At 64.4% G+C, this 56,433-nt stretch carries 55 protein-coding genes and 1 pseudogene (2 of these 56 cut by a window edge); 23 read left to right on the top strand and 33 right to left on the bottom strand.

The genetic code is table 11. From position 1 onward, the window contains the following. Positions 1 to 774, bottom strand: the 5' portion of a protein-coding gene (gene dapB, locus PKE85_RS14690) for a 4-hydroxy-tetrahydrodipicolinate reductase (RefSeq protein ID WP_271205513.1). The gene continues 33 nt to the left of window position 1, outside the view; the window shows 774 of its 807 coding nt (coding positions 1–774); its start codon is at positions 772 to 774; the stop codon falls past the left edge of the window. A gap of 228 nt (positions 775 to 1,002) precedes the next feature. Between dapB and PKE85_RS14685 the strand changes: the two genes are divergently transcribed. From PKE85_RS14685 to hemA, 3 genes are all read left to right on the top strand, one after another. Then, on the top strand, positions 1,003 to 2,019 hold the full coding sequence (locus PKE85_RS14685) for a Fe(3+) ABC transporter substrate-binding protein (protein ID WP_271205512.1): 1,017 nt from the start codon (positions 1,003 to 1,005) through the stop codon (positions 2,017 to 2,019). A 13-nt stretch (positions 2,020 to 2,032) separates the two neighbouring features. Beyond that, a complete protein-coding gene (locus tag PKE85_RS14680; protein ID WP_271205511.1) occupies positions 2,033 to 3,700 on the top strand; it encodes an ABC transporter permease in 1,668 nt (555 codons plus the stop codon). 108 nt (positions 3,701 to 3,808) lie between these two features. After that, entirely contained in the window at positions 3,809 to 5,038 is a 1,230-nt protein-coding gene (gene hemA / locus PKE85_RS14675) for a 5-aminolevulinate synthase (RefSeq protein ID WP_271205510.1), read from the top strand. A gap of 237 nt (positions 5,039 to 5,275) precedes the next feature. Here hemA and PKE85_RS14670 read toward each other — a convergent pair whose 3' ends face one another. Further along, a complete protein-coding gene (locus PKE85_RS14670) occupies positions 5,276 to 5,845 on the bottom strand; it encodes a hypothetical protein (RefSeq protein ID WP_271205509.1) in 570 nt (189 codons plus the stop codon). A 748-nt stretch (positions 5,846 to 6,593) separates the two neighbouring features. On the opposite strand from PKE85_RS14670, the gene PKE85_RS14665 reads away from it, so the two are divergent. From PKE85_RS14665 to PKE85_RS14650, 4 genes are read left to right on the top strand one after another with little or no spacing between them, the layout of a single operon-like run. Then, on the top strand, positions 6,594 to 6,938 hold the full coding sequence (locus PKE85_RS14665; protein WP_271205508.1) for a hypothetical protein: 345 nt from the start codon (positions 6,594 to 6,596) through the stop codon (positions 6,936 to 6,938). Then, the gene (locus tag PKE85_RS14660) at positions 6,935 to 7,987 is read left to right on the top strand and encodes an ATP-binding protein (protein WP_271205507.1); all 1,053 of its coding nucleotides are present in this window, start codon (positions 6,935 to 6,937) and stop codon (positions 7,985 to 7,987) included. The genes PKE85_RS14665 and PKE85_RS14660 overlap by 4 nt, the downstream gene beginning before the upstream one ends. Beyond that, positions 7,917 to 10,526 (top strand): S8 family peptidase, encoded by a 2,610-nt coding sequence (locus PKE85_RS14655; protein WP_271205506.1) that lies wholly within the window; start codon positions 7,917 to 7,919, stop codon positions 10,524 to 10,526. The genes PKE85_RS14660 and PKE85_RS14655 overlap by 71 nt, the downstream gene beginning before the upstream one ends. Beyond that, complete coding sequence (locus PKE85_RS14650) at positions 10,523 to 11,413, top strand: hypothetical protein (RefSeq protein WP_271205505.1); 891 nt, start codon at positions 10,523 to 10,525, stop codon at positions 11,411 to 11,413. Before PKE85_RS14655 ends, PKE85_RS14650 begins: the two co-directional genes overlap by 4 nt. A gap of 35 nt (positions 11,414 to 11,448) precedes the next feature. On the opposite strand, the gene PKE85_RS14645 is transcribed toward PKE85_RS14650, so the two are convergent. Next, entirely contained in the window at positions 11,449 to 11,952 is a 504-nt protein-coding gene (locus PKE85_RS14645; protein WP_271205504.1) for a hypothetical protein, read from the bottom strand. Between the two features lie 188 nt (positions 11,953 to 12,140). Between PKE85_RS14645 and PKE85_RS14640 the strand changes: the two genes are divergently transcribed. From PKE85_RS14640 to PKE85_RS14610, 7 genes and pseudogenes are all read left to right on the top strand, one after another. Beyond that, the gene (locus tag PKE85_RS14640; protein ID WP_271205503.1) at positions 12,141 to 12,410 is read left to right on the top strand and encodes a hypothetical protein; all 270 of its coding nucleotides are present in this window, start codon (positions 12,141 to 12,143) and stop codon (positions 12,408 to 12,410) included. Between the two features lie 215 nt (positions 12,411 to 12,625). Next, positions 12,626 to 12,808 (top strand): annotated as a pseudogene (locus tag PKE85_RS14635) (FAD binding domain-containing protein); the annotation flags it as partial. A gap of 501 nt (positions 12,809 to 13,309) precedes the next feature. After that, complete coding sequence (gene yhhA, locus PKE85_RS14630; protein WP_271205502.1) at positions 13,310 to 13,492, top strand: YhhA family cyclophane-containing RiPP; 183 nt, start codon at positions 13,310 to 13,312, stop codon at positions 13,490 to 13,492. A 9-nt stretch (positions 13,493 to 13,501) separates the two neighbouring features. Then, positions 13,502 to 15,646 carry a cyclophane-forming radical SAM/SPASM peptide maturase YhhB gene (gene yhhB, locus PKE85_RS14625; RefSeq protein WP_271205501.1) on the top strand — a complete coding sequence of 715 codons (2,145 nt, stop codon included), beginning with the start codon at positions 13,502 to 13,504 and terminating at the stop codon, positions 15,644 to 15,646. Positions 15,647 to 15,650: 4 nt separating this feature from the next. Then, a complete protein-coding gene (locus PKE85_RS14620; RefSeq protein ID WP_271205499.1) occupies positions 15,651 to 16,649 on the top strand; it encodes a hypothetical protein in 999 nt (332 codons plus the stop codon). Positions 16,650 to 16,737: 88 nt separating this feature from the next. Further along, a complete protein-coding gene (locus PKE85_RS14615) occupies positions 16,738 to 17,229 on the top strand; it encodes a GNAT family N-acetyltransferase (protein ID WP_271205498.1) in 492 nt (163 codons plus the stop codon). 34 nt (positions 17,230 to 17,263) lie between these two features. Then, complete coding sequence (locus tag PKE85_RS14610) at positions 17,264 to 18,331, top strand: glycosyltransferase family 2 protein (RefSeq protein WP_271205497.1); 1,068 nt, start codon at positions 17,264 to 17,266, stop codon at positions 18,329 to 18,331. A 324-nt stretch (positions 18,332 to 18,655) separates the two neighbouring features. Here PKE85_RS14610 and PKE85_RS14605 read toward each other — a convergent pair whose 3' ends face one another. From PKE85_RS14605 to PKE85_RS14590, 3 genes are all read right to left on the bottom strand, one after another. Then, positions 18,656 to 21,070, bottom strand: a complete 2,415-nt coding sequence (locus PKE85_RS14605) for an HD domain-containing protein (RefSeq protein WP_271205496.1) — start codon at positions 21,068 to 21,070, stop codon at positions 18,656 to 18,658. Beyond that, positions 21,042 to 21,527, bottom strand: coding sequence for a hypothetical protein (locus tag PKE85_RS14600; protein WP_271205495.1), 486 nt, complete (start codon positions 21,525 to 21,527; stop codon positions 21,042 to 21,044). The genes PKE85_RS14605 and PKE85_RS14600 overlap by 29 nt, the downstream gene beginning before the upstream one ends. Before the next feature lie 728 nt (positions 21,528 to 22,255). Then, on the bottom strand, positions 22,256 to 23,419 hold the full coding sequence (locus tag PKE85_RS14590; protein WP_271205494.1) for an RES family NAD+ phosphorylase: 1,164 nt from the start codon (positions 23,417 to 23,419) through the stop codon (positions 22,256 to 22,258). 155 nt (positions 23,420 to 23,574) lie between these two features. Between PKE85_RS14590 and PKE85_RS14585 the strand changes: the two genes are divergently transcribed. Both PKE85_RS14585 and PKE85_RS14580 read left to right on the top strand, forming a co-directional pair. Beyond that, positions 23,575 to 23,745: a hypothetical protein gene (locus tag PKE85_RS14585; RefSeq protein ID WP_271206097.1), complete on the top strand. Its 171-nt coding sequence runs from the start codon at positions 23,575 to 23,577 to the stop codon at positions 23,743 to 23,745. 27 nt (positions 23,746 to 23,772) lie between these two features. Further along, complete coding sequence (locus PKE85_RS14580) at positions 23,773 to 24,147, top strand: hypothetical protein (protein WP_271205493.1); 375 nt, start codon at positions 23,773 to 23,775, stop codon at positions 24,145 to 24,147. Between the two features lie 141 nt (positions 24,148 to 24,288). On the opposite strand, the gene PKE85_RS14575 is transcribed toward PKE85_RS14580, so the two are convergent. Then, positions 24,289 to 24,858 carry a TetR/AcrR family transcriptional regulator gene (locus tag PKE85_RS14575; RefSeq protein WP_271205492.1) on the bottom strand — a complete coding sequence of 190 codons (570 nt, stop codon included), beginning with the start codon at positions 24,856 to 24,858 and terminating at the stop codon, positions 24,289 to 24,291. Positions 24,859 to 24,927: 69 nt separating this feature from the next. On the opposite strand from PKE85_RS14575, the gene PKE85_RS14570 reads away from it, so the two are divergent. Beyond that, positions 24,928 to 25,758 carry an SDR family oxidoreductase gene (locus tag PKE85_RS14570; protein WP_271205491.1) on the top strand — a complete coding sequence of 277 codons (831 nt, stop codon included), beginning with the start codon at positions 24,928 to 24,930 and terminating at the stop codon, positions 25,756 to 25,758. Between the two features lie 84 nt (positions 25,759 to 25,842). On the opposite strand, the gene PKE85_RS14565 is transcribed toward PKE85_RS14570, so the two are convergent. The 11 genes from PKE85_RS14565 to PKE85_RS14515 form a co-directional block, all read right to left on the bottom strand. Then, a complete protein-coding gene (locus PKE85_RS14565; protein ID WP_271205490.1) occupies positions 25,843 to 26,139 on the bottom strand; it encodes a hypothetical protein in 297 nt (98 codons plus the stop codon). Between the two features lie 74 nt (positions 26,140 to 26,213). After that, the gene (locus PKE85_RS14560; RefSeq protein WP_271205489.1) at positions 26,214 to 26,471 is read right to left on the bottom strand and encodes a hypothetical protein; all 258 of its coding nucleotides are present in this window, start codon (positions 26,469 to 26,471) and stop codon (positions 26,214 to 26,216) included. 269 nt (positions 26,472 to 26,740) lie between these two features. Continuing rightward, positions 26,741 to 27,253 (bottom strand): hypothetical protein, encoded by a 513-nt coding sequence (locus tag PKE85_RS14555; protein WP_271205488.1) that lies wholly within the window; start codon positions 27,251 to 27,253, stop codon positions 26,741 to 26,743. A 36-nt stretch (positions 27,254 to 27,289) separates the two neighbouring features. Beyond that, positions 27,290 to 27,703 (bottom strand): DUF305 domain-containing protein, encoded by a 414-nt coding sequence (locus PKE85_RS14550; RefSeq protein ID WP_271205487.1) that lies wholly within the window; start codon positions 27,701 to 27,703, stop codon positions 27,290 to 27,292. Between the two features lie 93 nt (positions 27,704 to 27,796). Further along, positions 27,797 to 28,081 (bottom strand): copper-binding protein, encoded by a 285-nt coding sequence (locus tag PKE85_RS14545; RefSeq protein ID WP_271206071.1) that lies wholly within the window; start codon positions 28,079 to 28,081, stop codon positions 27,797 to 27,799. A 23-nt stretch (positions 28,082 to 28,104) separates the two neighbouring features. Beyond that, positions 28,105 to 28,581 carry a cupredoxin domain-containing protein gene (locus PKE85_RS14540; protein WP_271205486.1) on the bottom strand — a complete coding sequence of 159 codons (477 nt, stop codon included), beginning with the start codon at positions 28,579 to 28,581 and terminating at the stop codon, positions 28,105 to 28,107. A gap of 25 nt (positions 28,582 to 28,606) precedes the next feature. Beyond that, positions 28,607 to 30,010, bottom strand: a complete 1,404-nt coding sequence (locus PKE85_RS14535) for a multicopper oxidase family protein (RefSeq protein ID WP_271205485.1) — start codon at positions 30,008 to 30,010, stop codon at positions 28,607 to 28,609. A gap of 14 nt (positions 30,011 to 30,024) precedes the next feature. Then, positions 30,025 to 31,461: a TolC family protein gene (locus PKE85_RS14530; RefSeq protein WP_271205484.1), complete on the bottom strand. Its 1,437-nt coding sequence runs from the start codon at positions 31,459 to 31,461 to the stop codon at positions 30,025 to 30,027. Beyond that, a complete protein-coding gene (locus tag PKE85_RS14525) occupies positions 31,461 to 31,694 on the bottom strand; it encodes a hypothetical protein (RefSeq protein ID WP_271205483.1) in 234 nt (77 codons plus the stop codon). Before PKE85_RS14525 ends, PKE85_RS14530 begins: the two co-directional genes overlap by 1 nt. Positions 31,695 to 32,250: 556 nt before the next feature. After that, positions 32,251 to 32,538: a metal-sensitive transcriptional regulator gene (locus PKE85_RS14520; protein ID WP_428981360.1), complete on the bottom strand. Its 288-nt coding sequence runs from the start codon at positions 32,536 to 32,538 to the stop codon at positions 32,251 to 32,253. Positions 32,539 to 32,623: 85 nt separating this feature from the next. Continuing rightward, positions 32,624 to 32,884 (bottom strand): hypothetical protein, encoded by a 261-nt coding sequence (locus PKE85_RS14515; protein ID WP_271205482.1) that lies wholly within the window; start codon positions 32,882 to 32,884, stop codon positions 32,624 to 32,626. A 137-nt stretch (positions 32,885 to 33,021) separates the two neighbouring features. Here PKE85_RS14515 and PKE85_RS14510 point away from each other — a divergent pair, with 137 nt between their 5' ends. After that, positions 33,022 to 33,444: a hypothetical protein gene (locus PKE85_RS14510; RefSeq protein WP_271205481.1), complete on the top strand. Its 423-nt coding sequence runs from the start codon at positions 33,022 to 33,024 to the stop codon at positions 33,442 to 33,444. A gap of 56 nt (positions 33,445 to 33,500) precedes the next feature. Here the strand turns inward: PKE85_RS14510 and PKE85_RS14505 are convergent, their stop codons facing one another. Then, complete coding sequence (locus PKE85_RS14505; protein ID WP_271205480.1) at positions 33,501 to 34,094, bottom strand: Crp/Fnr family transcriptional regulator; 594 nt, start codon at positions 34,092 to 34,094, stop codon at positions 33,501 to 33,503. A 192-nt stretch (positions 34,095 to 34,286) separates the two neighbouring features. Next, entirely contained in the window at positions 34,287 to 34,667 is a 381-nt protein-coding gene (locus tag PKE85_RS14500) for a hypothetical protein (protein WP_271205479.1), read from the bottom strand. Positions 34,668 to 34,765: 98 nt separating this feature from the next. Between PKE85_RS14500 and PKE85_RS14495 the strand changes: the two genes are divergently transcribed. Next, complete coding sequence (locus PKE85_RS14495; protein ID WP_271205478.1) at positions 34,766 to 37,183, top strand: heavy metal translocating P-type ATPase; 2,418 nt, start codon at positions 34,766 to 34,768, stop codon at positions 37,181 to 37,183. A gap of 270 nt (positions 37,184 to 37,453) precedes the next feature. Here the strand turns inward: PKE85_RS14495 and PKE85_RS14490 are convergent, their stop codons facing one another. The 13 genes from PKE85_RS14490 to PKE85_RS17725 form a co-directional block, all read right to left on the bottom strand. Next, complete coding sequence (locus PKE85_RS14490) at positions 37,454 to 38,563, bottom strand: hypothetical protein (protein WP_271205477.1); 1,110 nt, start codon at positions 38,561 to 38,563, stop codon at positions 37,454 to 37,456. 267 nt (positions 38,564 to 38,830) lie between these two features. After that, positions 38,831 to 40,363 (bottom strand): argonaute/piwi family protein, encoded by a 1,533-nt coding sequence (locus PKE85_RS14485; protein ID WP_271205476.1) that lies wholly within the window; start codon positions 40,361 to 40,363, stop codon positions 38,831 to 38,833. Then, positions 40,360 to 41,856 carry a toll/interleukin-1 receptor domain-containing protein gene (locus tag PKE85_RS14480; RefSeq protein ID WP_271205475.1) on the bottom strand — a complete coding sequence of 499 codons (1,497 nt, stop codon included), beginning with the start codon at positions 41,854 to 41,856 and terminating at the stop codon, positions 40,360 to 40,362. Before PKE85_RS14480 ends, PKE85_RS14485 begins: the two co-directional genes overlap by 4 nt. 152 nt (positions 41,857 to 42,008) lie before the next feature. Then, a complete protein-coding gene (locus tag PKE85_RS14475) occupies positions 42,009 to 43,127 on the bottom strand; it encodes a nucleotidyltransferase family protein (protein WP_271205474.1) in 1,119 nt (372 codons plus the stop codon). Positions 43,128 to 43,221: 94 nt separating this feature from the next. Then, entirely contained in the window at positions 43,222 to 44,025 is an 804-nt protein-coding gene (locus PKE85_RS14470) for a YdcF family protein (protein WP_271205473.1), read from the bottom strand. A gap of 8 nt (positions 44,026 to 44,033) precedes the next feature. After that, positions 44,034 to 47,201, bottom strand: a complete 3,168-nt coding sequence (locus PKE85_RS14465; protein ID WP_271205472.1) for an efflux RND transporter permease subunit — start codon at positions 47,199 to 47,201, stop codon at positions 44,034 to 44,036. Beyond that, positions 47,198 to 48,376, bottom strand: coding sequence for an efflux RND transporter periplasmic adaptor subunit (locus PKE85_RS14460; RefSeq protein WP_271205471.1), 1,179 nt, complete (start codon positions 48,374 to 48,376; stop codon positions 47,198 to 47,200). The genes PKE85_RS14465 and PKE85_RS14460 overlap by 4 nt, the downstream gene beginning before the upstream one ends. A 236-nt stretch (positions 48,377 to 48,612) precedes the next feature. Then, on the bottom strand, positions 48,613 to 49,014 hold the full coding sequence (locus PKE85_RS14455) for a FixH family protein (protein ID WP_271205470.1): 402 nt from the start codon (positions 49,012 to 49,014) through the stop codon (positions 48,613 to 48,615). Positions 49,015 to 49,135: 121 nt separating this feature from the next. Beyond that, positions 49,136 to 49,279, bottom strand: a complete 144-nt coding sequence (locus PKE85_RS14450) for a hypothetical protein (RefSeq protein WP_271205469.1) — start codon at positions 49,277 to 49,279, stop codon at positions 49,136 to 49,138. Positions 49,280 to 49,563: 284 nt separating this feature from the next. Further along, on the bottom strand, positions 49,564 to 50,031 hold the full coding sequence (locus tag PKE85_RS14445) for a DUF411 domain-containing protein (RefSeq protein WP_428981359.1): 468 nt from the start codon (positions 50,029 to 50,031) through the stop codon (positions 49,564 to 49,566). Positions 50,032 to 50,218: 187 nt separating this feature from the next. Further along, positions 50,219 to 50,701, bottom strand: coding sequence for a MarR family winged helix-turn-helix transcriptional regulator (locus PKE85_RS14440; protein ID WP_271205468.1), 483 nt, complete (start codon positions 50,699 to 50,701; stop codon positions 50,219 to 50,221). A 74-nt stretch (positions 50,702 to 50,775) separates the two neighbouring features. Further along, entirely contained in the window at positions 50,776 to 51,747 is a 972-nt protein-coding gene (locus tag PKE85_RS14435; protein ID WP_271205467.1) for an NAD(P)-dependent alcohol dehydrogenase, read from the bottom strand. A 562-nt stretch (positions 51,748 to 52,309) separates the two neighbouring features. Continuing rightward, positions 52,310 to 52,531: a helix-turn-helix transcriptional regulator gene (locus PKE85_RS17725; RefSeq protein ID WP_428981358.1), complete on the bottom strand. Its 222-nt coding sequence runs from the start codon at positions 52,529 to 52,531 to the stop codon at positions 52,310 to 52,312. 210 nt (positions 52,532 to 52,741) lie between these two features. Here PKE85_RS17725 and PKE85_RS14430 point away from each other — a divergent pair, with 210 nt between their 5' ends. The 4 genes from PKE85_RS14430 to PKE85_RS14415 all read left to right on the top strand — a co-directional run. Beyond that, a complete protein-coding gene (locus tag PKE85_RS14430; protein WP_271205466.1) occupies positions 52,742 to 53,377 on the top strand; it encodes a hypothetical protein in 636 nt (211 codons plus the stop codon). Between the two features lie 2 nt (positions 53,378 to 53,379). Beyond that, on the top strand, positions 53,380 to 55,317 hold the full coding sequence (locus PKE85_RS14425) for an AAA family ATPase (RefSeq protein ID WP_271205465.1): 1,938 nt from the start codon (positions 53,380 to 53,382) through the stop codon (positions 55,315 to 55,317). Continuing rightward, a complete protein-coding gene (locus tag PKE85_RS14420) occupies positions 55,314 to 55,763 on the top strand; it encodes a hypothetical protein (protein ID WP_271205464.1) in 450 nt (149 codons plus the stop codon). Before PKE85_RS14425 ends, PKE85_RS14420 begins: the two co-directional genes overlap by 4 nt. Positions 55,764 to 55,941: 178 nt before the next feature. Next, positions 55,942 to 56,433, top strand: partial view of a hypothetical protein gene (locus PKE85_RS14415; protein WP_271205463.1) — the 5' portion only. It continues 33 nt past the right edge of the window; 492 of the gene's 525 nt are visible here — the first part of the coding sequence; the start codon lies at positions 55,942 to 55,944; the stop codon falls past the right edge of the window.

Here is a 56,433-nt window from a genome sequence, read left to right as displayed (position 1 = left end):
GCCGTAATGGCCCGGCTTGCGGCGGAAGCCCCACAGCGCGGCCTTCACCGCCCCGCGGGCGAAGATCATGCGGTCCTCCGCGCGGTGGCTCAGCTCAACCCGCTCGCCGGCGCCGGCCAGGATGACGGTGTGGTCGCCCACCACCGAGCCGCCCCGCAGCGTGGCGAAGCCGATCGCGCCTTCGGCGCGCGGGCCGGTGTGGCCGTCGCGCACCCGCACCGACTGCTCCGCGAGCGAGACGTCGCGCCCTTCGGCGGCGGCCTGGCCCAGCAGCAGCGCGGTGCCGGAGGGGGCGTCCACCTTGGCGCGGTGGTGCATCTCCAGAATCTCGATGTCCCAGTCGGGGCCGAGCGCCTTCGCCGCCTGCCGCACCAGCGCCGCCAGCAGGTTGACGCCGAGGCTCATGTTGCCGGAGCGGATGACGACCGCATGCCGGGCCGCGGCCTCGATCGCCGCCACATGGGCGGACGCGAAGCCGGTGGTGCCGATGACGTGGACGATGCGGGCCTGCGCCGCGAGCTCCGCCAGCGCCACGGTCGCGTCCGGCGCGGTGAAGTCGAGCAGGCCGTCGGCGGCGGCGACCAGCGGCAGCGCGTCGTCCGTGACGGCCACGCCGAGCGGCCCTGCGCCCGCAAGCTCGCCCGCGTCCCGGCCGAGATGCTCGGAGCCCGGACGCTCCAGCGCGCCGGCGAGTTCCGCGCCCTCGGTTTCGGCGACGGCGCGGATCAGCGCGCGGCCCATGCGGCCCGAGGCTCCGGCGACGATCAGGCGCATTGGCGGCAGGCTCCTTAAGCGGTCGGTCGCGGGGCCTATAGCACGCTGTCGGCTGAGCGCGCGAGCGGGCGCGCCGAGGTTCGCTCTGGAGTCGTTCCAGACCTTTGACTTCTAAGTTATTCCCGCGGCGGCCCGGCGTCGTTGACGGCCCGAGAGGCCAAGATTACCGCAGAGGACAAGGCGCTGTGCGCGAAGGGCGCGCTCCACGTCTTTCCGGGAAGCCACGCCATGTCGACCGTCCGCTTCATCGCCTGCGTCGCCGCGCTCGTCGCGGGAGGCTCCGCCTCCGCCGCCGAACTCAACCTCTACACCACCCGCGAGCCGGGGCTGATGCAGCCGCTGCTCGACGCCTACACCACCGCGACCGGAACCAAGGTCAACGCCATCTTCATCAAGGACGGCCTCGCCGAGCGGGTGGCCGCCGAAGGCGCGAACGCGCCGGCCGACGTGCTGATGACGGTGGACTTCGGCCGCCTGATCGACCTGTCGGACAAGGGCCTGACCCAGAAGGTGGCGTCCAAGACGCTGGAGGCGGCGGTGCCGGCCCAGTTCCGCGATCCCGACGGCCAGTGGTTCGGCCTCTCCGCCCGCGCCCGCGTCGCCTATGTGTCGAAGGAGCGGCTCGGCGATCTGAAGGCGCTGACCTATGAGGAGCTGGCGGACCCGAAATACAAGGGCAAGGTCTGCATCCGCTCCGGCCAGCACCCGTACAACACCTCGCTGATCGCGGCCGTCATCACCCGCGACGGCCCCGAGGCGGCCAAGACCTGGCTCACCGGCCTCAAGGCCAATCTGGCCCAGAAGCCCGCCGGCGGCGACCGCGACGGCGCGCGCGACATTCTCGCGGGCGTCTGCGACGTCGCCATCGGCAACTCCTACTACGTGGGCCTGATGCTGTCGGGCAAAGGCGGCGCGGAGCAGAAGAAGTGGGCCGAAGCCGTCAACGTGGTGCTGCCCACCTTCGCCAAGGGCGGCACCCATGTGAACGTGTCCGGCGCCGCGGTGGCCAAGAACGCGCCCAACCGTGACGAGGCGGTGAGGTTCCTGGAGTTCCTCGTCTCCGACGAGGCGCAGGGCGTGTTCGCGCAGGCGAATTACGAGTACCCGATCAAGGCGGGCGCGCCGGTCGACCCGATCCTCGCCGACTTCGGGGCGCTGAAGGCCGACTCTACCCCGCTCGTCGAGATTGCGAAGAACCGCAAGGCGGCCTCGGCGCTGGTGGATCAGGTCGGCTTCGACAACTGAGCGCCGCCAGCCCGTGACGCGGGAAGCCGCCGTTCCGGTCGCGCCGCCGCCGCGTCCGGGCCGGGGCTGGCTCGCCGCCAGCCTCGCGGTGGCGCTGCTGGCGCTCGCCCCGGTGGCGGGCCTCGTCGGGCTCGCGTCGCGGGGCTCGGGCGATCTCTGGCCGCATCTCGCGGCCTATGTGCTGCCGCGGGCGCTGCTCGACACCGTGCTGCTGCTTATGGGCGTGGGCGTGGTCGCCTCCGCGATCGGCGTCGGCGCGGCGTGGCTCGTGACCGCCTACCGCTTTCCCGGCCGGGGCCTGTTCGACTGGCTGCTGCTGCTGCCGCTCGCCATGCCCACCTACATCGCGGCCTACGCCTATCTCGACCTGCTGCACCCGATCGGACCGGTGCAGGCCACGCTGCGCGGCCTGTTCGGGATCGCCCGGCCGCAGGACCTGTGGTTCCCGGACATCCGTTCGCTCGGCGGCTGCGCGGCGCTGCTCGGGCTGGTGCTCTACCCATATGTCTACCTCACCACGCGGGCGCTGTTCCTGACGCAGTCCGCCAACATGCTGGAGGCGGCGCGCACGCTGGGCGCCGGCGGGGTGCGCGCCTTCGGGACCGTGGCGCTGCCGCTCGCCCGCCCCGCCATCGCCGTCGGCGTCTCGCTCGCGCTGATGGAGGCGCTGAACGACATCGGCGCCGCCGAGTTCCTGGGCGTGCGCACGCTCACCGTCTCGATCTACTCCACCTGGGTGAACCGTTCGAGCGTGGAGGGCGCGGCGCAGATCGCGCTCGCCATGCTGGCGATCGTGCTGGCGCTGGTCTTCGTCGAGCGGTTCGCACGCCGCCGCCACGGGATCGCCGCCGCCGCCAACGCGCCCCGGCGGGCGAGCGCCCGGACGCCGGGCGGCTTCGGCCAGACGCTGTGCGTCCTCGCCTGCGCCCTGCCCATCCTGCTCGGTTTCGGCGCGCCGGCCGCCTATCTCGCCGTCGCCGCCCTCGAGCGCGTGGCCGAATTCGGCCTGCCGCCGCAGCTCGGCCGGGAGATCTGGAACTCCACGGCCTTCGCGGGCGCCGCCACCCTGCTCGCGGTGACGCTGGGCTTCCTGGTCGCCTACGCCGCGCGCATGACCCGCGAAGCGCCCATGGCCCGGGTCGCGCTCCGGGCGGCGAGCGTGGGCTACGCCATGCCCGGCGCGGTGCTGGCGGTCGGGCTGCTGACCCCGCTCGCGGCCTTCGACAACGCGGTGGACGGCGTGATGCGGCAGGCCTTCGGCGTCTCCACCGGCCTGCTGCTCTCCGGCGCCGGCGCGGCGCTGGTCTACGCCTATGTGGTCCGCTTCCTGGCGATCCCGATCGGCGCGGCGGAGGCGGGCCTCGCCCGCATCCCGCTCACGCTCGACCACGCCGCCCGCAGCCTCGGCGCGGGGCCGTCGGGCCTTGCGCGCAGCGTCCACCTGCCGCTCGCGGCGCCCGCCGTCGGGGCGGCGGCGCTGCTGGTGTTCGTGGACGCCATGAAGGAGCTGCCGGCGACGCTGCTGCTGCGCCCGCTCAACGTCGAGACGCTCGCCACCCATGTCTATGGCGAGGCCGCGAGGGGAACCTACGAGAGCGGGGCCGTGGCCGCGCTCGCCATCGTGCTGTGCGGCCTGCCGCCGGTGGCGCTCATCGCCCGCGCCAGCCTGCGCCGGGGCTGACGGCCTCATCCCATCGGCCAAGGCCGCGACGTTCTGTCGCTAAGGGGAGTTCCGCGCGCGACAATTTGCACTAGAACGATTATGACCTGACGTCGAAACGAGAGGCCGATGAACTACGACGACGTCTTCAAACACGCGGTCGACCAGCTTCATCTCGAGAAGCGCTACCGCGTCTTCGCCGACCTTGAGCGCCGCGCAGGGTCCTTCCCCCACGCCACATGGCATGCGGAGGACGGCCAGCGCCGCCCGGTCGTCATGTGGTGCTCCAACGACTATCTCGGCATGGGGCAGCACCCGGCCGTGATCGGGGCCATGACGGCCACCGCCCAGCGCCTCGGCGCCGGCGCCGGCGGCACGCGCAACATCGCCGGCACCAACCACCCGCTGGTGCTGCTGGAGCGCGAACTCGCCGACCTGCACGGCAAGGAGGCGGCGCTGGTGTTCTCCTCCGGCTACGTCTCCAACGAGGCCGGCATCTCCACCATCGCCCGGCTGCTGCCGAACTGCCTGATCCTGTCGGACGAGCTGAACCACGCCTCCATGATCGCGGGCGTGCGCGGTTCGGGCTGCGAGAAGCGCGTTTTCCCGCACAACGACGTGGCGGCGCTGGAGCGCATGCTGCAGGAGGCCGGCGACCGGCCCAAGCTGATCGCGTTCGAAAGCGTCTACTCCATGGACGGCGACGTGGCGCCGATCCGCGCTTTCTGCGACCTCGCCGACCGTTACGGCGCCATGACCTATCTGGACGAGGTCCACGCGGTCGGCATGTACGGCCCCCGCGGCGCCGGCATCGCCGAGCGCGAGGGCGTCATGCACCGGATCGACGTGATCGAGGGCACCCTCGCCAAGGCCTTCGGCGTCATCGGCGGCTACATCACCGGCACCCGTTCGCTGGTGGACGCGGTGCGTTCCTACGCGCCGGGCTTCATCTTCACCACCGCCATGCCGCCGGCCATCGCCGCCGCCGCCAGCGCCTCCATCGCGCATCTCAAGCGCTCGCAGGTGGAGCGCGACCGGCACCAGCGCCAGGCCGCCCGCACCAAGGCCGCGCTCGCGGGCCGCGGCCTGCCGGTGATGCATTCCGAAACCCACATCGTGCCGGTGCTGGTGGGCTGCCCGGAAAAGGCCAAGGCCGCCACCGACCTGCTGCTGGCCCGCCACGGCGTCTACATCCAGCCGATCAACTACCCGACCGTGCCCCGCGGCACCGAGCGGCTGCGCATCACCCCGACGCCGTTCCACACCGACGCGCTGATCGCCCATCTCGCCGACGCGCTCGACGCGGTCTGGACCGAGCTCGATCTGGAGCGCGCCGCGCTGCCCCTCGCCGCGGAGTGAGGGCGCCCGCCGCCTGAAACGAAAACGGCCGGTCCGCAGGGACCGGCCGTTTTCGTTTGCGCCGAAGCGCCCCGAACGCGCGATCACTGTCGAATTCCAAAATAACCGAGTCGCATATTTGCCTAACTCGTTGAAATAGCTGGAACGCATAATTCGAAATAGTCGAGTCGAATTCCTCAATTTCCGAGTCTGGATGACGCTATCTCACAAAGTCGAGTCTGAGGCCCGAGTTTCAGCTCAATTTTGAGGACTTTCGATCGAGCCGTGCCGCAGGACGAAAACCCTGTGTGAGCTGGCGGCTTCGCCGCGATGAACCAAGGAGTTGAGATCTCGCATTCGCGAATGACCCTCGATCAGAAGGTGACGGATGCCTGGCTTCGGGCCTTGAGCATCGATCAAACCTGCGGGCGTTTGGAGAAGCACGATGGGGATGTCCCACGTGCCGGTCGCGTTCATCGGCGTCGCAGTCGGATTGTCTGGGAAGGTGTTGAAGACCTGATAGTCGTGCTCTGCATTGAATTCCCAGAATGGGCAGTGAACCCCAAGCACTTCCTCGCTCGTCCACGTCTCCTCTGTCCAAGCCAGGCCGGCTAGAGGCAACGAGCAGTAGGGCGAGAGATCCCAGTGCCGGTAGACCCACTGGCCGGCGATGAGTGGATGGAGGTGACCGACACGATCAGAATTGCGGTCGTACCAGCCCTCGACCGGCTCCTTTTCGTATGTCCCCTCCCCATGCGGCCGAAGTTCCACAGGCCAGACAAGGCCGTCTTCTGGCCAGATCTGAAGCATGTCCTCGAGCCAACGCATAGGAGGCCGTTCTCAGAATAATCAAGTCGGGGCGGGCCAACCCTATTGATACGAAAGACTTTTCTCAGAAAATTCGAGTCCGCAATTTCCTATTAATCGAGTCGTATCTCAAAATATATGAGTCTCGACGCTTCTCAAAAGATCGACGATTTCGTCAGGCCACCAGTGCCTCGCTTGGGCTTGCCTCCGCGACGCTAAACTCTGAACACCGCCTATTGGACCCGCTGCCGACACATCCGGTCGTCACTCCAACCGGCGTGATCGCTACGTCGAGGCGGTCAGCAGATCGATCTTTCGCAAATTCGGCTTCTCGTACGGCGACGAAGTCAGAGACGCCTGCCGCGCGGCCCGCCACAGACCATCCAGAAAGTCGACTGGCGGGATAGCCGTCATGGCGAATGCCCGCCTCGAGCGTCGCGATCTCGGCGATCCGGCGTCGTCCAACACCCGCGTGACCGCTTCGGGTTCTTCGGGCGAACCAGAGCGCGCACGAGCGTCGCCGGATTGCTCCCCCGGGGCTGGCTCCGCACCTACCGGCGATCAGTCATGAATGAAGCTGCGGCCCGTCATGGGGCGCGGCCAACTGCGTCGGCGGCCAAGCGTTTGGCGCCGATCGTGCCTGTGGAGTGGGAATGCTCCTGCGACCGCGGCGCGTCCATTCAGGATGGAATCCGTCCGTTCCTTTTAGATCTTTTATGTCCCGTATTTTTTGGATTGACGCATACTCATGGTGATGAAACAACCAGCCATGCCTAAGGTCGTTCCTGACATTGAGCTCCAGGCGCAGCTCGACCGGTTCGTTCGCGAGAACGGAGGAGTTTCGCGCGCTTCCAGGCTCCTCGACATCGGCAAGTCGACGCTCCAGCGCGCCTTTACAAGCGGCCTCGTCACGGGCGAGACGGCTGCGCGCATTCGCGAAGCCATGGCGACCCGCGGATCAGAAAAGAGTTCCAAAAAGGAACGAATTAGCGAAATAACGGAACGCGACCTTGTCTCGTTCGAGAAGGTGTTGCACGCTCTGATGGCAACAGCTTCGACACTTCGCGGCGGTCGGCTCGTAGAGCCTCAGGCTGACAAGAGAGATCGGGCATGAGTCGAGGCGACCTCGTTCTTTCGTTGGCCGAAGCCGGCGCGTCTGGTGATCGGTCCATGGTCAAAAGGACCGTTCGGGCACTCGCTGAAGAGGCGAAGGCCAAGCAGCAGCACACGTTCGCCAAACGTCTGGCGAACGTGATCGAAGCGGTTGGCGGCGGCGCCAGCCTGACCCTGCCGTCAGCGCGGCTGCCCGACAGCGTCGCCGGACTGCTGCACGAGATCGTCCCGCGACGGCGGTTCGACGATCTGATCCTGTCGAAGGACACGCGAGAAGAACTCGACGAGCTCCGTCAGGAACACGAAAACGTCGAGCTGCTCTATGCGAACTCGCTTTCCCCGAGGCACACCGTACTTCTCGTCGGCCCACCCGGGAACGGGAAAACCTCTCTCGCGGAAGCGCTCGCGACCGAGCTCGGTCTGACGCTCTACGTGCTGCGTTATGAGGCGATCGTCGGAAGCTTCCTCGGCGAGACGGCCTCCAAGATCGCGGCGGTGATGGACTTCGTGGCAACGACGCCGTGCGTCATCTTCTTCGATGAGTTCGACGCCATCGGCAAAGAGCGCGGCGATATTCATGAAACCGGCGAGATCAAGCGCGTCGTCAGCTCGCTCCTGATGCAGTTCGACGCCTTGCCTCCTCACGTCCTGCTCGTGTGCGCGACCAACCATCCGGAGCTGCTCGATCGCGCCGTATGGCGGCGGTTCGAGTTGCGGCTGACGATGCCCAATCCTACCCAGGCGCAACTGGCGTCCTGGCTTAAAAGCGCGTTTCGCGATGCGCCTAAGGATTGCGCCGTCGAATTTGAGGGATTGGCCAAAAACTTCCGGGGAAAGAGCTTTTCCGAGATTGAACAGTTCGCGCTCGACGTGCAACGGAGGATTGTGCTGTCGGGCGTGAACGCGAGTTGGTCCGACGCCATTCGCTTGACCTTAAAGCGGTGGCGAAAGCGCTTCGAGCCGTCGAAGGGCCAACGTAATGCCGACCGAAAGACCGATCCTGAAACTGCGTCCTTCGCAGCAGGTGAGGAGGATTCCGGGAGCGCCTGATCGGCGCCGCAGGCCTCGAGAGAGCGTTGAAACGCAGTCCACGCGGTTTGGCGGCGAGTTCGAACGACTTCGGCGGACGCTCGACGAGATCGAGGCCGGCGTCGATATCGCCGCTGAACCCAACCGGATCGTTCCGGATCGGGTCCTCGTTCTCGAGCTGAAAAATGGCGTTCAAAACTTCGCCCACGAAGCCAGAAGGCTTGGCTTCGTCTGGATGCTCGAAGAAGGCGCTGACGGAAACGACAACATCACCGACGAAGAGGATCTCGTCGATCCCGCCACCGCCGCGGATCCGCGCCTCTACGCGTTGATGCCGTCACGGGAGGCGCTCCAAACGCTCCTGCGTCTCTGGACTGCGTTCACGGCACGGGAGCCGGCGCCGCAGGGCTACAGCAAGTGGTGGCAAATCTTCGCCACGCTGAACGTGATCAGGACCTGGAGCGCGGAAGACCGGGTCGATCAGTGGACCCGCACGATTCTGCGCGACCAGATCCGGCGCAATCCGACCGGCGCCGTCCGCATCGAATTCGATCTCTGGTTCCGTGAAGACCCGATCGTGCGGCAAGCCCGAATGGTGGCGTTTCAGGCTAAGGTTACGGCCGCCGATGGCCGGGTGCTCGATCGCGTGCTGCTGGAGCCCATCCAGTATCATGCCGCCCTCGTCGAACTCCCCGTCACGCGAGCTCTGGAGTTGATCGAGCGCGCCGGGCCGCTCGCGACCGCCGACGAAGTCATGGTTGTCCGCCCGCAGAGCTTCTCGCCGCATCCCTCGAGCGAGCGGGATCCTTTGGAACCGGTCGATCGCGCGCCTCCCGCGCAACCTGACACCCGAGCTCCGATCGCCGCCCTGCTCGATGGTTTCCCGATCGAGAACCACGATCTGCTGCGCAACCGGATCGACGTCTACCCCGTCGACGTGACGCCAGCCGAGGCTCCTCCACACCGGCGCATGCACGGCACCCAGATGGCGTCCCTCGTCATCCACGGCGACCTTGACGGCGGCCACCCGCCGATCAGCAGGACGCTGCTCGTCGTGCCCGTGCTCGCATCCCCGGCGAACGGCTCTCCGGAACATACTCCGACCGATAAACTCGCCGTCGGGATGATCGAGCGCGCCGTGCGCGCCCTGAAGGAGGGCGTCGGCGACGGCAAACCCATCGGGCCTGACGTGCTGATCATCAACCACTCGCTCGGCGACATGCATTCGCCGTTCGAGCGCCGGGCCAGCCACTGGAGCAGGCTTCTCGACTACCTGTCTCACCGATATCACGTGCTGTTCGTCGTCAGCGCCGGCAACGCACAGGATGGCCTCCCGCTGGATGGGTTCGCCAATCTCACGGACTTTCGCCGCGCTACGCCCGACGCCCGCACCGAGGCCATCCTGACCGCTCTGGAACGCGCACGAGCCACGCGCCCGGTGCTGAGCCCCGCCCAATCCTGCAACAGTCTGACCGTCGGGGCGCTCCACAGTGATTTCGCCGGTTCCAGCGCCTTCACGGGCGCGGCGATCGATCCTTTCGGCGCGTTGAAGATGACCAATCTCGGATCGCGTCTCGGCACAGGCATCGGAGGCTCGATTAAGCCTGACCTCGTCATGCCGGGCGGTCGTCAGGCGGCGCGGGCGCGCGTCACGCCAACAGGTCTCGAACTCTTCAGCCAAGAGATCGAGGGCGCCGGCCAGAGAGCTGCGATCCCCGACACTCGTGGCGGACGCCGCGATCGAACGCAGCGCTCGAGCGGGACCAGCAACGCCGCTGCGCTCGCAACCCGAGGCGCGATCCGCATCGCCGACGCCCTCGATGACATTCCAGCCGCACCCGGAGAGGCTCGGTGGCGTGACCGACAGACCAGAGCCGTCATTCTGAAATGCCTGCTCGCGCATGGCTGCTCGTGGGGAGATATCGGCCGTCACCTCGACGGGTTCTATCCGCCTGTGGCCGCGACCTCGAATTATCGTCGTCGCGTGGCCATCTCCCAGTTTCTTGGGTATGGCGAACCGGATGTGGACCGCGTGATCAGCGGCTCCGCCCACCGCGTCACGATGCTCGCCGACGCGACGCTGCGGAACAACCGGCGACACGAGTATCAGATCCCGCTTCCCGACTCGCTGTCGTCTCTGGCGGAACTCCGGCGCATCACCGTCACGCTCGCTTGGAGCTCACCCGTCAGGGTCAGCGCCGCCTCGCCGAGATCCATCCGGCTGGTGGTCACCGACGACGAAGGCAAATCCCACTTTTGGGAGGGCGTGGACCGGACGAACGTCATCCAGCCTGACCACCGACACTGCAGCAAGGGGACCTTGTTCCATTCCGTTCTCGACGGACGCAAGGCAGTCCCCTTCGGCAGTCGGTCGAGCTTCATGATCGGCGTTCAGGCCGTGGCGGAGACCACCGCATTCAACCAGGTCGACGCGCCCTACGCCTTGGCTGTCAGCTTCGAGACGGCCGACACCATCCGGGCCGATATCTATCAGGAAATTCGGCAGGAACTTGAGCTACGCGCGCGTGCGGGCGTCGCTGTCAGAGCGAGGCGACCATGAGTTTTAACGCTGATGAGAGCCTCGGCGCCGAGAGCCTGCAGGCCGTAGTCGACTATCTGCGGCTGATCGGGGACGAGCGCCGAGCCGACGAACTGACGCCTCACGGCGGCGCGCCCCAGGGATGGGGTTTTGGTTCCGACCGGCCGTTCCTGGGCACCAATGCGATATTCGGCTTCATCGACCAGACCGGCGGCGACCGTCTGCCGATCGTCCCCCTCGCCGAGATTGTCGCAGACGAAACGCTCAAGGGAAACACGATCAAGGTCACCCTCGACCGCTTTTTCGTCCAGGAGTTCCCAGGTCGCGGCGAACACCGGGTGCTCTGCGAATTCTCGGGCAAGAACCAGGTCGCCGGCGAAACCGAAGCGCTGACCTTCACCGCGACGTGCAGGGCGAGAGACGGTCAGAGCGCGGGCGTCAACGGGCTGCCGATCTTTCTCGGTCTGACGGTCGGCGACAATGGTGTGAGCTTCGAAGGTCGGACCGTGAACGTGTCGAGCTCGAGCGACGATCACATTCTCGAGGTGCTGGACACCGATACTTTCAAGCAGGGCCTGTCGCTGCTGCATCTCGCCCAACCAGCCATAAAGCCCTTCACTAAGCTGGCAGAAGGCGTCGTTCGGATGGCTGCGAAGCGTAGCGGGAATTGGCAGGTGCACACGTTCTCGCTCGGCCTTGATTTCGACGGCAGCCCAACGTCGGCACGGCTCAGATGCGGATCTTTCGTCGTCGCGCAGGCGACCAAGACCGCCGGGTGGGATTGGTCGAACTACGTCTGGGACACCCACGCCGGCGAGATCGTGCCTGTCGGCGCCGCTCAGCCCATCGGCATGAATTACATGGTCTTCGGCGTCTCTCGGTACACGATCGGCGGGGACGCGCGCTGAAGAGCGAAAGCGTAATCGACGCGCCCCGCTGATGATCAGCGGCCATCCCCCAAAGCGGCGCGTACGTTTGGTGGAAGCTGATCAAAGCTTCTTGAGGCCATCTCCCTCCATGAAGCGCCGTGCGAGTTCAGTTCCTCCCATACGGCTTTCAAATCATCCGGCCGCTGACTGGACAGCACCTCAATCAGCGCGCCTGCTTGCTGGATGTCGTTCCGAGCAGGCGGTCGCTTCCCTCGATCCGTGCCTGGCTGCCAATACCAGCAGAGCCGCCCCTTCTCCTCACGAGAATAGGCCGAGCCGCCGCCCCTCGTGAGGTCGGCGAGATTGCCTGTCCATGCGCGCTCGACCAGGTCGGCGAACATGGTCTGGATCGAGATCGGAAGCTCGGAAGGCTGGCTCATCGCGTCCTGTAGGCAAAATTCGAATTTGCCTACAATAACCGAAGCGGCATCCGGCTGGCTGCTGACCGCGAGCTTCGCCGCCGAGGCCACGCCGCTTCTGGCGTTCGCGCCCGAAGCACCAACAAACTCTGATCGCATCAGGCGCGATCTTGTGGCGCGAGCCCATCGCGCTTATGGCCGCCTCCATGCCGGGCTGGGCTGCGAGCCTGATGGCGAATAGAATGGAGCGCGCCAGCGTCGAGCAGGAGGTCGATGTCGCGGAAGCCTGATCAGTCGGCCATGCGACCATCGCTGCTTATCGCCTCAGCCTTGGAGATCTGACGAGCATGGCGCGTCGCACGGCCGAAGAGACAAAAGCCCATTTCGAGGGGATTCTGGAACGGCAGCTCAAGGGCGATGCTCGTCTCTGGTTCCACCCGTTTGCAGAAGCGGTCATCGATGCGCTCTCGGAGAAGAGCGCGGTTTCTAAAGCCGACATCCTCGCCAAGCTCGAAGCAGCTCTTGAAGGGAAGCATAGGTTGGGTCGAGCGACTATTGAGGCCGCGATCGATCGCCTTCGACGAGAGCCGCTCCAAAAGCCCTCGGATGCCGAATAGCAAGGTCTGACCTCGGCAAATCTTACGAAGGTCGCGTATCGAGCGACGCGCCGGTCGTCGAGCAAGACCTATCAGCCGTCCCGCCGCTGGTGAGTGCGCAGGTTGGGTTCGAGCACATTTGCGACAGCAAGACCGTCGACCGCCGCCACGATGATCATCTCCGGTCGTTTGAACGCCAGCAGCACTAACGCCGCGATGCGCCGCTGCTCGCCAGCCTTCGCAACGCGCTTGAGACGGGCGGATTAATCACCGCGGCGACGCTGCCGGCGCCAGCTGGCGGCAAGCAAATCTACCGGAAGGCCCGCGACCGCACGTCCTACGGCTTCGCGCTAGTTACCGCGATCGTCCAATCGGACGGCTCGGGTCGTATCGCTTTGAGCGGCGTCGCGCCGAAGACCTAGCGCATCGAGGCTGCGCTGGCCGACATGGCGCGCGGCGCGAGAATGTCCCGAACCATCCGCCGCCCCGGACAACTCAATCTCTCCGAGCACTACAAGCGAGTTTGAACGATCCGCCGAGATCACACTGTCGTGAACGACTGAATATCGTGGCCGTCGGCGCTCATAATAACGGCTAGTCTTGTTCAAGATCATCCTAGTTCAAGGCGTCGGAGTCACCGCAAACGCCGCCGCTCCACCTGCTCGATCAAACAAGATCATGAAATGAGTTTATTTTGTCAGATAACAGATCTCGAGGATACAGATGCATTATTGCGGCGATGCGATCCGCATGCGGAGCTACGGCGCGCGATGGGAAGGCGTCGGGCGAACTTCTGCCGCGCCCAGCACTCGATCGCAAGTAGATCCTCACCCATGCTGGATGATCAGGATTGAGAAGATTGCAAACCCTAAAAATTTCCCTTATTTGAATCAGAACAAACAGCAAACAGGAGCTTTCCGATGCCGCCTGTCAGTCAGACCGCCCCGCAGCCCGCCGAGGAGGCGCTCAAGACCGCTGTCTTGAGGAGCCAGTCGGCGAATCCTGCGATCCAGCGCCTTCGCAGCCGCGTTCTCGCGAGCGCCGAAGCGAGCGAAGTGATCACCAGCTACGACCGGATGCACCACCGGCACAATCGCTCCTGAGGTCATCCCTTGGCGGCGGCTCGGATCACATCGTTCCTGGTCAAGGTCGCCTCCCGGTGCAACCTCGATTGCGATTACTGCTACGTGTATCACCATGCCGATCAGGGCTGGCGATCGATGCCCAAGACGATGTCGGCCGAGGTGCGGAGCGCCTTCGCATCTCGGCTCGCTGACTATACGCGCGAAGTCGGCCTGAAGCGCGCCGTCGTGGTGTTCCATGGCGGCGAGCCTTTGCTTGCCGGCGTCGATCCAATCTTGGACTTCGCGCGCGAGCTTCAGCGGGCGGTCGGGCCGGACGTGAAGCTCGACATCGCGATGCAGACCAACGGCCTGTTGCTGAGCGATGCCGCGCTCGACACGCTTGAAGCGGCGGACATCTCGATCTCGCTAAGCCTCGATGGACCGAGGCACGCCAACGATCTTCACCGCACCAGCCTCAAGGGCCGCTCCAGTTTCGACCGTGTGATGGCGGCCTATCGAAGGCTTCAGGCGCGTCCTGCGGTCTTCGCGGGCGTGATCGCGGTCATCGACCCGTCGGTTCCGCCCGACGATCTTTTCGCCTTCTTCGACGAGCTTCAGCCACCCAAGCTCGACTTCCTGCTGCCGGATGCGCACCACCTGCGGCCGCCGCCGGGACGCGACGCAAATCCGCAGCGCTACGAGGCCTGGCTGATCCGCGCGTTCGATCTCTGGTTTGATCGCTATTCGCACCTCCCGGTCCGGACCTTCGAAGCGCTTCTTGACGTCGCAGCCGGGCTGCCCTCGGCGACGGACGCGTTCGGGTTCGGGGACGTCAACCTTCTATCGATCGAGACCGACGGCAGCTATCACGACCTCGACGTTCTGAAGATCGTCCGCGACGGCGCGACCGCGCTGGCGGGCACGGTGCGCGACGCGGCCATTTCGGCGGTCGCAGCGTCGCCGGGGCTCGAGGCTCATCGGGCGCTGCTGCGCAAGGACGGCCTCGGCGCCAAATGTCTGAGCTGCACGGTCGTCGACATCTGCGGTGGCGGATCGGTTCCTCACCGCTACGATGAGAGCGGGTTCAAGAACCCCTCGGTCTATTGCGGTGAGCTGTTCGCGCTGATCTCGCATGTCAAGGCGCGCCTGGCGGATGGGCTTGCGGGGGAGCCGGAGGATCTGAGCTCCAGGCTTCCGGCGGATTTCGATCTGGCGCGGTTCGAGCTTGCCGAGACCTCGGCGTCAGCCACGCGGATGCTGACGGACGACGCTCGCGCGAGCGCGCTAGCGCGCTTCAGGTCGGCGCTCGATTTCGCCTCTGGCCTTCAGGGTCCAGTGGCGGACGCGGTCACGGCGCTTGCGGGTCGCCCTGAGGAAGAGCTCGGCGATCTGGCGAGCGATCCGGGCGTCGCTGCCTGGACGCGCGCCATGCTGGCTCAGGCCTCCGGCGGGCTTGTGCACGACGTCGACGGCAAGCCGTTGCGGGCCGATGCGGGCGATCTCGTCGCGCTTGCGAGCCGCAGCCCGCGTGGGGCCGATATTGCGGTCGCCGCAGACGACGCCTGGCTTCGGGCGCCGTTCGGCGACCAGATCTTTTTCGAGGGCCGGGACGTCGCCGCGCAGGCGGCGTCTGTCGTGGCGCAGGCGCTCGAGATCGTGCGGCGCTGGCGGCCTTCGCTCTACGAGGAAATGAGGAACACCTGCCGGGCGATCCAGTTCGTCCGCGATCCCTTGGCCGATCCCGCCAAGATCGTCTCGTTCAGCGACGACTCGGTGCCGGGCGCGCTGTTCGTGTCGGTCTGGCAGGGCCGGGGCCTGATCGATCCCTACGATCTCGCGGACTCGCTCATCCACGAGTACCGCCATCAGAAGCTCTATCTGCTGGAGCGGTTCGGCCCGACGGTGAGCCCGACGGCTCCGCGTGTAGTCTCGCCGTGGCGCGCCGATCTCAGGCCGCCTTCGGGCCTGCTTCATGCGGTGTTCGTGTTCGTCGAGCTCAAGCGCTACTGGGCGCATGTCCTCGAGGCGGGTCCCTGCCACATGCGCGATCGCGCGATCAACCAACTCCAGGACACCGAGCGCAATCTGGAGCTTGGCTTCGCGACGCTGCGCACGTGCTCTATGACGCCGCTGGGCAAGGCCCTGATCGACACTCTGGATCGGGCGAGGCGCCAGCAGCCCGTCGCGGCCTGACGTCATGCTGGTCGCGTCCGAGCGCCTTCCTGAGGACGCGGCGCAACGGCACGGACGTCTGCGCGACTATTTTTGCGACAAGGACGCCACCGCGACCCGCACGCCCGACGGTTGGGCGCTGGAGCTCGCCTGGCCCGGCGATCCGGATCGTCATGTCGACCCCGCGCTCGACGTCGGGCTCGCTTGGTGGGACGCAGATTTGCGCCGCCAGGACATGGCCGCGGCCCGCCAGCGGTCCTCCAGGCTGCTGCGTTGTCTCTACGACAGCTGGACGCTTGCGAGCTGGGCCGAGTGGTTGCAGCGCAGCGGGTCCGGGGCGCTCGAGCAGTTGACGATCCTTCATGTCGATGATCACCGTGATCTCGACGCTCCGCGGCTCGTCGCGGACGGCGACGGGTGGCGCGACCTGATTTCGGGCGCGGCCTGCGATCTGGGCGATCCGGGCTCCGTCACGGCCGCGATCGAGAGCGGCGCGATCGGGATGGGCAGCTTCATGACGCCGTTCCTCGCCGCTGCGCCGCAGGTCGAGGTCCGGCATCTGATTCAGCCGCCGAAGGGACAGCGGACGCTCGATTTCGAGATCCGACACGGCGTCGTCGAGGACGACCTTATCGAGCCTGGAGCACCCCGGCCGGCCATTGAGCTCGTTCCGACCGAGGCCGGGACTGGACCAGGCCGATATCGGATGACCCCCTCACTCGACGACTGGCTGGCGGATCTCGACGGCCGCCGTCTGCTGCTCCATGTCGACATGGACTATTTCTGCAATCGCTATGACGGCGACAGCGACTGGCGAAGCCGGGACTTGCCCCTTGATCCGCCCGTAGAGGCAATCGAGCGTCGCATCGACGAGGTCGTGGCTGCGCTTGACGCGTGCGGCCTCATCGATCGGCTCGAGGATGCGGTGGTCGCCTATTCTCCGGGCTTCTTTCCGGCCGAGTTCTGGGAGCGTGCCGACGATCGGTTGACGCGAGGCCTTAGGCTCGATGCCGACCGCGGATGACGCCCGAAAGGCCGCAGCGAGACGTCGGCGCAAGCCGCGTCGATCGCCGCCGTCCGCGACGCCCAAGTCGAGGGTTCCTCGCGAGCCCGTGTCTGCGCAAGACGTTCGGCTCGTGCCGACAAAAGGCACCAAGGGCCGCGGCGGCGGCGCGGACGGCGAAGCTTGGCGCATCGAGCACAAGGGCCGGCGCGCCGGCCAGGTCTTCATCAACCGGATCGATCAACCTCCGGTCGGACCCCACGCCTCTATCCAGATCTATCTGAACCAGACGAGCCAGGGGCGCGGCATCGGACGTCTTGGCTATCATCTGGCCTGCTCGCAAAGCCGTTACGACGTCATCTACGCTCATATGCAGAAATCCAATCTAGCGTCGGCGCGCGCCGCGGAAGCGGCGGGGTTCGTCGATGCGGCGCTTCCGGAGGAAAGACAGAGGCTCCTGGTCTGGCGGCGTCAATCCGCGCCGGCTTCAGTTGAGCCGCCGTCGTCCGCCTCGCCGGTCACCGGACCGCAGTCTCCGGCGACAACGACCGCCGATCAGCCGGATCATGAACAGCCGCCGAGCGAGCCACAGCAGTCCTGAACCGCATCTTCAGCGATCCGACGGATGGCGCGGCATGCTGACGGTGATCGTGATCCCCTGCCTCAACGAGCGCGACGAAATTTTTCTCGCCGCGAAGTCGTTCGGTTTTGGGCTGGGCGAGGAGGCGACGCCGAAGGACACGTATCTCGTGTTGGTCGACAATGGATCGAGCGACGGAACGTTGGCGTCGATGCACGCGATCAGGAGGCGTTCGCTCAAGGGCGCCGTCGTCGTTACGAGTGAGGCCGAGCGCGGCTATGTCCCGCCCCGCGCCAGAGGCGTGACTATGGCCGCGCGACTGGCGAGATCGACGGGCGTTCCGCCCGGCCGTGTTCTCATCCTGCAGGCAGACGCCGACACGCGATACGAGGAGGGTTACGTCAATGCGTTCCGGGAGGCGGCGGAGAGCGCGAGCGGCCCTGCGCTTTTTGAGGGGCTGACGCATGCGCCTGGCCGGTTCCTGGTTGGCCATCCCGGCTTCCAGCGGTTCGCGGACGGGATCGACGCGGAGATGGCGCCGTTTCTCGTCGACGACGGTCTCGACGTGATCGTTGACGACAAGGTCAGCGGCTATCTCTTAACGAGCTACCTGGCCTGGGGCGGACATCGGCGGGAGTACCGAGCTGACGGGAAGGAGATCCACGCCGAGACCTCTCGGCTGTTTCTGCGGGGCAAGGTTATGGGAGCCGCTCATGTGCGAGCGCCTCGAGCGCAGGCCGTCCCCTCCCGGCGCAAGATTTTGAGAAACCCGATCCGCCATTTCGCAACGGCCGGATTTCCTCGTGACGAAGCATGGTGGCGGAGCTGGAGCCGAGGATATGACGGGCCGCGCGACCTGGAGGCGTTCGAGACAGCGGATCCGGGGCCGGCGCTTCAGCGCGTTATCGCCATGCGCAAGGCGCATCTGCTCGCGCTGATGTCCGCTCTGCCTCTTCTGGTCGCTGGGCCGCTGCAGGTCGAGATCGAGCGACGGCGCGCGAGGCTTCATCCGCTGGTCGATACATTCTTTCGGGATCTTGACGCGTTTCCTCGCTCCGACGACGTCGCCGCGGTGTTCGACCTCGCGTTGAGCGCCGCCGATGGTTGGAGAACGCTGCTTTAGTCTAGACGGCGCTCGGCGGGCTTTGTGCGAAAAGAACCGAGAAGAGCCCTGGGACGCTGACAATCGTCCCGATCGACCGGGGTCGACGGCATGATGGTGACCCGGAACATGCGGCCTGCTTGAGGCGCGCTTCGGTAGGCGCGATAGCGGACGCGCCATGGACCAGATCGACGCAGCTGCTCTTCGGGAGAACAGACCTGATCCCCGCGATCGCGGCGTGGGCCCGAGCCCACAATCAGCGCCGTCGATCGGCGCCCCACTCCCAGTTCGCAATAGCGTCGTGCGATCGCCAACCGCATTTACCGCAGGAGTTCGGTCGAGCGGTCATGAGGTCTGAGCCAATCCAGATGCGGGCGCGCCTTTCAATCTCTTTCGCCTGGATGCGGTGTCCCGAGGCACATTCTGTCCGACACAGATCGCAAGCTTGTCGTCCTTCAGCGCCTTTAGCTCCACCAACTCTCTAAGCTTGCGGTCGTCGTCACACTTAAAGCGACAGAACAGAATGCCCACGCGCCCAACAGTCTCTTGCGCGAGATAACTTTCGAGCTGGTCGATGTTGTTTTTGACCGAGGTCTCGAACGTCGCCTCCTCGGCCTTCAGCTCGACAACGACGCGAATACGGTTGGACCGGCCAGCCGAAACGAGGAGATCAAGTCGGCCATTCGCGCCTTGCGCCTCCTGGCTGAACTGAATGGTGTCATCGTCGCGGAATCTCGCTCTCAGATAGTTCGACAGCTCCTTCTGAAGCTCGGTTTCGTCGAGAGACAGCTTGGCTGTTTGCCCTTCCTCCTGCTTGTCGACAATGAATTCACCTACGGCGCGAAGCACCGTCAACGCAGCGTTCACCTCGCCCAAGTGTCCATAGGAAAGATTGAGTGCCGCGAGCGCGTCTGCGAGCTCGAACGCCGCGGGCGTGCGGTCCGCTTCGGCAAACGGCAGGTATCGCTCCAACATCCGTGCGGGAATGACCAGCGTGCCCCTTAGGTTTGTGCTGATCGCGTCCATCGATGCGCCGATCAGGCCGGCGTGATGGGGAGTTTTTTTCAGGTCTTCCAGCGCGTGGGCGAACTCGTCGAGGTCAATCTTGGCGTCCGTGATAGCACTCTTCCGCGGCATCAAACCGAACTCGTCGTTCAGGACGATTGCGGCCGCCACCGATGCATCGGCGATGTTTTCGTGATCGACGAACACCCAAGCGAGGCTCTTCACGTCCTCGTAGGCTTTGGCGAGCTGGCTGATGTCAAAGGCCCGAGAGATCGGCGTCAAACTGCTCTTGGCGAATGCGTCGCTCACGAAAATTGCTGGGTTTTCCTTGATGTTGGGCGGACGCTGCCAGTCGACCACCACGGCATCGTCCGTTGCTCCGAGCAGCTTCGCGATCTTGGATTCGATCGGACTTGGATCATTGATCAGCACGTCTGCAGCCTTGCTCCATTGCTTGAGCAACGCCGAGACCGTGAGCCCGTTATCCTCGTCGTAGCCGACCACGTTTCGCGGCGTGATGGCGAGCGCTCGCCGCGGCTTGCGCCAGCTCTGCGCGATCGACTGAGACGCCCCAAGATCCTGGTCGAGTTGAAGCAAACAGGCGTCGTCGCCATGGATCCCGTAAAGCAGGTCGATGACGTTCCTTTCAACATCGCCACCGGCAGCGGACTTCTTTGCAAGCGCCTGACCGATTGAACGCACCAGCGCCCGTTCCGCGACCCGGACTTTTGGATGCTGGTAAACGCGGCTGAACATGTAGGATCGCGTCATCACGAACATCTCGAACGCCGAAACGCCTGAAGGCAGAACACCCAGCAGCTTACAGTTCAGCTTGCGGTTGGTGTTCGATCTGACGACGTGATTGACGAGCGCCAATTGAGAGATCAACCGGTCGACGTCGGCGGCGATCGGAATTCCGGCGAAATAAGCGTCTCTCGCGACGTAGTCGAGTTTGTCGGAGTCGAGATCGCCAGACACGATCGATTTCAGGTAATCTGGATAGATCCCGTCCTTGTCGGAGAAATTGTGCGGGCGTCCCATGATCAGGGACGCCACAAGCATAAGATCCTCAGCCGTAACGCCAAGCCGCGATGCGAAGCGCTCCATCGGCGCGCTGAGTACAAGTAGGATGGAGATCAGTTCGGCAGTCGGCGGACTGGTCTGGCCCAGCGTGCTCGGCGCGGGCTGGCCTTTGTCCTTCGACATGAGGTCGGCGAGCTGCTCCCGGACCTGATCTTTGAACGCCTCATTGAGGATCGCGTTCACCGTCCGGAATTGATCGCAGATCGATGCCTCGGCGTTCAGCGCCCGTTCGCCAACATGACTGAAGGACGTATGCCCGCAGTCGTGGAGCAGCGCCGCCAGACGCACCAGTCGACGATCCCGGTCGCTCGGCCCCTGGTCTTCGGATTTCGTCGTCAAGGTCGCGAGCATTTGCTCTGCGACATGCAAGGCGCCGAGGGAGTGCTCGAACCGGGTATGATGGGCTGAGGGGTAGACCAGATAGGCCAGGCCGAGCTGTCGGATCCGCCTCAAGCGCTGGAAAAGCGGAAGCTCCACCAGCGCGACCTCTTCATAGTCGAGCTTGATGGTCTTCCAGATCGGATCGTTAAATCGCTTTGCGTTCTTGGACGCCCGGATTTGTTCGTCCGGGATCAGCCGCGGAGCGAGATGTTCGAAAACGGCGTCGATGAAAGGACCAGCGGCTGACAGCCTCTTCCGCAGATCAGGTAGAAGCGCGGACGTGCTGCTCACTCACAAACCTTGCGGATCTCGGTTCGAGGAGCTTCCGGGTCACGCTCTTCACCCATTCGACGACCGCCGGTCGATCGCGGTAATCGTTCAGCAAATCGGCCCCCGTGGCCCGGTCGATTTCAACTGCGACGCGAACATAGTCAGGGTTGTAGCGCTTTATCAATCCATCAATTTGAGCTGATGCGAGATACTCGGAATACTCGGCGATCACAGGACCGGTCAGGCGCCGATCGACATGCATGACCTGCCGTACCTCGGCAGGGGCGTCGTTCGCGCGATCGAGCAGCGCAGCCATCACCCTCTCGCGTCTGGGCAGATCGGAGCGGCCGTTCTCGGCCGCCCATGCCGCAACGATCAGCTTGCCGAGGATGGCCGTGGTCAAAGGAATTTTCGACTGGTCCGCTTTGAAATGACCCTGCTCGCGAGCCTGCCTGACCAAGTCGTCATAATTCCTCATTTTGGACCCCAATCCCTCAGCGTCAAAAGACGATCGATCAAACGCCGGTCACACGCAATGATAGAGGCGCTCACGCTTGTGCATAGGCGTCGGAACAAAAATAGAACATCGAATTATTCCTGTCGATAGAGTCCAAACCGCCACGCTTCCGGTAGTCGTACCCGTAGCTGGGCAATGAGCCAAAACCGAGTCCGGCCCTCGGAGTTTGGCCGCCGCCAAGCCGCCTGACCGCACGCGGGTCGTCCCAGTAAGAGAGAGCTGGGTAAGGACAAGGTCCGTCTTGTTGTCGCTCGTACAGGCAGGCGGCTGAAACACTCAACGGTGGCGAGGGCGCGACAATGGCCGCGGTGGCGAGAGCAGGCGCTGTGGTGGTCGTCGACAAAAAAGACCACCAGCCTGACAGGTCGCGAACTTTCCGCGCTCACAGTCGCCCCCACGACCGACTTTTTCGCAACGTCGATTGGCGCGCTGCGGGGAGGCCGGCGCCGAGCCGAGCCGAGCCGAGGAGCTTGTCCTCCAGTGACTCCGAGGTCCGCCGCGATCGGCGTTAGCAGGCTGACCGGCGTGAATTCAGAGGCGACGAGGCCAAACGTGCAAAGTGGGGGGAAGGCCGCGCCCAGGACGCGATGCCTGCCGGCTCCTGGCGATCAGCGTTAGCCTCCCTCACTAGAAAGAAGCATGCCCGACCTGAAGCTTGAGATGCCTGGCCGCGGGCTTCAGCCGACCCTTCAAAACGGGAAACCGGAAAGCCTGTAGGTGACGTTTGCTACCTCTTTTATTTCATGCCCGACATACGCGAGCGGCGCACCCTCCCCGACGAATAAACGTCCCTTATTCCAGATGACGATGTTCCGAGTATCAATTTCGGCATCTTTCATCATCGCAGATTTATAAATCACTGCATCACAATTAAAGTATCTCTTTAGGTACTCGCCAACGATCTGCGTCGGTATATACTCGCGTTGTCGGTCTGACGGCAGCACAGGCTTGCTGATCATGTCCTCCATCTGCTTGATAAAGTCGTAGCGGGTGTGGCGGATCATCTGCTCCCAATGCTCGTCGCGTTTACGCGCGAAAGCTGTGAAATCGAAAACCTTCAGCTCCGTCCGAACCTCGAACTCGCCAATCGCAACCTCTTCGCCGATGCCTGGTCGTATCTCTGCAACAGCGGTCTCAAGGCTGAACGCTGCGTAGAAGGCCGGAATGAACTCCACGTTCATGCGTCCGGCGGCAGCTTTCTCCCTTGGCGGCGCGCCAAGTTCAGCGGCTGCGTTTGACCGTAGCTTCTCCTCAGTCAGATCACGTCCAAGCAGACGGGCTCGATAAAGGCGTTGGCCGACGGGGAGGCTGTAAACGGGCCGGACGGCGCCATCGTCATACTCGCTTGGCTTCCCGAAAAGCTGATCAAGCGGCTTCTTGATATCGAAAAACCGCTGTCTGTATTGCACCTGCTCGCTGAAATCCTCCCACTGAAACTGAAAGCGCCGCTCATACCAATACTCTGCCTCATCCGCTTCGTCGCGACGTCGGATCTCCGCAAGGCTCTCGAAATTGATCGAGTCGTCGTAAAATGTCTCAGCTCCCTGAGATTTGTCGTGCCAATCTACGTCTGGTAATTGATCGACGATGGACGAGAGAACGTCATCGTCGCATCCTAGCTCTTCCAACAGAATCTCTTTGAAACCTTCCCCGCGTTGCTCGTGGTGGGTGCGGTCGTCGTCGTCAACAGTGATGTCATAGCCACCCTGCACGTAGTGGGCCCGAAAGAACGAGTCGACCTCAACGGCGAGATCCGAAGCCGGCGCCACGTTGCGCCGGGCGCCGTGGGACGGATTGATCTCGCATTGGCCGCGGGAACCGTGCGCGCGGATCCAATTTGCGAACCGCTTCACCGGGACGCAGGCGCTGCAGATCAATGGATCAGACGGAGAGCCTGGCAAAGCGCCCTCGAAGGTTTTGAATGTGAAGGATCGTGTCACGCGATAGGTGCGGCCAAGCCCTCCGTTTGATCAATCCCGTTCATACCGAACGAGGCAACAACGCCTCGATGATCCAACGTCGCGCTGGCCCCGGCCTGAAGGGCGCGTTCCTCATCGCCACCCTTGTCGGCTTCACCCCGCTCTGGATGGCGATCCTCGCCGACAGCGGCGCGACCGTGGTCGTCACCGCCAACGCGCTCCGGCTGCTGCGGATAGATATCACTGGATCGCCTCGATAAAGGCGGCCCGCATTTTAGGCGAAGTCCATGAGTGATGGCTGGCCTGAGCTCTTCGTCGGCTCCGCTCACGCGCAGGAGGCCGCGCAGAAATCCGAGGAGACCAAGGTCACGCTCAGGCCCGGCGAGGGCGCCGAGGTGAAGCTCGACATGAAGAAGACCGCCAAGGTGAACTTCGCGTGGACTGTCGGGGGCGGCGTCGTGAACTTCGACATGCACGCCGACGGCGCCGGCCAGCAGTCCACCAGCTACGAGAAGGGCCGCGCCGTCCCGAGCCAAGCGGGTGTCCTTGAGGCCGCCTTCGACGGCAAGCACGGCTGGTTTTGGAGGAACCGCGGCAAGGCCGACGTGACCGTGACGCTGAAGGTCAACGGCGACCTCTCCGCGATGAGGCGCGTCATGTAAGTAACCGCGCTTGCACCGAAGCTCAACACGACAGTAGCCACGACCTGTGGCAGAGACTGCTTTCAGCTGCCCCAAGCATGCACCATTCTCTCGTAGTCCGCTTGCTTGCGGCGGCACTCAAGTTGTATAACTTCTTCGCGTTCAGCTTTCGATCAAGAGGCGAGCTACAGCCCGCTTCACGGTCGTTCGACGCGCATTGTGTTCTCGTTTGGATCGAGCGGGTTCGCTCATACACCAAAGCTGCGAAAGGGCGGCCACCAAGCGGATCACGTCCATAGGCGCGAAATCGCGCCTGATCCGCCCCTCCGTCTGCGCTTTGGCTATCCCCTCCTGCTTCGCTTTCAGAAGATCCTGGCCGGCCGGCAACAACAATATGTCCTGGCCTCGTTCCAAATGATGCCAAGTGAGCAGCCGCCACAATTGTGGTCTTGTGGCGAGAAGGTCATAGGTTCGACCTGCATAGTCCTCCAGATCGTAGGGGTCGAAGCGGTCTAGATCGGCCGCGGCCATGATCTCCTGCGTAAGCGCAGCCTCAAACAGCGCATCTTTGTCGCCGAAATAGGCGTAGAGCATCGGCTTGCTGATGCCGGCGGCTGCCGCAATGCGGTCTATTCGAGCGCCCGCAAAGCCGTTGGCGGCAAATTCCTCTATCGCCGCTTCGAGCAGTTTTTCACGAGTCCGCGCCGCGTTGCGCTTGGGCCCATTACTCATCGGGCTCTCACCGCTTGACGCTCCTCGCTACTGAAGTTACCAACCGGTAGGTAACAAATGGAGCGTTCCATGTCCATGCATTGGTTTCTCACCGGCGCCTCCAGCGGCATCGGCCGACATCTCGCAGAGACCGTCCTCGCCGCCGGCCACGATCTGACAGCAACCGTCCGCAAGACGCAAAGCCTCGACGATCTCGTGGCGCGCTATCCGAGGACGCTTACAGTCGAGCAGTTCGATGTGACGGCTACGGCCGAGATTGACCCCCTCGTCGCCCGGACGCAGCATCGCCGTCCCGTCGACGTTCTGGTCAACAACGCCGGCGGCGGCATTGTCGGCGCCACTGAGGAGATGTCGGACGCGGAGATCGAGGGGCAGATCGCGCTCAATCTGCTGGGGCCCGTGCACATCACGCGGGCCTTCATCCCTACAATGCGCGAGCGGAAGAGCGGCCGGATCATCCAGATTTCGAGCGCCAGCGGTCAGAACTCACTACCAACCAGCAGCATGTATCACGCCGCCAAGTGGGGTCTCGAGGGCTTCAGCGAGTGTCTGCGTCAAGAGCTTGAGCCGTTCGACGTGTTCGTCACTCTTGTCGAACCGGGCGGGGCGCGAACCAGCTTCAGCCGGAATCTGCAATTCGCTTCGGAGATTGCCGCCTACCGAGATACCCCAGCTGGCGCGATACGCCGAATGTTCGAGACCGCAGGTGACGAACTTTACACGCTGGATCCGGTGAAGATCGCTCGAGCGATCTTCACCGTCGCCACGCAAGATCGGCCGCCGCTGCGTGTGACCCTCGGCGGCGACGCCTTCACGGTCGTTCAAACGGCGCTTCAAGCTCGCCTCGCCGCCCTGCAGGCACAGGAGGACCTTGCTCGCTCTGTGGCCTTCGATAGCTGAAAGGCGGGCCGTCGGCGTCAACCGGACTTTCGCCGCAAGCCGGTGAGATTGCGGGCTGGCGCCGATAGGGCGTTTGGGCCTCCGTCAGCGAACCTGGATCAGCGCGCAGACGGGCTTCATCTGGTAACCCTTGAAGTTATGCCGGGTCCAGTGAACGAGCTGTTCGTGACGGACGGATGCGTCATCCGTAAGCGTCCTGACGACGACCCTTTTCGAGTCGTCGCAGGACGGCGGCGTCAGCCCAATGCGCCGATACGCTCCCTGCGCAGACGTCCCTTCTCTTTGCGCGGCTACAGCAGGCGCGATCGACGCCAAACCTGGCCCGGCCAAGGCCGCGGTCACGACCACCATTTTAAGCAGAGCGGAAACCTCGACGTTCATTTTCGCCTCCAAGAAACAGGCTTCGGTTCGGTCGATCGACCGAACCGAAGCGCTTCCTGTCGAATGCGTTGCTCTCAGCGAGTCATGACGCGGTTCGCGTCGTGCTTGCCGTCGCCAGCGCTGTGATCGTGCGTATTGGCGGAGAGCTGTTCGGGGCTCTTCTCGCGGACCAGCGAGCCTTTCATCAGCTCCCCGATTTTGGGGATGCTGGCGTAGAAATCCTCACGATCTCGACCGTGCTGATTGGTCGAGTTGGGGATCGTGGTGTCGGCGGCGAGCGCCGCTCCGATCGAGCCGATCAGGACCAGGCTCGCCATCACAAAAGTCTTCATGTCCATTCGCTCCATCTGTTGCTCTCGACTTGAGCTCAGAGCGAACGTGACGCATCTCGACAGTCTTCGATGTGGCCGCCGCCACACGTCTCATCACCTAACGGTGATGGTTCAGAGGTTCTCCCTCGGGTCGCGGAATGCTGGGGCGCACGTCCAAGGAGCCTTTGGAAGCCCTGGTCGTTTCGAGCGGCGGACATTCACGCCGACCTAGAACGCGGCATGCGGACATGACATGTCCGCGCCGTCACCGATGCGACCTTGGAGCCGAATTACTGCTTTGCCCGAGAGAGCATCCGTTCGAACAGATCATGACGGATGTCATGTTGAGCCAGGATGCCTTTCACCAACGGCTTGGCGGTGGTCTCACACCAGCCCGCGATGCGTGCGGTCTCGGCGGCGTCAGTGTCTTCGCCCATGACGTGAATCATGCCGAGCGAGACCGCACGAGCGGCGTTGGCAGCCCTGACGACGACGATGCTGGCGTCGTTGGCGGACAGCCGGGCCAGCACCTCCGACTTGATGTGCTCCGAGAACGCCCGCCCATCGCCGCTTGAGCCTTTTGTATCTTCAAAAAACCAACGGTTCTGCTCGCCGCAGACGCGGCTCAGATTCTCCGCGAGGTATGCCGTCGACAGGACGTTGGCCAGGACATCCGTGTCGGCGGCATTCCCTGTGGGACCAGCCCCTGTCGCGCCGGCGGGACCGACGAGGGCGGCAAGGCAGACCCCGTACAGGACAGCTTGGCGCTGACATCGTGGCGGCCTTGGAGCGCGACGAGCCATGCAATCCTCCCTAGATCGCGGCTTACGCGGGAAACGTCACTGCGCGCGTTTGTTCGCCCACGCTTCGAATTCGGAGATCTCCTTCTCCTGGTCGGCGATGATCTTCTTGGCCCAGGCCTTCGCCTGATCGTCCTTGCCGCTCTGCAGTTCGATCTTGCTCATGGCCACGGCGCCGCGGTGATGAGCGATCATCCCGCAGACGAAGGCGAGATCGGGATCTTTGATCCCGTGGGTCGCTCTCATCGTCCGGTTCATGTCCTGCATCGCCTTCATCGAAGCCATTTGGGCTTCGCCCATGTCCGACATCGAGTGGGACGCCATATCGCCCATCTCCATCGCCTTGCCCGTCATACCCTGCCCGGGCGACGCGACTTGGCAGGCCTTGGGAAGGCTTTCCGTTCCTTCAGGGGCGGACTTGCTTTCCTGTGCGATCGCGGTGGCGGCGCTCATGGCGACGGTCGTCGCCAGTAACATTCTCAACATTGTTCGTCTCCCAAGATCGATTAGGTGGCGGGCGCAGAGATCCGCGCCCGCCGCCAGCACTCATTTCTTCTGAATTTTGGTGACGGTGATCTGGCCGTTCACACGTTCGGCCTCAAAGCTGACCTTGTCGCCGACTTTCACAGATTTCAGCATGGCGGGATCGCCCGCCTTGAAGACCATGGTCATGCCTTCATCCATACCGAGGTTCTTGATCGGGCCGTGCTCCAGGGTGACCTTGCCGGCGCTTTCGTCGATCTTCTTGACGGTCCCGTCAGCTGCGGCGGCCGCGGTCGCGGCGAGAACCGTGAAGGCGAGCGCGCCAGTGATGGTCCTGAACGTCCTCATCGTTTTTCCTTTCGTCTCTGGGGTCACTTGACGGCGACGGAGCCGTCCATCCCGGACTCGCGATGCCCCGGGATCAGGCAGGCGAAGTTGAAATCTCCGGACTTTGAGAATTTCCAGACAATCTCTTCTGTTTTTCCGGGCGCGATGCGCCGGCCGTTTGGATCATCGTGCTCCATGTCCGGATTCTTCTGCATCGCGATGGCGTGCTTGTCGTTCTCGGCGCGGGTCGCGAGCATGAATTCGTGGTCGAGTTGGCCCTCATTCTTCAAGACGAAGCGGATCTGCTCGCCTTTGCTCGCCGAAATCGAGTTCGGCTCGAACAGCATTTTGCCGTCGTCGGTCTCCTTCATGACGATCTCGACCGTTCGGGCCGGCTTCTTGGAGTCGCCAGGCTCTCCGTAGGCGCGAGCGCCGCCGTGATCGTGACCGGCGTCGGCGATGGCGAAGGTCGGGAGCAGAACCGTCGCGACGACGGCTGCGGTCTTGAACATCAGCTTCATGTGTGGGGTCCGGTTTTCGTTGAGATCAGTGGTTGGCATGCCCGCCGGAGCCCGCCTTGGGCTTCACGACGTTCATCTGCATGTCGCCAGGTTTTGGCTGGGCGGGCGGCGCGCTTGCTGCGCCCGGCGCATGTCCCTTCCATTCGAAAGCGACCTGACCCTCGGGATGCTTAAACCAGCCGGGATCCTTGTAATCGCCGCGCTGCAGCCCCTCGCGGATCTTCACCACCGTGAACATCCCGCCCATCTCGATCGGGCCGAACTGGCCGAAGCCGGTCATCATCGGAAGGGTGTTGTCGGGGAGCGGCATCTCCATCTCTCCCATGTCGGCCATGCCGGCCTGGCCCATCGGCATGTAGCCGGGCACGACAGCCTTGATCTTCTTGGCGATGTCTTTCTTGTTCACGCCGATGAAGTTCGAGACCTCGTGGCCCATGGCGTTCATGGTGTGGTGCGACTTGTGGCAGTGGATCGCCCAGTCGCCGGGAACGTCCGCCACGAAGTCGAAGGCGCGCATCTGCCCGACCGCGCAGTCGATCGTGACCTCGGGCCAGGCCGCGGCCTCCGGCACCCAGCCGCCGTCGGTGCACGACACCTTGAAGTCGTAGCCGTGCATGTGGATCGGGTGGTTGGTCATGGTGAGGTTGCCGAAACGGATCCTCACCTTCTCGCCCTTGCCCGCGACGATCGGATCGATCCCCGGAAACACCCGGGTGTTCCAGGTCCAGAGATTGAAGTCCGTCATCTCCGCGACGCGGGGCACGTAGGTCCCCGGATCGATGTCGTAGGCCGACATCAGGAACACGAAGTCGCGGTCGACGCGCCGGAACGCCGGATCCTTCGGATGCACGACGAAGAAGCCCATCATGCCCATGGCCATCTGGACCATCTCGTCGGCATGCGGGTGGTACATGAAGGTCCCGCTCTTCCGGAGCTGGAACTCGTAGACGAAGGTCTGGCCGGGTTTGATGTGCGGCTGTGTCAGCCCGCCGACGCCGTCCATGCCGGAGGGCAGGAGCTGCCCGTGCCAGTGCACCGTCGTGTGCTCCGGCAGGCGGTTGGTGACGAAGATGCGGACCTTGTCGCCTTCGACCGCCTCGATGGTCGGGCCAGGCGACTGGCCATTGTAGCCCCACAGATGCGCGACCATGCCCGGGGCGAGCTCGCGGATCACGGGTTCTGCGACGAGGTGGAACTCCTTCCAGTCGCCGTTCATGCGCCAGGGCGCGGTCCAGCCGTTCAGCGTGACCACGGGGTTGTAGTCGGGCCCGGTGGTCGGCGCGAGCGGAGGCTGCATGGTCGCCTCCTTCATCGTCGCCGCCTCGGGGATCGAGGCGGCCTGGACGCGGCCGGAGACGGCGCTCGCCGCGACCAGCGAGGTGGCGCCCGCCGCGGAGGCGGACAGGAAGGATCTGCGCGAGACGGTCATGATGTCTCTCCCGGTCATTGGGGCGATGCGGAGGACGCTGAGGCGGCGGAAGCGAGCTTCGGCTCCGGCGACGCCTCTTCAGCGCCGCCGCCCCCGATCAGGGCCGCCTGGAAGTCGACGTCGGCGATGAAGAAATCGCGCTTGGCTCGGATCGCCGCGACATTGCTCGCGACGTTCTCGCGGGCGTTGGTCAGCAGCTCGAAGGCGTCGACCAGCATGCCGTTGTATTGAAGCTGCGACTCGTCGGTGATGATCTTCCGAAGCGGAAGAACTCGGGTCTGGAAGGCCCGTGCGATGTCGTAGCGGCCGCGATAGGTCGCGTAGGCTTCGCGCGCTTCGGAGCGCACATTCACCGCCTTTTCGAGCAGGCGATTGACCGCGCCCATATAGGCTTCCTGAGCCTTCACGGACCGGGCCTTGCCGAAGTCGAAGATCGGGATCTGGACGGCGACCTCGAAGCCTTTGGGATTAGCCTTGTCGCCCTCCGCCGATTTCGAATGATTGGCGATGCCGGTGACCTCGAGCATCGAGATCGCCCGCGTCTGCTCGGTCAGTCCGTAGCTCTGCGCCAAAGCATCGAGTTCGAGCCTGTCGCCGATCAGGTCGACCCGGCGACGAAGAGCAGTTGCTTCGACATCGCTTTGCGCCTTGAGCCGAGGAAATCCCGGAAGCCGCGACGGCAGTCGATAGTCGAGGTCTCGGCCCCAGAGGCCAAGCTCACGGGTCAGGGCCTCCCTCTCCTTGGAGGCCTCCAGCCGGGCTTCGGCAAGTTCGGTCGCGACCTCGGCATAGAGCGCCCCGGACCGCGCCTGATTGAGCTTCGTTGTGGCGCCTGTTTCGCCGAGCTTCTTGGTCAGCTCGGCGGACGCAGCGGCCGAAGCGCGCGCTGTTTCGAGAAACGCAGCCGTCTCGCGCGCGGCGACCGCCCGATAATAGGCGCGGCGCGCATTGGCCGCCGTGCGGAACGTCGCCTGGATCGTCTTGTACTGCGCCGCTCGGAACTCGGTCTCGGCGATCTTTGCGCGTCTCGGCAGCGTTAGGAGCGACAGCAAGTCGGCGACGAGCCGGCGCTCGACGTCCAGTTCGCCGCGATAGGTGACACGCTCGATGGAGACGGTCGGCGACGGCGGCAGGCTCGCCTCGACGTATTCGGCTTCTGAGACGCCAAGGGCGTTGTATTCCGCCTGTAGTCCCCGGTTGTTGAGAAGCGCGATCTGGACGGCTGCGTCCGCGGTCAGCGGCGCGCCAAGAAGGCGCGCGACACGGGACCGGACGGCAGCCGCGTCAGCTGGCGTCACGATCTTCGCGGTGTCCTTGCCGAGATCGAGCGAAACCCGAGAGACGACCGGCGTCATACCGCGGTCGGCGGAAATCGACGCGCAGGCGCCGAGGGTCGCCGATAGCGCGGCGACGGCCGACGCGCGAGCGAGGCGGGAGCGAACTGATCGCATCACATCCCCTCCATCGGCTTGGAGGTGACGGCCTTGTTCTGCTCAAGCCACGGCTTCGGCTCGACCGGACGGTAGTCGGCCATGCCGGCGGTGACCGAAACGTAGCGCCCGTGCGGCGCGGGAGCGGATGGATCATTCGGATCCCACCCCGCGACGGGCGATGGCGGCAGCGCCGAGCAGGCGCTCAAAAGCGCGGCGAACGACGCTGCGACGGCCGGGACAAGCGGCTTCATGAAGTACCCCGAAATCTGACGGACGGACGCAATGGCGCTGTCAGCGCCGGCGAGCGCGGTCGATCAGACGGACAGGGGACGGTTCACGGATTCCGGACGGTCATCCGGACGCGAGCGTTCCTGAGACGTCAGCCGACCAACGCGGCCAGCGGTCTCGGAGGACGCTTGATGTGGATTGTCGGGCCCTGCAGCGCCGAAGGCTCAGTCGCGCGCGGCGACGCTGTTCTAGCCATCGAAAGCGCAAGGGGGAGGCCCAGCTCCGTCGACATGACGGCGTGGCAGGTATTGCTGCAGCAGGTCTTGCTATCATTACCAGGCGACGATCCATGCCCGGCGCAGTCCGGCTCTGACGCGTCCGCCGACGGCCGGCTCTCAGCGCCGGCATCGACCGCCTGTTGCTGCGTCGAAGCCGGCGCGGCTCCGACGACGTCTTCGTACGTTTGCGAGACTGCGGAGGCGTCGTGGGCGCCATGCGCTTCGCCAGGCGAGGTCCAGCCGACGTACAGCGTCATCGCTACGGTCAGTCCTGCGAGCAGGCGAAGCAACGACCGCAGGCTCATCCGCGCACCCTTCCGAGTACGTCCACCAGCTCAGCGACCTTCTTTCGCTGCTCGTCCTTGTCGCCGCTCTCGATGGCATGCTCGACGCAGCAACCAACGTGGTCCTGGAGGATGACCTCCTCCACCTTCTTCAAGGCCGCGCGAACAGCCGCGATCTGGGTCACCACATCGATGCAGTAGCGGTCTTGTTCGACCATGCGCGCGATTCCGCGAACCTGACCCTCGATCCGGTTCAGGCGCTTGGCGCAAGATGCTTTAGCGGCCGCCATCATCGCCTTCATCATACCCAGTCCGGGTATCAATGCAATCCCATTCGACGGAGCCGAAACGCCCGCCTCGGCGCGAGCGTCTCGGCGTCGAGACGATCGGTCAGTGATCGTGACCGCTTGTCTGTGTCGGGGTGACCTTCTTTCCGTCGCCGGCCTGGCCCGTAGACCCCCCTTCCGTCACGCCTCGGTCAGCCGCGCCGGCCTTCGAGGAGGGGCCCTCGACATGGGTCGAATTGCTCCCGGACTCGCGAGCCGGAGCGCTGTTCTGGGTCGCGTTCTTGTCTTCGGCGAACGCCGTCGTCGCCGTCATCAGGCCGATTGCGAACATCGCGGCAAGGACGGGGCGATCAAGATGTAACACTCTGAACTCCTTCGATATGAACCGGTTGGATGAACGCGCGAGCCGGTCGGACCGCTCTCGCGATAAGTACCCTTAATGGGTATCTGCGCAGTCGATTGTGACCGACCGACCAGGTCAGCCGTTCCCGCGCGCGCCACGTGGTCAAAACCGTCGATCGCTTCGAGCCGCGAGATCGCGCGGAAGAACGACACGACCGTAATCACGAAAAGAAACGCCGCTGGTGGCGAGCGCCACATACCGCGCTCTCGATCCGTCAGACTCTCCTGCAACACCGGCGCAATCGCCGGCCGCTCAAGGAGACTGACATGTTCAGGACGCTCGGCTTCGGCCTCATTCTCGCCAGCGCGGTCGCCACGATCGCCTCCGCGCACCCTCTGACCAATTCGATACAGTCCAGGCTCGGGGCGCCAGACGCTGACGGCAGCTGGGTGATGCGGACGATCCCGCCGAACAAGTTCCCCACCAAGAGCTGGGAGCACGTCAACGCTCCGTCCGGCGCGAACACTCGGTCCGGTCAGAGCATAGGCGCCAACGGAGCTTCTCACTGGATGAAGAACTGACCTTCACCCGGCGAGAAAGAGGGCCGCGGCCGCCCCCACGGTCGCGGCCCTCGCCATCACAGCGCATCCTTCGACCAGGACGGTCCGATCAGAACGAGGCTCTGTCCCTCCCGGCGTATTGCGCCCGCGCGCTCCAGCCGGCTGAGCTCCTTCGTCACGGCCTCCCGATGGCTCGCGATCCGAACTGCGAGCTCTCGATGGGTGGGGAGCCTCTCGATGCGCTCGCCGTCGTCGCTCGACTGCGCCATCCTGAGCAGCTCCGCCGCAAGGCGATCAGCGACATGCATCGTCACGCTCTCCGCCATTCTGAGATTCGTGCGGCATTGTCTGCGGCACATGGCGTCCATCGCGGCGACGGTGAAATCCGGCGCGCTCGAAAGCGCCCGTAGATAGGCCGGCCTTCGCAACGCCCAGACTTCCGTCCGCTCGAGCGCCGTGACTGCGAGCGGAACGCTGTCATTCCCAAGAGCGAAGGCTTCTCCCACCATTTCGCCAGGTCGGACGTCGGACAGGAACGCCTCCTTGCCCTCGACCGTAGGCGTGACGACCGAGAGCGTCCCGCTCACAACGATCAGGACGCAGGATTCGCCGTCCGGAATGTCGATCGCCTGACCTCTTGGAAGCACGCGCTTGCGTGCGCCAAGCTCCAAGGAGCGGCTTTCGAGGATATCCAGGAGGGAGCTGACACGGTGCGGCGACGCCGCCGCGATGCGTGACGTTTGAATCATGAGATGAACCGTTGGCGGCGCGCGTGCCGAGAAACGCGTCCGAACGCGATCGCCGCCCCATAAAGGGTCAACCAGCCGCGACCTTCAGGCCGGCGGCCGAGCGAGCTGATGCGGTCAGACGCCCCGAGGCGGCGGAGTTGCGCGATCTGTCACGACGTTGCGCGCGATGGCGTCCGGCAGCGCTAGCGCCAGAACGCCGGAGAGCGAAAGGATCGACGCCGTCTTAGGCTCCGGAGCGGGTATGGCGGCGCAAACCGTCGGCCCGCACGTTTCGTTCGCGCCAGACTTCGCCTGCACAGGGCATCTGTCGCCATCACCGGACTCGCAAACCATCTGATGGCTCGCGCCAGACCCGCCGACTTCGATTTCAGCGTGCGCGTGAAAGCCCATGAAACCGATCGTAAGCACGACCGCGAGAACGAAGCGCAGCAGGCGCGAAACGGCGACCTGAGATCGGCGCTTTTCGGTCAGCACTGAGCGCGAGACGGCGGACAAATTCGACGATCCAAATCAGGTGCACTTGAAGTGTACCCCTGCCGGGTATAAAGATCAATTCGACTTATACCCCACCTTGGTATCTGGGAGGTTAAGGCATGGCGCACTCCGCGGAACAGGCCCCGGGATCATGCTGCGGCAGCCACGAGGGCCGTCGCCCGCCGATCGAGACTGCGCGGGACCATGGCGTCCACGGCCACTCGCACGATGGCCATATCGACGCGGAGACGGCCATCGATCCGGTGTGCGGGATGACGGTCGAAATCGCTACAGCGCGACACAAATCGGACGCCGGCGGCGCGGCGCACTATTTCTGCTCTGCCGGTTGCAAGTCCAAGTTTGAAGCTGAGCCCGCGAAATACGCTCACGATCGGCAGAAAGATCGACCGGAGGCGCCGGAAGGCGCGATCTACACCTGTCCGATGCACCCGCAGATCCGGCAGGTGGGACCTGGCTCCTGCCCGATCTGCGGCATGGCGCTCGAACCGGAAGAGGTCACCGCCGAGGCTGCGCCCAACCACGAGTTGGCCGACATGACGCGTCGGCTCTGGATCGGGCTCGCGCTCGCGGCGCCGATCCTCATCCTGGAGATGGGCGGGCATCTCTTTCCCGGCATCCATCATATCGTACCGCCCACGACGTCCGTCTGGATCCAGTTCGCGCTGGCGACGCCGGTCGTCCTGTGGGCCGGCTGGCCGTTCTTCCAGCGCGGATGGGCCTCGGTCGTCACCCGCAACCTCAACATGTTCACGCTGATCGCGATGGGCGTCGGCGTCGCCTACGCCTACAGCGTGGTGGCGACGCTCGCGCCTGCGCTGTTCCCGCCGGCGTTCCGCGGGCCGGACGGCGCCGTCGCGGTCTATTTCGAAGCCGCCGCGGTCATCACTGTGCTGGTGCTTCTTGGCCAGGTGCTGGAGCTGCGCGCGCGCGACCAAACCTCAGGCGCGATCCGCGCCCTCATCAATCTCGCGCCGAAAACCGCGCGGCGCGTGCGCGCCGACGGCGCGGAGGAGGAGGTCGCGGTCGAGGACATCTCGGTCGGCGACTTGCTTCGCGTGCGCCCGGGCGAGCGGATCCCTGTGGACGCAGACGTGGCTGAAGGACGATCGAACGTCGACCAGTCGATGGTCACCGGCGAACCGATGCCCGTGGCGAAGGCGTCCGGCGACGCCGTCATCGGCGGGACGATCAACCAGTCCGGATCCTTGACGATCAAGGCCCAGAAGGTCGGACGCGACACGATGCTCGCCCGTATCGTCCAGATGGTGTCCGACGCGCAGCGGTCGCGCGCGCCCATCCAGAAACTCGCGGACCAGGTCTCCGGATGGTTCGTCCCCGCGGTGATCGCGGTCGCGGTCCTCGCCTTCGTCGCCTGGGCGGCGGTCGGGCCCGAGCCGCGCCTGACCTACGGGCTCGTCGCAGCGGTCGCCGTGCTCATCATCGCCTGCCCCTGCGCACTCGGCCTCGCCACGCCGATGTCGATCATGGTCGGCGTCGGCAAGGGCGCGTCGCTCGGCGTCCTGATCAAGAACGCCGAGGCTCTGGAGCGCCTCGAGAAAGTCGACGCATTGGTGGTCGACAAGACCGGCACGCTGACCGAGGGACGGCCGTCCGTGACCGAAATCGTCGTGGCCGAAGGCATGTCCGAGAACGAGCTGCTCGCTCTCGCAGCCGCAGTCGAGCGCGCCTCCGAGCACCCGCTCGGCCACGCGGTCGTGGCGGCCGCGGAAGAAAGGGGGCTGGCGATTCCGGCGGTCGAGGATTTCGACTCGCCGACCGGCAAGGGCGTGCAAGGGAAGGTCGACGGTCGCGAGGTGTTCCTCGGTAACGCTCGCTATCTGCAGGATGCCGGCGTCGGTCTCGACGAGTTCGCCGCCAGAGCCGACGAACTGCGTCAGGCCGGCGCCACTGCGATTTTCGTGGCCGTCGACCGACGCACGAGGGGCGTCATCGCGATCGCCGACCCGATCAAGCCGAGCACCCTGCCGGCGGTTAGGGCGCTCAAGTCCGAAGGCATACGCATCGTGATGCTGACGGGAGACAACCGGACGACGGCCGAGGCCGTGGCGCGGTCCCTCGCCATCGACGAAGTCGTGGCCGACGTGCTGCCGGAAGAAAAGCACGAGGTCGTCGAGCGGCTGAAGCGCGAAGGACGCGTGGTCGCCATGGCCGGCGACGGCGTCAACGACGCTCCGGCGCTCGCAGCCGCCGACGTTGGGATCGCGATGGGCACCGGAACCGACGTGGCGATAGAAAGCGCCGGCGTAACGCTCGTGCGCGGCGATCTGATGGGGATCGTCAAGGCGCGCGCGCTGTCGAAGGCGACGATGTCCAACATCCGGCAGAATCTGGCGCTCGCCTTCGTCTACAACGCAGCCGGCGTGCCGATCGCTGCGGGCGCGCTCTATCCGGTCTTCGGCCTGCTGCTGTCGCCGATCGTGGCGGCCGCCGCGATGGCGCTGTCGTCGGTGAGCGTGATCGGCAACGCCTTAAGGCTGAGGGCGAGAAAGATCTGATCCGAATGTCACACTGGCCCAATAACTCTTTGTGTTGTCTTCAATCTTTTGGAACGTCGCGACGACAGCTCCGCACAATCAGCTCGCTCGCTCGATGAGGCACAACTTTAAGAAATACCAGATTAAGTCGAAACACGCGTTCCGGCAGATAGGCGTCGGCGTGTCGTCGCCCGGCAGGTGAAGTGCGACGGCCGGCGTGGTCTCGGCCGTCGGCGAAGGCGGTCAAACGCCGGCGTCGCCCGGCGTTTGACCAAGGCTCAGGTCGCGCTTTCAGGCCGCGCGCGAGATCGCGTCCGCCATGTCCTCGACTGTACGGGCGAACAAGGCGGGCTCTGCGACCGTCCGCTTGAGCGACTCCGCCCACTCAGGGTTTTTCGCGGCGTAAGTCATGATCCTCGACGCGCTCAACGCGCGATGACGTGCGAGGTATCGCGAGGAAACCTTGGCGGGAACCGAGCGACGGACATACGCAGCGTTCATCGGCAAGATCGTCGCGAACAGATGGTAGGTTTTCGCGAAAGTCTCGATATCGCCGTCTTCGGCCAGCTCCGACAGCAAGTCGAGTACGGCGCCGGACGGGGTGATGAACGCCTTCGATCCCTGCTGGGCGATCGCGTCGGCGACCCGAGCGGCGTTGCGAACGCCAATGGTGACGAGCGCGTCAAGCAGCGTTCCTGCAGAGTCCTTCGCGACGGCCCCGATGCCGACCAGTGCTCGTCCGGCCATGTGATCGGCGACCCGAGCCACGACCAGATCGGGATCGGGCGAGGACACCGAGATCTTGCCCTCTCGCGCCTCGATGATCCCGGCCTCGGTCAGTGCGGCGAGCTCGATTTCGAATCGCGGATGACGGAAATCTTCGCCGAACAGGCTCGCGGGTTCTCCCTTGAACACGATTGAGAGCGTCTTGGGATCAACGCGTGGCGCCGCCCTCGCCAGACCGCGGTGATTTAGCAGTAACCCGACGACGAGATTTTCCCGCAGTTCCTGGCCCGGTCCCGATCCCCGCCGGAGCGCAGGGGTGCGGCTTCGGTGAAGCGCGGCAGTCACCAGCACGAACAGCAGCGCGTGCAGATACCAACGCGGCGGCGCGTCTGGATCCAGCGACTTGTCGCCGTCCAGGCTGTGGTCGAGCCACGCCTGCACGACGGGACCGCAAGCGTTCGGAAGCAACCTGGGCAGCCGCCTCTGGAATGCGTCGAGGTCGGTCGGCCTCCGTCCAGAGCCAAGCGCTCCTTCGAGGTCTCGCCAGTCTCGATAACCGCCAGCCTTTGCGATCGCAGCTTGGCAGCTGCTGAGCCGGTAGATGAAACCGCTGCCGTCGAGCAGTCGGCATAGAGTCTTGGCGCACTTCTTCGCGCCGTCTAGAGACGAGTACATGCGAGCGTCCTTCAATCGGCCTGATCGAGACGCGCTGCTCGTCTCTGGCGGCCGGGATGAGGGATACGGTCGCAAGAGATATTCAAAGTCGTTGGACCAAACGGTCCTTCGCCAGGGCAGCGGCCGCGCCGACGATGACGGCGCTTGTCCGAAATGTAGCTCCGCGAAGCAGGCGCTTCAAGACCGGCACGTTGCGCTGGGCCTGACGCCGACGCGCCGGCTGGAGCCGGCTCCGCGCTGTCAGAACCGCCGAGCTAAAAGTCCGCCTTAGATATAAAACCTGAATGGAAGCGGCGGCGCCTCTCGGCCTCTTGGCGACGCAAGCAGGATCTCGCCCACACGGTCAGCGAATTTGAGCGTCACCGGCAAGCCGCTGGCATAATCGCAGGCATTGTAGTTCACCTTGGTCAGGCCAAGGACGTCGCGCATGACGGTCTCGAGGTCCGCCCCGCCCCGGGAATGGGTGATCTCGATCAAAATCGGCTTTGGCGTCTCAAAGCCCGGATAGACCCGAAGACGCGGCGCATAGCCGGTCGTCCAGAGATAGCCTTCACGGTGTGACGCGAGAACGGCTGAACCGCGCAGCACCGGGAACGGTCCGTCCGCCCGAAACAGGCGAAGGTCCTGGGTCGGGCGGATCCGCACGCCGACGAACCGTTCGGTTTCGGCGGGGATGGCTGCGCAGAAGCCGTCCCATTCATCCTTCGAGAAGCGCTGTCGCCCGTGGATGAAAAGCTCCTTAGGCGGCGCGCCATGTTCCTTCGTATAGGCCTCGATCACCTGACGGATCAGCGCCTCGGCTGCGTCCGGGCGCAAGTGGAATTCTCGATTTTTGCTAGAGTACCAAGGCCCGAGCGCGCCGCGAAACACTACGCCGTCGCCGGAATCGAGGAACATCTGAGCCGCGCAGCACGCCTCGCCGACCTGGGCCGGCGAGGGATCGATCTTGAACACCAGCCCGACGTAGCAGACGCCCGGCCGCACCTGCGCCAGGCGCCACGGTTGCGAGCGCGCGCCCTTGAAGTACAGCGTGGTCGAGAGATTCCAGGCGATCTTGGCGGGTTCCTGCACCGAGCGCACAGGCCGTCCCAGTCGATCCGTCTCGATCGCGGGATCGAGCGTGGTCTCGCGAATGACCTGGATCACGGCGTCACGGTCGAGAAGCTGCGATTTCAACTGATGATGAAAGTTGCGCGCGAACAAATATGTCTCGGCCTCCTCCGCCATGTCCGGAAACAGGGCGCCGCCGCCCTTGAGGAAGCCGCTCGCCGTCTTTTTCGACATCAGAGTCGATCGGATTGCGTCCTTGGGGGCGGCCACCTCCGGTCGGCCGTAGCGAAACACGCTCTCGGGCACGACGACCAGCCAGACGTCGGGTCGCCGTTCATCGGTCCGGAGATGCTCGAGGATCGCGTCCTCGAAGAGCTTGACCGTCGAGCGCACGGCGTCGACCTTGTTGGTTCTGCCCAGGGCGTCGCCGATCCTGTCAGACGGCACGCAGATCGTGACCATGGGCTTTTCGACAAGGCGAACGCCGAAGGCGGCCTGAAATCCCGGCCAAGCGTTGGTGTGGAGCTTGGTCGGATCCAGGACCGGAATGCGACCGTTGATCTTCGCCAGCCAGGCGCGGACCAGCGCCACGCCGGCCCGCGCCCCGATGACGCCGACATGGATCGCATTCGCCGCCCCGCCAGCTCTGACGGGCCCGTATAGGAAAAGACCGTCCTGAGGATGCTCCAGCGTCTGCCCCGACCCGAACTCGAGCAAAGGCTCTTCCAGGAAAAGGGGTCGCAGGTTCATTCGTCGTCGCTTTCCGGATCGTCGAACGTCGCGCTGAACTCGGGCGACGGGACGATGTCGCCACGGTCGTTCTCTTCGCTCGGCGGCTCCGGATCGTCGGCGGCGTAGGAGACGGGAAACTCGATCGTCGTTGGCCAGGTCGTCAGGCCGAAGCGTTCGCCGTTCGTCGCCAGCTCGATCCTGTCGCCGGGCTCTGCGAGAAACCGCATCGCGCACAGCAGTCTGTCTCGCCAGACGTCGTTCCACCAGGAGCGTGTGAGCCGACGGCGCCTTGCGTGCGCACGCTCGCCATCGAGAAGGCCTGCGCCGTCGCTCAGCGCCACGTTGCCGTGAATTCGGAACATGGGTTCGGGCCAGAGCCGGGGCTTGGCGAGCAGGCAGAGCCGCCATCTCAGTGATTTGAACTTGCCTGCGACGGTGCGCCGGATGCGGCGGCCGTCTGGCGCGACGAAGGATATCCTGTCGTCCGTCGCCAGACCGTCGGGAAAATACCAACCGGTCTCGCCCGACGCATACCGTAGCGGCCTCAGCCCTTTCGCCGCCGCCACGACGTCGAAATGCTGGCGCAGGAGGTTGACCACGTCATTTGTCGCGGCGCGCCGATCGACATACGGCCCGAGGGCTTCGCCTGAGACGAAAGCCTCGAAGTCGAGATCGTGAAGCAGCTCGAACGGCAGGGGAAAGGGACCCGCCGCCGAGAGCGCGACCGGGTCGGCGAAGCTTGCGATCAATCGACCGCCCCCGACCTGGACATGCGGCATGTGACACGCGGCCAACCAGGGTTTGAGGCGATCCTGGAGCCCCTCATATCGGTAATAGCGAACTCGAGGCGGGGGACTGAGGGTAAACCAGTTGGTCAGGAGCCGCTCCGGCTCCTGTAGAACAAACCGCCGGCCGTCCTCTCGCGCCTCGACGATCCGACGCAGGGCGTCCTGGTCTGGATGAGGCTTGGGTTGGACGGGCTCGAGCGCTTTGAAGAGGTCGGCAAGGCAGTCGTGCCAATTCGGGTAGCCGTTCAGTATGTTGGTCCGGACGAATTCCGGCGGCGCGTTCGAATAGGCCACGTCCGCGATGCGCACCGCGATCATGAAGTCGGGGTCGTCGAGCTGGTTGCGAACAATGCTTCCGATGCCAAGTTCGGTCGCGACCCCCGGCTTGCGAACATGCTCGGAGAACACGACGATCTGCTTGATCGCATGGTGGCGCAACACCTGGTCGATCTCGTTCCAAGTGTCATTCCCGCCTCTCAGCCTGCGGCGATCGATCCAGACCCGATATCCAGCGATGGTGAGTTTTGACGACAGCCACAGCGCGAACTCGTTGTCTTCCGGCGCAGCGTGAGTGACGAAGATCGTCTCGCGGCTCTGATCTGGCGGAATGGCGTTCACCGCTGCTGGCTTTGGACGAGAATCGCGCTGACAGAACATTACGTGTCGGGCTTGCTCGCCAACAAGCCGCGTGTCGCCCACGCGTTCTTCCACCGTCCGACGCATGCGCGCCGTTCGTCAGCTCGCACGCGCCAGCGCGGCCGACCGTCTGCAGAACAGCGAACGTCCTTATAGCTCAGATCGCACGGCCGGCGTTGACGCGGCGGCCATGGATGGTGTGTGCGCCGCTCAGTCTTTAGCTCTCTCGTTCATGATCATTAGCTGTGGTCACCGTCATCTCGAAAGCCGTAGTCGGCGGGTTTGGCTCCAAGCGCCTGAACGCCTTCGGAAAGACTTCGCTGGAGACCGACGCGCTCGTCGTCGTCATAGCTTCGCAGGCTCGAGCTGATGGCGTCCCTCCACGCCGGCCCACGGCTCCAGGCCTCCATGTAGGCGTCTGCAAGATCCTCTTTGTGTCGCAGCTCGATCATGGCGTTCATGAGCGTAAGGGCCTGGAGGCGATCCTTGGCGCTCTTCGCCGTCCCGTCGCCGTCGGTCCGGCGGCGCGACCCGACGATCAGCTTGTGGATCGCGAAGCGTTCCGGGGCTGGAACGAGGATGGGCACGCCTGCGCCATGCAGCAGCACCGCGCGCTCGGGCTGGTAAATCAGAAAGTCCAGAAAGCGTAGCGGCTGAGCCGCTGCGCCCCCTAGGGCCGGCATCGGCGCAGGTCCCCCCGCGTTGTCGTCGGACCCGCGATTCGGGGTCAGAAATTCAACCTTGTAGCCTGAACGCGAGACGAACTGGGTCGACAGTCTCCCGTCATTCATGTGCGGGACTTCCCGGAAGGTCCCGTCGACGGAGCGCAAGACGTCAAGGACAGGCGGAAGCTGGTCGCCGACGGCGGCCGAGATTGAATGAAACTGGGCGAAATCGGCGTCGCCGGTGAGCATCGCCGTGTTCTCGAGCCGGACGCCCAGCATCGCAGAATAGGCCTGGTATGCGACGGTCCCGACGAGCACGCCGCGCAGGCGGAACAGGCCGGCGTCGGAAAGGGCCTGCACGATGTCCCCAGCAGTCTTGTCGGGGCGCGGCAGATAGGCTTCGCGGATCAAGGTCGAGACGATTTTCCGCCGCTCCCTGACATCGGCCTTCAAGTCCTTGAACGCCTCGACGCGCTTGGTGATTTCCTCGTCGTCGGCCGGTCCGACATAGCTCCGATCCTGTTTGCTGGAGCCATCGCCGGCAGGGCGATCGAAGTACCAGTATTTCCGGTCCTTCACCGTGACGGGCACGAACCGACCGTCCGACGGAAAGTCGCTTGCAAATCGGGCGTCGAGGCTGCGCTGGGCGAGCTCTGAGTACAGCGTTTGATAGATGTGGCCGATTGATTTCATGGCTTTCGTTATACTAATTTCGCGAGATTAATATAACGCCCTCAAGCCTACCTGACAAGCCGATTATACTAATTTCGCGAAATTGATATAGCGTTCATTTTTCAATGTTTTCTGGAAAAAACTCCAGCGTTCGACCCAGCGCCCGATATGTCGCCAGGCCGAACCATTCATGGGCGGCGAGATCCGAGAGCGCCAGGCCTTCCGCGATGGTCGCAGCGGGCCGGCGAAGATCGACCGATCCCCGCGTGCGGTAATCGACCGGATACGGGACGACATTGAACCCTACGGCCCTGAACGACGCCACCGCACGCGGCATATGCGCCGCCGACGTCACCAACACCCACCGATCCTCGGGTTTCGGCTTGAGCGCTTCGATGCTCTTCACCGCATTCTCGAGCGTGGTGCGCGACTGCTCTTCCGACGAGATGCGCTCCGGTGCGACGCCGATCGCGACCAGAAGATCCCGCGCGATCCTCGATTCGGTCACGGGTTCGGCCACGAACAGATGGTTCGCTCCGCCAGACAGAAAGATCCGCGCTTCCGGATAGGCCTTGGCGAGCGTCGCCGCCGCGGTGAGACGCTCAGCTCCGTCATTCAATGTCGGCGACCGCCGATCGACCGTGATGTGCGTGTCGACCGCTCCGCCCAGCATGATGACGCCCGCGATCGGAGCGTCGATCCGGGCCTGCGGAAACCTGTTCTCAAGCACGAGCACGCCGGCCGCGCCGAGCGGCGACCACCCGAACAGGACAAGCGCCGTCCCGGACAGAGCGAGCAGGCCGACGCCCGTCCTTCGGCGCCGCAGCACCAGAGAAGCCAGCCCCAGCAAGGCGAGCAGGCCGATCACATTAGAAGGCGCCAGCAGAAATTCGACCGACTTCGACACCATGAACAGCATAATCTTCTCTAGCCTCCGCTCGTCGCAGCCGCCCCGACGCCGACTTCGTCACGGGCAGGATCGGACCGCGCCAGGCCGACGCCCTTCACCAGCGCATACACCGCTGGAATGACCACAAGGGTCAGCACGGTCGAGGACGCCATTCCGCCGATCATTGGAACCGCGATCCTCTGCATGACCTCGGACCCCGCACCGGTGCTCCACAGGATCGGGAGCAGGCCGGCCATGATCGCGACGACGGTCATCATCTTCGGCCGCACGCGCTCGACCGCGCCGACCATGATGGCGTCGTGCAGGTCGGCTCGCGTGAAGGCCCGCCCCTGCGAGGCGCGGCGCGACTTCAGCTCTTCGAGCGCGTGATCGAGGTAGATCAGCATGATCACGCCGGTTTCGGCGGCGACGCCGGCGAGCGCGATGAAGCCAACCGCGACGGCGACGGACAGGTTGAAGCCGAGCCACCACATCAGCCAGAGGCCGCCGACAAGCGCGAACGGCAAGGACAGCATGACGATCAGCGTCTCGGTCAGTCTGCGGAAATTGAGGTAGAGCAGCAGGAAGATGATCATCAACGTCACGGGAACGACAATCATCAGACGGGCCTCGGCCCTTTCGAGATACTCGAACTGGCCGCTCCACGAGATCTGGTAGCCGGTCGGCAGCGCGACCTGATCCGCGACCGCGCGCCGGGCCTCGGCGACATAGCCTCCGAGGTCGCGGCCCGTGATGTCGACGAAGACGTAGACCGCAAGCTGGCCGTTCTCGGTCCGGATCGATGTCGGTCCCCGCGTTCGTTCGATGCTGGCGAGTTCGCCGAGCGGCGCCGTTCCGCCTCCCGGCAGCGCGATAAGAACGTTGCGGCCGATCGCGGCCGGATCGTCTCGCAGGTCGCGGGGATAGCGAACGTTGACCGAGTAGCGCTCGCGGCCCTCGACCGTGGTGGTCACCGCCTCGCCGCCCAGAGCGGACGAGACGGCGTCCTGCACGTCGCTGACCATCAGTCCGTAGCGCGCGAGCGCCGCCCGGTCGGGCGTGATGTCGAGGTAGTAGCCTCCGATCACACGTTCAGCGTAGGCGCTCGAAGTTCCGGACACGCCCTTCAGGACAGCCTCGACGCGCTTGGCGATCCTTTCCATCTCGCCAAGGTCGGATCCGAAGATCTTGACGCCCACCGGGGTCCGGATGCCCGTCGCCAACATGTCGATGCGGGCTCGGATCGGCATGGTCCAGGCGTTCGATACGCCCGGAAATTGCAGCGCCCGGTCCATCTCGGCCTTCAGGCTCTCGGTCGTAACGCCGGGCCGCCACTCACCCCTCGGCTTGAGGTTGATGATCGTCTCGAACATCTCGGTCGGCGCGGGATCCGTGGCCGTCGCGGCGCGGCCGGCCTTTCCGAAAACCGACCTGACCTCCGGAAACGACCTGATGATCCGGTCCTGCATCTGAAGCAGTTCCGCCGCCTTGGTGATCGACAGGCCCGGCAGCGTCGTCGGCATGTACATCAGCGTGCCTTCGTCGAGCGGAGGCATGAACTCGCTGCCAAGTCTGGTCGCCGGCCAGACCGAGATCGCGAGCGCCGCGAGCGCGAGCGCGAGCGTAAGGGTCTTGGCCCTCAGGACGCCGCGGATGATCGGCCGGTAGATCGCGATCAGGATCCTGTTCACCGGGTTCTTCGCCTCGGGAATGATCCGGCCCCGGACGAACAGAACCATAAGGGCAGGCACAAGCGTCACGGACAGGAGCGCGGCGGCGGCCATCGCAAAGGTCTTCGTGAAGGCAAGCGGTCCGAAGAGGCGCCCTTCCTGACTTTCGAGCGTGAAGATCGGCAGGAAGGAGACCGTGATGATCGCCAGGCTGAAGAACAGCGAGGGTCCGACTTCGGACGCCGCTTCGATCACGGACTCGATCCGGGGCTTCCCCTCAGGGGCTCGCTCGAGATGCTTGTGCGCGTTCTCGATCATGACGATCGCCGCGTCGATCATGGCCCCGACCGCGATCGCGATGCCGCCAAGACTCATGATGTTCGCGCCGATGCCGAGCGCCCGCATCGCGACGAAGGCGATCAGAATGCCGACCGGGAGCATGAGGATCGCGACGAGCGCGCTTCGGACGTGGAGAAGGAAGACGATCGTCACCAGCGCGACGACGATGCTCTCCTCCACCAGCGTGCCCTTCAGCGTCTCGATCGCGGCCTCGATCAGCGTCGAGCGGTCATAGACGGGCACGATTTCAGACCCCGACGGCAGGCTCGGCAGCAGATCCGCGATGCGCGCTTTAGCGTTCGCGATCACCTCGAGCGCGTTGGCGCCGAAGCGCTGCAGCACGATCCCGCTCGCGACTTCGCCCTCGCCGTTGAGCTCCGCGACGCCGCGGCGTTCGTCAGGACCAAGCTCGACGCGCGCGACGTCCTTCAACAGGACCGGCACGCCGCCGTCGGCCTTGATCACGGCTTTCTCGAGATCGGCGAGCGACTTCACATAACCGCGGCCCCGCACCATGAATTCGAACTCGCTGAGTTCGACAGTGCGGCCGCCGACGTCCATGTTCGCGCCGCGCACGACGTCGCGGACCTTCGACAGCGGAACGCCGAGCGCCCGCAGCCGCTGCGGATCGACGACGACATTGTACTGCTTCTCGAAGCCGCCGACGCTTGCGACTTCCGCGACGCCTTCGGCGCCGGACACGCCGAAACGGACCCGCCAGTCCTGGATGGACCGGGTCTCGGCGAGGGTGAGGTTCTTCGCCAGAACGGCGTACTGATATACCCAGCCAACGCCGGTCGCGTCCGGACCCAGCGTGGGCGTCACCGAAGAAGGCAAGCGCGACGCGGCGGCGCTCAGGAATTCGAGCACACGCGAGCGGGCCCAGTACGGATCCGTGCCGTCCTCGAATATGACGTAGACGAAGGACACCCCGAAGAACGAGAACCCGCGCACGACCTTCGACCTGGGAACGGTCAACATCGCCGTCGTCAGCGGATAGGTGACCTGATCCTCGACGACCTGCGGACCCTGCCCGGAATATTCGGTGTAGACGATCACCTGGACGTCCGAGAGATCCGGGATCGCGTCAAGCGGCAGGGTCTTCAGCGCATAGATACCGGCGGCGACGGCGAAGGCGGTCGCGATGAGGACCAGCGTCACGTTTCGCGCGGACCAGCTGATGAGGCGGGCGATCATTGCGACGCTCCCGCCGAAAGGCCGCTCAGCGCGGCCTTGAGATTGCTCTCGGCGTCGATCAGGAAGTTCGCCGCGACCACCACCTGGTCGCCCTCTGCGAGCCCCGATCGAACCTCGACATAGCCGTCGCCGGACCGACCAGTCGTCACGTCGCGCGGTTCGAACCTGCCCTCGCCCTTTTCGATCAGGGCCACCCGCCGGTCGCCGCTGTCGATCACTGCGCTCAGGGGCGCCGCCAGAACCGGCGTCCCGGCGCCGGTTTCGATGTCGGCGTCGGCATACATCTCGGGCTTGAGGGCGCCGTCCGGATTGGCGAGCTCGACTCGCAATCGCGCGGTCCGCGTCGCCGCGTTGATCTCGGGATAAATGAGCTGGATCCGCCCCTCGAATGCGATCGTCGAGCCGCGGGGCCGGACGGTCACCTTCTGTCCCGGCATGACCAGCGGCAGCTGAGATTCAGGGATGTCGAGGACCGCCCAAACAGAGGCGAGATCGGCGATGCGGAACATCTCTTCGCCCGGCATGGCCTGCATGCCGTCAACGGCTTTTCGGGAGAGCACGACGCCGTCGCGAGGCGACGTCCACGCGAAATCGAGCGGCGCACGCTTGCTCCGCTCGACCTCGTCGATGACGGCGGCCGGCACGTCGAGGTTCTCGAGTCGGCGCCGCGCGCCGTCGACGACCGCTTTGCCGGCCGCCGTCGGCTGACCGACGATCGAGAGATACTGGGCGGCGGCCGCCGCCACCTCCGGCGAGTACAGACGCATCAGCACCTGACCGCGCCTGACATGATCTCCGGTCGTGACCTGCTCGACCTTGTTTACAAAGGACTGGGCGCGCACCGCGACCACCGAAACGCGGCGTTCGTCGATCTGGATCACGCCGGAGGCCCGGACCGGGACCGAGATTGAACGTCGGACGACCGCTTCGGTCCGGACGCCGGTGCGCTGGCGTTTGCCGGGATCGACGGTGACGGTCGAGCCTTGATCGTCGCCTTCGTAGACGGGGATGTAGTCCATCCCCATCGAGTCCTTCTTTGGGGTGGCAGACGTGTCCGGAAGCCCCATGGGATTGCGATAGAACAGGATCCGGCCTGGCTTTTCCGGCTTCCTGCCACCCTCGGCGGCGGACACCCCGGACTCGCGACGCTCGCCGGTCGTTTCGTCGAAAGCCACGTCGTCCCCTTCTCGCACGGCGAGGAATGGGCGGCCGTCGTCTGCGTGGCGCAAAGCTGCCGAGTAGACGGGCTCGCCGTCAGGAGAGCGGTAATAGAGAACGCGCCTCGTTTCCGAGGGCTCCGCCTGACCGTCCGAAGGCAGCCCTGGAAAGGCGACCCAACCGCGCGTCACGGCCCAGACGGACGCACCGCCAATCACAACCGCGAACACAATCGAGGCGACAAAGGCGCGTCTCATGGCAGCGCCCTCAAGATCGGGCTGCCGACTACCGTTTCGGCTTCGCCTTGCACCTTCGCCGCCAGCGAGAGCCGCCAAGCTCCCTCCATCGGTAGGTTTGCCCTGAATTGGTAGACGCCCGGCTGGTTCGAAGCCTGCGGCTCGAGCGGAGCCGTCATCGAGGCCATCCCATCGGGGGCCATGTCGACCCGCCACGCAAAGATGACGGCGTCCGGCACGACCTTACCGCTTCTCGCGTCGAGAAGACGCACCGACAGGACAACGTCCCCAATCTTCGGCGCCGGATCGACGAGTTGAAATTCGTAGTTCTTGGGATCAGCCGAAGCGGAGAAGGAGGCCGTCGCCAGGATAGCAGCGAGCGTGGCTTCGCAAGCGCGAAGCCGAAGTCGATAGGTCATGACCTGAAAGCCAATGTTGCCGTGCCCGCGTCAGCAGGCGAACGCCGCGGGCAAAGACCCACGGCGACGGACCGCGCAAGTCATCCCTGCGCGGCGCAGCGCTCGCGCGCCGCTCAGGCGGTCAGATTCGAGGTGGTCGGGACGGCGGCCCGGCGTAAGGACCGGAGCGTGCGAGGTCGTCCGCCGGCGCCAGCGTCACGAGCGACGTAGTCGCTCGATCGGCGACGATCAGCGTCGCCGGCGCCGCGGCGACGTAGCCGGGCATGCATAAGGCCAGTAGCGGGCAAGTCTTCATGCAGTCCGGGGCAGACGGCGCCTCATTCGGGCAACACGGCATCTCCGCGGTCATCGACGCCATAGTCACAACGTCCGCGGCCGCTGCTGCGACCTTGGCTCCCTGGGCAGCAAGCGGGGTCGCGCCGATGCCGACGACGAGAAGAGCGAACGCTAGACCGCGAAGGATGCCGATAAATCCCATGGCGAGATCATGCACGAATGAAGAGGGTGTTGGAAGCCGTGGGTGAGCAGAGAGCTCGGCCGTTCGACCGTCTATCGCATCGGATCGGCGCCCTTGAACCTCATGAACACCGCCGGCTGTCGCCCGCCGAACGCCGTGACGTCGTAAGCCTCCGGATCGCGACCTTCCACCTCCATGCCGGGCGACCCGATCGGCATTCCCGGCGCCGCGAGTCCTCGAACCTGCGGTCGTTCGGAAAGCAGGCGATTGATCGCCGCCGCCGGGACGTGTCCCTCAAGCACGTACCCGTCGATCTCTGCCGTGTGGCAAGATCTCAGGTCGAGGGGAACGCCGAGTCGCGCCTTGATCGCGTTTATGGCCGGAACCTCGATCACCCGCGTGTCGTAGCCCGCGGCCCGGACATGATCGACCCACGCATCACAGCACCCACAGGTCGGGTCCTTATGAACGAGCATGCCTGGCGCGGCGATGGCGTGTCCGGATCGAAGAATCGTCGCTCCCAGCGCAAGCGTCGTGAACGTCCTGCGGTCGATCTTCATTCGCCGCCCTCTTATCTTTGGTTTGTCGCCACAGCTTCGCATGCGCTCCGCATCACGTCCAAGCGGCACGAACCCCGGAGCCTCTTGTGCGCGGTTCGCCATAGTCGGGATCGTCAAGCCGACAGAAGTCCCATGACGTTGAGCCGGCGCGCGTCGAGTGGCCCTGTTTGCTCTTGAGAAGCTCGCTCTAAGATATATCGGATGAGGCCAAATCGGCATCTTCGGTCTCGCTTCCCTTCATCAACTCTCCTAGGCTTTGAACGCACCGGGTCGCCGCCTCCACATCTTGGAGGCCCAAAGACCTGCCCAAGGCATTCGACCAAACGCGCTGCCTCATCTCGATCTCATCGTGGGTCTTTCGGCCAAGATCAGTGAAAACGAGAAGTTTCGCTCTCTTGTGATCCGGGTTTGCGACGAACTCGACGAGACCGTCCTTCACCAGACCCTGCACATTCCATAGAACGCCCTGCCTGCTAAGTTCGTATCGCCGCGCGATCTGGGCGACCGTTTTGGGGCTGTTCTTGATCGCGCCGAGGATCTGCCAACGCGCCCCAGTGATCCCGAGATCGTCAAGCAGAGCGTCGCCGCTTTTCATGATCCGACCGTAGGCAAGAAAGATCGCCAGTATCAGATCTGTTACCGCTTCTCCTTCTGGCGTATGGGTCGTCATCTAATTTGGCCTCACCGATAACAGATGAATGCATCAATCTTGTTCCTGATGTACGGCGACGACTAGATCTGGGGTCAGGCCAGCGCGTCGCCGACCTCAACAGCCACGCGCCCAAGCAGCCCGCCCTTGGCGGATTGATCAAGCGCTGCGCCGAGCTCCGTCACAGGAAACCGCGACGCGATCGGAACCCTAAGCCCGTTTGCGAGCCACGCAGCGATCTGCTCGAGATCGGCGGCGACAGATCGAACCGTGCCGGTTTCACATCGCTTGCCGGATAGCGGCGCCATCACCTTCCCGAGGAGAAGCTGCGGCGACGGCAAGGTCGTCACATACGCCCCATGGGACCCAATGCGCCTGCGGAAGGCGAAGTAGGAATAGGCCGCCGCGGCGTCGAACACGATATCGAAGCGTTCATCAACCGAACGAGGATCACGCTGGCTTCTATCGATGACTGCGTCTGCGCCCAACGAGCGCACATATTCGACTGCATATGTTGAACATACGGCGGTGACGTGAGCCCCCAGTCGTTTGGCGACGCCTACCGCCAGACCACCCACCGAACCGCCGGCCCCGATGACGAGCACCTTCTGACCCGCCCTGAGCCGCCCGAGATCCCGCAAAAACTGTAATGCGGTCAGCCCCGGCGTCGCAGCGGCCGCGGCCAAATCATGCGGAACATTCGAAGGTTTGCGTCCGATCGATCCACGATCAATTGTGATCGTCTGCGCAAACGCGCCTTGCCGCGTGGCGCTCGCATAGGGAAGGAAGCCGAAAACCTCATCTCCCATGCTCAGGTCCGCCATGCCCGGCCCACCCTCGACCGTTCCCGAAAAATCGTAGCCAAGAACCAGCGGCGAAACCCTGGCGTGGAGAAATCGGCCAACGAAGTCGCCGCGAGACACCTTCACGTCGGCCGGGTTTATTGCCGACCAAGCGACTTTGACTTTGACCTCTCCGGGCTGCAGCGTCGGGGACTCGATCATAAGAGGCAGCGGTGGCTCCGTCGATCCAGCACGGGACCAGCCGACCGCTTTAATCTGCGGCATTATCGTCTCCTAGACTTGAAGAATGCTTCGGCGTCCGCCGAACGCCAGGTTTGCGAACGGTTTGCATCAACCGTCGGCATTGATACCCGTCGAGGTGAATGCAGATTTTTGTCATAATGACAATATTTTGTCAATCTAGCTACGGCGCTTCTGTTCGCGTAGCGAATGCTGGCCTCGTCCCGCCTGATGGCGCGCCAGCGCGGTCTTCAATCCGATCGACCGTCAGGAAACCCAAACTTCAAGAGCATCGCCGCCGCGAGCACAGCAGCGAGCCACAGCGCAGCTGTCCGCTGCGGCGTGGCGAATAGCTGCGATCGGAACGTGGCGTTCCAGGGGCATCGCTGTATCGGAAACGCGCATCGACGTTCGAAACGCGCTCCGCCAGCTGCGAACAGGGACGGTGGCTAGCCTTGCGCGGCGCCTTCAGCCTTTTGTCGAGACGCGATGGCGGACGTTCAACGGGCGAGCGGACGCACCATCAATCGATCAAGCCCGTCCCGACAGACCTACGCGAACTCCGTCCCCTGTGGACCGCTGCCTTCAATCCAAGAGCGGCTGGGCCTTATCTGCGTGCTGACACGCCATAGCGATCGTCGGCGTCTAGGAAAAGGATGCCTTCGCTCTCAAGGGCGGTGACGATTTTAGCGACGGTCGCCTGATGGGCCGCTTCCCCGGCTTCGATCTTGATGAGTGTAAAGCGCGCTACGCCGGCACGGTCGGCAAGGTCCTGCTGAGACCAATTCAGCAAAGAGCGGGCCGCTCTAATTTGCCGTTCGTTTACCATCGCCGCAGTCGGGTTGACATAATGTCAATGTTTCTCTTCCCAACCTCAGTTGGATCACTGTAGTGAAAGGCATCCGGCTTCAAGACCGGGCAACTGATCCAAAAGTCTTAGTAGCGGGTCTCACTCCCTCGCGTGCGAGCCGGCCATTCCGGCCTCGACACGACGCCTTGGACAATCCTTCCGGTCACGACGACCGAGGAAGAGGGCGCCGTGGATCTCTCCGAAGCAATCGCACGTCCAATCCCTCATTACGATGGAAAACGATCCTTCCTTGAACGCTTGAAGCGACGCCAAAGGGATTTGGATCGCCTCAAGCTCGAGACGCAGGCGGTCGTCCGAGCTCTGCCGCAGTACGAGTTCAGGGAATGCGAGTTCGAAAGCCAAGCAGAGCACCTTAAGTCCTTCATCGGCACGGCGGAGCTGATCCCCGTTCCAGTCCGCGGACCGAAGGGCTCGATGGTGGTCATCGTTGCGCCGACGCGGGTCTGGCACGACGCTAAGATCCGTGAACGGCTTTGGCGCTTGCGCCGATCGTCGCTCGTCGATGGCGTACCCACGGTCCGTCTGCTGACACAGCGCTGGATCCGCCGGAAGCCGTTTCTGGAAAACTGCGAGCTCATTGCGCGGTGCGCACAGCTCTCGGTTTCAGCGCGCGATCGTTTCTCTGTTCAGCTTCTGGTCCGGGAAAACCCCCTCGCCACCTTGGAGGACTGCGCCGCGGTCGTTCAGGCGACGGATGCCTTCGGCGTCGTCTTCGCGCTCGTCTCCAGCGGTCTCCTGACGATCGATTTCGAGGCCGCCATCACGCCGATGTCCCCGGTCGAAGAATGCAAGAGGGAGCGTTGAGCATGCGCGCGAAGGACGAAGACGACGCCGGCGGTCTGCCTTTCACGAAACGTCTCGTCCGGACCGCGGTGCTTGATGCGATCAATGTGGAGACGTTCCAATCGCTGCTGAACCAGCCGCTCGCCTGGATCGTCGAAGCGCCGGCGGAAAGCTGGGTCGAGCCCGTGGTGTCGGTCTTACGCCACCTCATCGACCAGCGCGTCGAGGACAAATCCGGTCTCTCAGACCCTCACCTGTTCCGCTCCGAGACGGGGTCCAAATCAACGAGAGCGCGCACCAACCATCTCGACGATATGGCCAACATCATCGGCGGAGAGATTGCGCTGGGCAAATCCGTCATTGGCGTCGCAGCGGATCCGGAACGGCAACTGCCAGCCATTCTGGTGCGAAACTGCGATCGCTGGATCGTCGTGCCGAAACCTGCGGCGACCGATGTCGCTCGCGCCCTCAGCGAGTTCTACGATGAGTCCGTCTCGCCCGAAGACGTGGGCGCCCCGGACGTGCTCAACCTGTCGGCGATGGCCTTCGCGGTGAGGCCCGGCTCATCGGTGGCAGACACCCTCAAACGCCTGTGCGCGACGACCGCTGCGCCGCCGTCCTCGGCAGACAACGGCATCCCAGACCTTGCCGAGCTCGCCGGATATGGAGCCGCGAAGACGTGGGGCATGGCGCTGGCGCGCGACATCCAGCGCCTGAGGCGAGGCGAACCCGGCATCACGCTCAAGGATCTCCCGAAGGGCATTCTGCTCGAGGGACCTCCGGGCGTCGGCAAAAGCATCTACGCCATGGCTCTAGCGAAAACGACGCAGCTGCCGCTCGAAACGACCTCGGTCTCCCGATGGCTCTCAGCGGGCGATGGTCACCTCGACGATGCGCTGAAGGCCGCGCGGGCGGCCATCGAGGCGGCGCGCGCGCATCGCCCCGGACTGCTGATGATCGACGAAATCGACAGCATCGTTGACCGCGACAGCCAGGAAGGAAAATACGCGGCCTGGTGGATCAACTTCGTCAACGGCGTCCTCGACCTGATCGACGGCACCTTGCGCTACCCGGGACTCATCACGATCGGCGCCTGCAACAACGCCAGTCGCGTCGATCCGGCATTGAGGCGCGCCGGACGGCTCGACAAGGTCGTCAAGATCCATCTGCCGAACAAGGCGGACCGGGAGGTCATCTTCCGCTGTTATCTTGGCCGCGACCTCGCCTCGGAGGATCTCGAGCCCTTCGCGCAAATGACGGAAGGCATGTCGGGGGCCGACATCGTCAGGATCGTCACGGAGGCCCGCCAGATCGCCCGCGACGCCGCCCGGGAGGTTCGGCCCGCGGACCTGGCGGCCGCGGTCGCGCCACCAATCGAAATGGACAAGGAACTGCTGTTACAGACCGCATTGCATGAGGCCGGACACGCGGTGGTGGCCACAGTCCTAGGTCTGAAAGTCGGAGCAGTTCAGGTCGGCGCCAGCGGCGCAGGACTCGGCGCCACGAACTTCGCTCGCCGCCGGCGTCCGATGACCTTCGCCGACGTCGAAGATTACGTCGTCGCCACACTGGGCGGACGCGCTGCCGACGAAGTCCTCTGCGGGGCCGTCGACGCCGGCTCCGGTGGCGCAGAGGCGTCCGACCTCGCCGTCGCAACGTCGCTGCTTGCAGGCGCCCATGGTTCATTCGGGCTCGGCGAGAAACTGGCCTTCCTCGGAGCCGCCGACCGCGTCGCGGCGACCCTCTCGACGAACGAGCAGCTGCGGAACGGCGTGGAGGCCGATCTCTCACGCCTTCAGCAGCGCGCAAACGATCTCGTTCGGAGGCACAGACGTGAAATCGAGGCGGTCGCCGCCTTGCTCGTCGAGCATCGCTTCGTTCGAGGCGAAGATGTCGCGCGCCTTTGCCGCGAGGCCACCGTCTCGACCCGAAACGCCTTCGACGCCGAGCGCTCGGCATGAACCGCGCCCTTCAACGCCGACGACCGGCAGGCGTCGTGAAACGGCCAGCCTATGTTGAGGCGACGCCGGACCCGGATGCATGGCTCCTTGAGCACTATCGCACCGTTTCTGGCGTCGCGTGCCACGCCTTACTCATCCCTGTTGCCGGACAATTGCAGGTGGAGCTCGTCACCGGTCGCCTGCAGTCAGCCCCGATCCAATTGATCGAGAGGGCTGTCGCCCGCAATCACGTTCCGAGTTCGATCGTCACGGACAATTCCTTAGCCTTGCTCGAGCTCCGCAAATGGCTGCTCGAAAGGGGCATCGCCCATTCCACATCGCCTAAGGCCTTGGCGATTATGGAAAGATTGGCGCCTGCGATCATCGCGATTGCTGAGACGCTTGCTTTTCGCGCGTGCAAAAACGGAGGCTCCAATACCCCATTAACCCACAAAGTAAGAGGCTGAGGAACGACGCAGACTTTCAATCCGTCAGGCCTGGACCGTTTACAACCTCGAAAGAGGGATTGGTCCATTTCACATCCTAGAGCTTAGCTCTTCCGAACGAACTTCTCCGAACTTTCGATCTGACCGCCGCAGCGGAGTCCGCTCTCTGCGACTGGAGACGTGCGCCAAGAGGGTCGTCATGTTGGACTGCACCAGGCCTCGTTCTGCAGAAGGCCTTTGCGATCTCAAGCAGAAGCACTTCGACGCCGCCGAACAGGTCGCGGACCGCAGGCGCGTCGAAATTCATATCGTATGTGAGGTCTCGCTCTCGTCCGACGAGCGCGTTCTCGTGGCGCCTTGGATGCTGTGCGAACGCGCTCCTTCGGGGATGTTCTCACTCCCTAGGCTGACCGCTCCGGACGTGATCGCCGCAGCCTCGCTCGAGTCTTCCTTACTTGTCGAACTCCGAAGGGAAATGGCTTGGATCCGCTTGATCGATCTCCTTTGCGGCCCAGCCTTGCCGCAGAAGGAAACATGCGCGGTGCTCGAAGCCTTCAACAGGCTTCACGATCTTCGCGTCAACGCCGGCTCTGAGCTCATTGCACGCCGCGCTAAATGGCTTTCGGAAAAAGGAGGCCTCAAGGCGCTGATCGCACCGGCGATCGACTCGCTGAACCGGTCATTTCTGCAC

This window comes from Methylopila jiangsuensis (assembly GCF_027922305.1).
Lineage (GTDB): Bacteria > Pseudomonadota > Alphaproteobacteria > Rhizobiales > Methylopilaceae > Methylopila > Methylopila jiangsuensis.
The sequence above is the reverse complement of the archived record's forward strand: the minus strand, read 5'-3'. Positions and strand labels throughout refer to the sequence as shown.

Coding starts and splice junctions, on each gene's coding strand:
- PKE85_RS14685 (WP_271205512.1), top strand. CDS start 1,003: ATGTCGACCGTCCGCTTCATCGCCTGCGTCGCCGCGCTCGTCGCGGGA.
- hemA (WP_271205510.1), top strand. CDS start 3,809: ATGAACTACGACGACGTCTTCAAACACGCGGTCGACCAGCTTCATCTC.
- PKE85_RS14670 (WP_271205509.1), bottom strand. CDS start 5,845: ATGCGTTGGCTCGAGGACATGCTTCAGATCTGGCCAGAAGACGGCCTT.
- PKE85_RS14665 (WP_271205508.1), top strand. CDS start 6,594: ATGCCTAAGGTCGTTCCTGACATTGAGCTCCAGGCGCAGCTCGACCGG.
- PKE85_RS14660 (WP_271205507.1), top strand. CDS start 6,935: ATGAGTCGAGGCGACCTCGTTCTTTCGTTGGCCGAAGCCGGCGCGTCT.
- PKE85_RS14655 (WP_271205506.1), top strand. CDS start 7,917: ATGCCGACCGAAAGACCGATCCTGAAACTGCGTCCTTCGCAGCAGGTG.
- PKE85_RS14650 (WP_271205505.1), top strand. CDS start 10,523: ATGAGTTTTAACGCTGATGAGAGCCTCGGCGCCGAGAGCCTGCAGGCC.
- PKE85_RS14645 (WP_271205504.1), bottom strand. CDS start 11,952: ATGCGATCAGAGTTTGTTGGTGCTTCGGGCGCGAACGCCAGAAGCGGC.
- PKE85_RS14640 (WP_271205503.1), top strand. CDS start 12,141: ATGGCGCGTCGCACGGCCGAAGAGACAAAAGCCCATTTCGAGGGGATT.
- yhhA (WP_271205502.1), top strand. CDS start 13,310: ATGCCGCCTGTCAGTCAGACCGCCCCGCAGCCCGCCGAGGAGGCGCTC.
- PKE85_RS14620 (WP_271205499.1), top strand. CDS start 15,651: ATGCTGGTCGCGTCCGAGCGCCTTCCTGAGGACGCGGCGCAACGGCAC.
- PKE85_RS14610 (WP_271205497.1), top strand. CDS start 17,264: ATGCTGACGGTGATCGTGATCCCCTGCCTCAACGAGCGCGACGAAATT.
- PKE85_RS14600 (WP_271205495.1), bottom strand. CDS start 21,527: ATGAGGAATTATGACGACTTGGTCAGGCAGGCTCGCGAGCAGGGTCAT.
- PKE85_RS14585 (WP_271206097.1), top strand. CDS start 23,575: ATGATCCAACGTCGCGCTGGCCCCGGCCTGAAGGGCGCGTTCCTCATC.
- PKE85_RS14580 (WP_271205493.1), top strand. CDS start 23,773: ATGAGTGATGGCTGGCCTGAGCTCTTCGTCGGCTCCGCTCACGCGCAG.
- PKE85_RS14575 (WP_271205492.1), bottom strand. CDS start 24,858: ATGAGTAATGGGCCCAAGCGCAACGCGGCGCGGACTCGTGAAAAACTG.
- PKE85_RS14570 (WP_271205491.1), top strand. CDS start 24,928: ATGTCCATGCATTGGTTTCTCACCGGCGCCTCCAGCGGCATCGGCCGA.
- PKE85_RS14565 (WP_271205490.1), bottom strand. CDS start 26,139: ATGAACGTCGAGGTTTCCGCTCTGCTTAAAATGGTGGTCGTGACCGCG.
- PKE85_RS14560 (WP_271205489.1), bottom strand. CDS start 26,471: ATGAAGACTTTTGTGATGGCGAGCCTGGTCCTGATCGGCTCGATCGGA.
- PKE85_RS14555 (WP_271205488.1), bottom strand. CDS start 27,253: ATGGCTCGTCGCGCTCCAAGGCCGCCACGATGTCAGCGCCAAGCTGTC.
- PKE85_RS14550 (WP_271205487.1), bottom strand. CDS start 27,703: ATGAGCGCCGCCACCGCGATCGCACAGGAAAGCAAGTCCGCCCCTGAA.
- PKE85_RS14545 (WP_271206071.1), bottom strand. CDS start 28,081: ATGAGGACGTTCAGGACCATCACTGGCGCGCTCGCCTTCACGGTTCTC.
- PKE85_RS14540 (WP_271205486.1), bottom strand. CDS start 28,581: ATGAAGCTGATGTTCAAGACCGCAGCCGTCGTCGCGACGGTTCTGCTC.
- PKE85_RS14535 (WP_271205485.1), bottom strand. CDS start 30,010: ATGACCGTCTCGCGCAGATCCTTCCTGTCCGCCTCCGCGGCGGGCGCC.
- PKE85_RS14530 (WP_271205484.1), bottom strand. CDS start 31,461: ATGCGATCAGTTCGCTCCCGCCTCGCTCGCGCGTCGGCCGTCGCCGCG.
- PKE85_RS14525 (WP_271205483.1), bottom strand. CDS start 31,694: ATGAAGCCGCTTGTCCCGGCCGTCGCAGCGTCGTTCGCCGCGCTTTTG.
- PKE85_RS14520 (WP_428981360.1), bottom strand. CDS start 32,538: ATGATGAAGGCGATGATGGCGGCCGCTAAAGCATCTTGCGCCAAGCGC.
- PKE85_RS14495 (WP_271205478.1), top strand. CDS start 34,766: ATGGCGCACTCCGCGGAACAGGCCCCGGGATCATGCTGCGGCAGCCAC.
- PKE85_RS14490 (WP_271205477.1), bottom strand. CDS start 38,563: ATGTACTCGTCTCTAGACGGCGCGAAGAAGTGCGCCAAGACTCTATGC.
- PKE85_RS14485 (WP_271205476.1), bottom strand. CDS start 40,363: ATGAACCTGCGACCCCTTTTCCTGGAAGAGCCTTTGCTCGAGTTCGGG.
- PKE85_RS14480 (WP_271205475.1), bottom strand. CDS start 41,856: ATGCGTCGGACGGTGGAAGAACGCGTGGGCGACACGCGGCTTGTTGGC.
- PKE85_RS14475 (WP_271205474.1), bottom strand. CDS start 43,127: ATGAAATCAATCGGCCACATCTATCAAACGCTGTACTCAGAGCTCGCC.
- PKE85_RS14470 (WP_271205473.1), bottom strand. CDS start 44,025: ATGCTGTTCATGGTGTCGAAGTCGGTCGAATTTCTGCTGGCGCCTTCT.
- PKE85_RS14465 (WP_271205472.1), bottom strand. CDS start 47,201: ATGATCGCCCGCCTCATCAGCTGGTCCGCGCGAAACGTGACGCTGGTC.
- PKE85_RS14455 (WP_271205470.1), bottom strand. CDS start 49,014: ATGACCTATCGACTTCGGCTTCGCGCTTGCGAAGCCACGCTCGCTGCT.
- PKE85_RS14450 (WP_271205469.1), bottom strand. CDS start 49,279: ATGCCCGGCTACGTCGCCGCGGCGCCGGCGACGCTGATCGTCGCCGAT.
- PKE85_RS14445 (WP_428981359.1), bottom strand. CDS start 50,031: ATGAAGATCGACCGCAGGACGTTCACGACGCTTGCGCTGGGAGCGACG.
- PKE85_RS14440 (WP_271205468.1), bottom strand. CDS start 50,701: ATGACGACCCATACGCCAGAAGGAGAAGCGGTAACAGATCTGATACTG.
- PKE85_RS14435 (WP_271205467.1), bottom strand. CDS start 51,747: ATGCCGCAGATTAAAGCGGTCGGCTGGTCCCGTGCTGGATCGACGGAG.
- PKE85_RS17725 (WP_428981358.1), bottom strand. CDS start 52,531: ATGGTAAACGAACGGCAAATTAGAGCGGCCCGCTCTTTGCTGAATTGG.
- PKE85_RS14425 (WP_271205465.1), top strand. CDS start 53,380: ATGCGCGCGAAGGACGAAGACGACGCCGGCGGTCTGCCTTTCACGAAA.
- PKE85_RS14420 (WP_271205464.1), top strand. CDS start 55,314: ATGAACCGCGCCCTTCAACGCCGACGACCGGCAGGCGTCGTGAAACGG.